The sequence below is a fragment of the Stenotrophomonas sp. K-6 genome (genome assembly GCF_056861555.1).
This window is the reverse complement of the sequence record NZ_JBSPUC010000002.1, coordinates 229,800-287,470: the sequence shown is the minus strand read 5'-3', so window position 1 is coordinate 287,470 and position 57,671 is coordinate 229,800. Positions and strand designations below refer to the sequence as shown.

Genomic DNA, 57,671 nt, shown 5'->3' with positions numbered 1-57,671 from the left:
TCCGCACCGATCCGGCACACGCCCGCGCTGATCGCCGACTACGTGGCCCGCTCGGCCGGTCGCGAAGCCGACCGCCTGTGGCTGGATGTCACCTCGGTCAAATCGGCCCCGGTGGAGGCGATGCTTGCCTCGCAGGCGGAGGTGGTGGGTCTGCATCCGATGACGGCTCCGCCCAAGGCGCCCACGCTGAAGGGCAGGGTGATGGTGGTCTGCGAGGCGCGCCTGTCGCGGTGGCAGCCGTTCGTGCAGCAGCTGTGCGAGGCACTGGAAGCAGAATGCGTACGTGCCACGCCCGAGCACCATGACCAGGTCATGGCGCTGGTGCAGGCGATGGTGCATGCCACGCATCTGGCCCAGGCCGGTGTGCTGCGCGAATACGCGCCGCTCCTCGGCGCCTTGCCGGCACTGATGCCGTACCGCTCGGCCTCGTTCGAGCTGGATACCGCGATCATCGCGCGCATCCTCTCGCTCAATCCGGCGATCTACGAAGACATCCAGTTCGGCAACCCGCACGTGGCACCGATGCTGGACCGGCTGCTGGCCCAGTTGCAGCAGCTGCGCTCGCAGCTGGAGCAGGGCGATGACGCGGCGCGCGCGGCGTTCCGCCAGCAGTTGTTGCTGGACAACCGCGACAGCCTGGGAGCGGAGGTGCTGGCCGACGGCAATTACACCTTCGAGCGGGTCGGCTACCTGCTGGCCGATCTCACCGAACGCAACGCGATCAGTGTGCACCTGCCCGAAGACCGGCCCGGCTCGTTGCGCGAATTGCTGCATGTGTTCGAACGGCACCGGGTCAGCCTGGCCTCGATCCATTCTTCGCGGACGCCGGCCGGTGAGGTGCACTTCCGGGTGGGCTTCGTGGCAGGCAGCGATGCCCTCGCGCTGCAGGCGGCGGCCACCGAGATCGATGCCTCCGGTATCGGCCGCGTTCTGGTGCGCTGACACGGTGCGCTGCAGCATTCATCCACAGGGGGTGTGGATGATCTGCGCACAAACATGTGGATAAGTGCGTACTCGCCTTGCAGTAAAAGGCTGTCAAGATGCTTGGTCAAAAATTGACCAACATCCGCGTAACTTTTTTTCAACGCGTCAGGTGACGAGGGTCAGCTCGCCGCCCGCGGTGCGGAACTCGCGTCCGTCGCGGATCAGATGGCGGCCATCGGCAAGCTCATAGCGCGCACTCTGGCCGTTTCCTGAAGAGGCATCGGTCTGCTCATCCTTGAATTCGATGATGACATAATCGTCGCCGTTGGCGTCGGTGGCGGGGAACTGTCGGAACGACATGAAGCACCTCCTGCAGCACGTCCAGTGAGGGCTGCAGGATGCGATGGCCGATGTTACCGGCCCGTCATCAATCGATGAATTGCAGGCGCGCCAGTTCGGCGTAGAGACCGCCCTCGGCCAGCAGTTCGGCATGCGTGCCCTGGGCGACGATGCGGCCGTGCTCCATCACCACGATGCGGTCCGCCTTGAGCACGGTCGCCAGGCGATGCGCGATCACCAGCGTGGTGCGGCCGGCCATCAATCGCTCCAGCGCCTGCTGCACCGCGCGCTCGCTTTGTGCATCCAGTGCACTAGTGGCTTCGTCGAGCAGCAGGATCGGCGCGTTCTTGAGCAGGGCGCGCGCGATCGCGATGCGCTGTTGCTGTCCACCGGACAGGCGGGCACCGCGCTCGCCCAGCTCGCTGGCATAGCCCTCGGGCAGGGCCTGCAGGAACTCATCGGCCTCGGCGGCTTCGGCCGCGCGCTGCACTTCTTCGTCGGTCGCTTCCAGGCGGCCGTAGCGGATGTTCTCGAACGCACTGCTGGCAAACAGGGTCGGCTGCTGCGGCACCAGGGCCAGCTGCTCACGCAGCTGTGCCGGATCGACCTCGCGAAGATCCACGCCATCGACCAGAATGCGACCGGCGGCCGGATCGTGGAAACGCAGCAGCATCGACAGGATGGTGCTCTTGCCGGCGCCGGACGGGCCGACCAGCGCGACCGTCTCACCCGGGCGCACGTGCAGGTTCACATGATCCAGCGCAGCGGTATCGGGGCGTTGCGGGTAGTGGAACACCACATCCTCGAAACGGATCTCGCCGCGCAGTGGCTGCGGCAACGGGGTGGGATGGGCGGGGGCGGTGATCTCCACGTTTTCCTGCAGCAGTTCGGCGATGCGGCCCATGCCACCGGACGCACGCTGCAACTCGTTCCAGACCTCGGCCAGCGCACCGACCGAACCGCCGCCGATCAGCGCGTACAGGACGAACTGGCCCAGCGTACCGGCGCTCATGTTGCCGTCGATCACCTCGTGCGCGCCCAGCCACAGCACGCCGACGATGGCGCCGAACACCAGCACGATCGCGCTGGCGGTGACGATCGACTGGGCGCGGATACGCCGGCGGGCGGCACCGATCGCATCCCCCAGCGCGGCATTGAAGCGGCCGCGTTCATACGGCTCACGCGCGTGGGCCTGCACGGTGCGTACCGCGCCGAGGGTCTCCGAGGCCAGGCTGTTGGCATCGGCGATGCGGTCCTGGCTGGCGCGGGCGATGTTGCGCAGGCGACGGGCGCCGATGATGATCGGCAGCACCGCCAGCGGAATGCCAACCAGCGACCACGCCGCCAGATGCGGGCTGGTGACGAACAGCATCACCAGACTGCCGACCACGGTGACGCTGCTGCGCAGGGCCACCGACATGGTCGAGCCGATCACGCTGCGCAGCAGTTCGCTGTCGGCGGTCAGGCGCGAAACCAGCTCGCCACTGCGGCTGCGGTCGTGGAAGCCGGCGCCGAGCGTGATCAGGTGGGCATACAGGCGGCTGCGCAGGTCGGCGACCACCTTTTCGCCCAGCAGCGAGACGAAGAAGAAGCGCGCGGCGGTGGCCAGGGCCAGCACCACCGCGACCAGGAACAGCAGCGCGAACGCCTTGTTGATCTGGCCGCCGCTGGTGAAGCCGTGGTCGATCATCTGGCGCACCGCGACCGGCAGGCTCAGGGTGGCCACCGAGGACACCGCCAAGGCCACCAGCCAGGCACTGAACAGCCCGACGTGCCGTCGGACGAACGGCCACAGCGTGTTCAAGCTGCCCAATCGGCGCATCGGCGTGTCGTGCGGAGCGGGTGCGTCAGTCATTCGATGGGCCTGGTTCGATGCGGGATTCAATACGGACACGATCACGAGTGGCGTCGCGAAGGCGGTTTTTCAACGGCTCGACCTGATCGGCCGGCAAGCGCAGGTGCAGGTTCACGCCGTCGGCGGTGAACGCTTCGTCCACTTTCTCGGCCAGATGGGTGCCCAGCGCGGCATGCAGCGGGCCCAGATCCTCGAAGCCGGCCTGCACGTCCAGCTCGGCCATGGCGATCAGCGGCAGCCGCGGTGCCACCCGCAGGCACTCGGCAGCGGTGCCGCCATAGGCGCGCACCAGGCCGCCGGCGCCAAGCTTGATGCCGCCGTACCAGCGGGTCACCACGACCATGACCCGATCAAACCCTTGACCATCGATGGCGGCCAGGATCGGGCGCCCGGCCGTGCCGGACGGCTCGCCGTCGTCGCTGGAGCGATACTCGTTGCCGTAGCGGTACGCCCAGCAGTTGTGGGTGGCATCCGCCACCGCGACCTCCGCCAGGAATTCCAACGCGGCCGCCGCATGCTGGATAGGTGCGGCATGGGCGATGAAGCGGCTGTGCTTGATGTCCAGGCTGTGGCTGACGGCGGTGGCGAGCGTATCGGGCATTCCCACCATTCTAGTGGGGATGCCCGATCACCGTACGCCGCGCGTCAGTTCTCGAGCAGCTGGCGCAGATCGCGCGGGATGCGCACTTCCGGGTACTGCTGCAGATAGCGCTCCAGGCTGGCGCGCGCGGTATCCACATCGCCGGCATCACGTCGCTCGCGGATGCGCTTGAGCCACTGCTTGCGCGGCAGGCTGGCATCGGCAGCGACGGCCTGATGCAACGCACGCACGGCATCGTCGGAAGCGGCCGGGGCCGCCATCGGCGCGGCGGCGCGCCGCATCACGCCGGGGGCGCTGGGCGCGGACTTGGCCGGTGCGGCGCGGTCCATCCTGGAGCCGGTCACCACCACGCGGTCCAGCGCCGGTTCGTTCGCCTGCGGGGCAGCGGCCGATGCCGCCTCCGGCGCCGGGGCGGACATCATCGGTGCCGATGCCGATGCCGATGCCGGTGCCTGCGCTGGCGCAGTAACAGGCGGTGCGGGTGCGGTGATCACTTCCGGGCGGGGCGGGGCGGCCGTCCGCGCATGCGCGGGCGCAGGCGCAGAGGCGGGCGCGGTGGAGGCCGCTGTGTCTTTCGCAATGCGCTCTTGCTGGACCGCGGGCGGTGCAGCGACGGGGGCTGGTGCTGGTGCGGCGTCCATTGCCGGCGCAGCCGCCGTCCCTGCGGTGCTTGATGCGGCGGGGCCTGGTGCGGGTGTGGCAACCGGTTCAGCCAGCGGCGGCGCCGGCGGATCCTCGGGCTTGAGCTGCCAGGCGATGCCGACGGCGAAAATCACCGAGGCGGCAAGGCCGAACACCGCCGGCAGGCGCGAACGCGGGCGAGGTGCCCGCACCGGCGCAGCCGGCGGCAGGGTCCAGGTGGCAGCGTCCGCCGCCGGTGCTTCAACGGCGGTGCGCGCGGCCGCGAGTACGGCCTCGTCGATCGCCGGTGCGGGACCGGTCGCGCTCGGCCGACCCAGCAGCCGGGCCAGTTCGCGCTCTTCTGGCGTCAGCGGATCCGGGCGGTTCATCCGCTCAACCCCGCTCGTAGTTTGTCCATCGCATAACGCAGTCGTGATTTCACCGTCTCACGGCCGACGCCGGTGATCTCGGCAATCTCTTCCAGGCTCAGTTCCTGTTCCAGACGCAGTTGCAGCACCTCGCGCTGCTCGGGCGGCAACTGCTCCATGGCCAGCTGCAGTTGGCGGCGCTGCTCGAAATCGGACAGTTGGGTTTCGGGCGTCCGCGCATCGGTGATCGCTGCGACACGTTCATCGGCGTCGATCGGGGCCGACGGCCGGTGCCGTGCGGCGCGCCAGTGATCGTTGAGACGGTTGTGGGCGATCCGGAACAGCCAGGTAGTGAAGGCGGCCTCGGGCTGCCAGCTGGCGCGGGCGGCGATCACACGCTGCCAGACATCTTGGAACATCTCGTCGGCCAGCGCGCCATCGCGCAGCTGGCGCAGCAGAAAGCTGTACAGGCGGCTGCGGTGACGGCCATACAGCGCCTCGAACGCACGCAGGTCGCCACCGGCCCAGGCCAGCATCAGTGCTTCATCGGTCGGCAGGGCAAGGGCGTCCACGCCGCACAGAGTAAGCGCTGCGGGGGTGTTCGCATAGTCGATGGGGAGTCGGGCGGCGCTGCTGGGGGGCATGGAAGGGGCCTGGGAGATAACCGGAACAACGTCCATCGGCGACCGATGGGGTTGATGCGCTTCCATTGCCCCCCGGTCTGCGCGTTATGCTCGCAGGAAGGGGAGGTGCCGGGCAGCCGGTACCCGTAGGGATGAGCAACGTGTCCAGTCAGATGGTGACCTCTGCAGTGCAAGGCGATGGTGATGCGGTGATCCCTGCCGCCATCGCCAGGTCGTTGTGCGCCCTGCTGCCGGGCGGCGCCGTGGTCGCGCTGGCCTGGTCGGATCCAGTACTCGGCGAGGGCACCCAGTGCCATCCCGAGGGCGATGCGCCAAGCGCAGGTCCGGCCCTGATACCCCGCCATGGCATGGCCGCCGGGATGGCGTCGCAGCAAACCTGGACGCATCTTGGTGCTGAGCTGTCGCTGAGCGTGACGCTGCCTTCCGGCAATGCGCCTGCCGACAGCTGGTGGACGGCCGCCCGCAGTCTGTTCCAGGGCACGTTGTCACTGGCCCGGCAGCGTCGCGAAATCGCCTCGCTGGAGGAATCCAAGCGACTGCAACAGGCGTTGTATGAAATCGCCGATCTGGCTGGTGCGGATCTGGAAATGGGCGAGATGCTGCGGCATTTCCATCGCGTGCTCAATTCCCTGATGTACGCGCAGAATTGTTTCATCGTCGAGTACGACGACATCCGGCACCGGGTGCGGTTCCTGTACTTCGCCGATCAGAAGGATGACTTCGTCGCCGATCCGGACCGTAGTTACGAAGAACACGAAATGCCGCGCAGCCTGACCTTTGCGCTGTTGCGGCATGGCGAGCCGTTGAGTGGGCCGTCCAGCGAACTGCTGGCCGAGATGGAAGGTGAGCAGGGGCAGCGCGGCCCGGAAAGCCTGGACTGGCTGGGTGTGCCGATGCTGCGCGACGGCCGCGTCTGCGGTGCGATCGTGGTGCAGAGCTACGAGCACCGCGCGCGCTATGGCGAGGCCGATCGCACGCTGCTGGGCTATGTCGCCCAGCACATCCTCACGGCGATGGACCGGCGCCAGGCGCAGGTCCAGCTGGAGCGTCAGGTGGAGCGGCGCACGCTGGAACTGCAACGGGCCAATCGCAACCTGCAGGACGAAGTGGTCGAACGTCGCCGCGCAGAAAAGCTGCAGATGGCGCTGTTCAACATCGCCGAGCTGGCGATGAGTGCCGAGTCGCTGTCGCAGTACTACGGTCAGGTGCATGGCGTGGTCGGCACGCTGTTGGATGCGCGCAATTTCTATATCGCGCTGGTCAATGAAAACGGCGATGGATTGGAGTTCGTCTACTCTGTGGACGAATACAACCCCTCGCGAGCGCCACGTCCGTTTAGTGAGGGGCTGACCGAGTTCATCGTGCGCAACCGCCAGCCGCTGCTCGCCAATCGTGAGCGTATCGATGCGCTGCGCGATAGTGGGGTTGTCCGCGAGTTCGGCGCGCGTTCGCAGTGCTGGCTGGGCGTGCCGCTGCTGAGCGATGACGATGTAGTGGGCGTGATCGTGGTGCAGAGCTATTCACCGGAGGTGGTGTTCACTGTGCACGATCAGCGCCTGCTGACCTTCGTCGCACAGAACATCGGCAACGGACTGGCGCGCCAGCGCGACCAGGAGCGGCTGCGCAACGCGCACGCCGATCTGGAAAAACGCGTGGACGAACGTACCCGCGAGCTGGCCGACGTCAACGACAAGCTGCTGGGCCAGATCGGCGAGCGCCTGCGTGCGGAGCAGCGCCTGACCCATCAGGCCATGCACGATGCGCTGACCGGATTGCCCAACCGGCTGCACCTGCTGGATCGGCTGGAAGATGCCATCGTGCGCGCGCGTGGCAGCGAGGGGCATGGTTTTGCGGTGCTGTTCCTGGACCTGGACCGCTTCAAACTGGTCAACGACAGCATCGGGCATGCTGCGGGCGATCAGATGCTGGTCGAGGTGGCCAAGCGCATCGTGTCGATGATGTCCGCGCAGGACGTGGTCGCGCGGCTGGGCGGTGATGAGTTCGCGATCCTGCTCCAGTGCGGCGACGGTCTGGCCTCGGCCCTGGAATTTTCGCAACGCATGCTGGTCGCACTGGAAGAATCGATGTGGGTGAAGGGGCGCGAACTGTTCCCGTCCGGCAGCCTGGGTATCGCGATGTGGAACCCGCGCTACCGCAACGGCGAAGAACTGGTACGCGACGCGGATGCGGCCATGTACCGCGCCAAGGCGCAGGGCAATGACCGCTGCGCCGTGTTCGATGAGGCCATGCGCGAGCAGGCGATGCGCAGCCTGGACCTGGAGGCGGACCTGCGCCGGGCCATCATCAACCGGGATTTCGTGCCGTTCTATCAGCCGATCGTGCGCCTCACCGATGGCGAAGTGGTCGGCCACGAAGCGCTGCTGCGCTGGCAGCACGAGCGCCGCGGGCTGTTGCTGCCGAGTGCGTTCCTCGATCTGGGCGAAGAAAGTGGCCTGATCGAGCAGGTGGACTGGCTGCTGTATGAGCAGGTGATCACCCAGCTGGCGCGCGGTGGCCGCGGGTATCTGTCGGTGAACGTATCGCCGCGACACTTCCGCTCGGCCGATTTCAGTACGCGCCTGTTCGGCCTGATCGAAGCCGCCGGCGCCGATCCGCACCGGTTGCGGCTGGAGATCACCGAGGTGGCGCTGCTCGATGATGGGCCGCGCACGCTGCGCATCCTGCAGACCCTGCGCGAGCGCGGGGTGCTGGTGCAGCTGGATGATTTCGGCACGGGCTTCTCGGCGCTGTCCTACCTGCACCGGTTCCCGATTTCGACGTTGAAGATCGACCAGTCCTTCATTGCCGGGCTGCACGGACAGGACATGCAGAGCACGCACGCGCTGGTGCAGGGCGTGCTGTCGCTGGCGCGGACGCTGGGCATCGAAACGGTGGGCGAGGGCATCGAGACGCAGGCCCAGCATGACACGCTGCTGCAGCTGGGCTGCGATTACGGCCAGGGCTACCTGCTCGGCCGGCCGGCCCCGATGGACACTGCCGCAGCGGCCTGAACCGCTACGGCAGCGGATTGGATCAGCGCAGCGCGTTGGCGCGCTTTTCGTCGATCCACTTGGAGGCCTGCGCCGGCTCGTAGGCGCGCATCCAGGCCAGCATCTCGTCGATGTCCGAGCCGTACCACAGGTCCGCGCGCTGGGCCGGGTGCAGGAAGCGCTCTTCGACCATGCGATCGATCATGCCGATCAGCGGGGCGTAGAAGCCGTCCACATCCAGGAACGCGCACGGCTTGTTGCCGATGCCCAGCTGGCGCCAGGTCAGCATCTCGAAGATTTCTTCCATGGTGCCGAAGCCGCCGGGCAGGGCGACGAATGCATCGGAGAGGTCAAACATGCGCGACTTGCGCTCGTGCATCGAACCAACGATTTCCAGCTCGGTCAGGCCGCGGTGGGCCACTTCCCAGTCCGCCAGCTGCTGCGGAATCACGCCGGTCACTTCACCGCCACCTTCCAGCACGGCATTGGCCACGGTGCCCATCAGGCCGACGTTGCCCCCGCCGTAGACCAGGCGCAGGCCGTCACGGGCGATGCGGTCACCCAGCGCGATGGCGCGCTCGGTGTAGACCGGCTTGCTGCCGGGGTTGGAACCACAGTAAACGCAAATCGACTTCATTGGATCTTCCTGTTGTTCGAATCTGTAGCAACCGGAAACGAAAAAGCCCCGCCGATGACCGGTGCGCTGGTCTCGTGACGGGGTGTCGTTCCGCAGGTGCGGTAGCGGATTATCGCGCGTTTCGGGCGCGGGGGCCAATCGGGCGCCGGCGTAGAGCCGACCGTTGGTGGGCTGCGGTTTCTCGTGCCAACGGTCGGCTACCTCCGTGCGGGTTCATTCCCGCACGAAGGCCAACCTCAGGCCGCCTGCGACTGTTCCCGGCGCGGACCTTCCTTCAACGCGCGGCCGACCAGGCCGACCAGCAGGTCCAGCTCCTCGCCGTCCATCCCGAAATGCGGGGTGAAGCGCAGCGAGTTCTCACCGCCATGGATCACATTGATGCCGTGGTTGCGCAGCCATTCTTCGGTGGAGCCGGTGCCGTAGCACTTGAACTGCGGGGCCAGCTCGCAGGAGAACAGCAGACCGGTGCCCTGGACCTTGGTGATCAGCCCGCCCAGCTCGGTCTTGAGCTGCTCCAGCTTGCGCACGGCTTCCTCGCCGCGCACGCGGATGTTCTCGCGCACCTGCGGGGTCAGCAACGACAGCGTGGCGCAGGCCACGTCCAGCGCCCGCGGGTTGGACGTCATGGTGTTGCCGTAGATGCCCTTGCGGTACAGCTGCGCGGCGTGCTCGGTCACGGCCAGCACCGACAGCGGGAACTGGGCCGCATTGAGGGCCTTGGAATAGGTCTCCATGTCCGGCACGTCCAGGCCTTCGAAGCCCGGGTAATCCACGATCGAGAGCACGCCATGCGCGCGCAGGCCGGCCTGGATCGAATCCAGCAGCAGCAGGCTGCCGTGCTGGCGGGTCAGTTCGCGCGCAAGCGCATAGAACGCCGGCGGTACCGAGCGGCCCGGGTCGCCTTCGCCCATCACCGGCTCCAGGAACACGGCCTCGATGAACCAACGGTTCTGCTCGGCCTCGGCGAACACGCGCTTGAGCGCGTCTTCGTCATACGGGGCGATCGCGATGACCGTGTCCTCGCCGCGGTAGCTGGCCAGGTGCTGCATGTACGTCTTGCGGCTGGAATCGGAGTACAGGCCCGGGCGGTCGGTGCGGCCGTGGAAACTGCCCTTGACCACCACACGCTTGATCTTGGCCCCGGCATGGCGGGCGCCCGGATCGGTCTGCAGCTTGGCGTTGACGTCGGCGATGCGCGCGGCCAGGCCCACGGCTTCCGAACCAGAATTCAGGCACATGAAGTGGCTGTACGGGCACCCGCCACGACGGTGGCCGATTTCCTTGCGCAGGGCCTGGATGAAGCGCTGCTGGGACAGGCTGGGCGTCATCACATTGGCCATGACCTGCGGCGCGGCCATCGCCGCCATCACCGCCTCGGGGGTATGCCCGAAGCCGAGCATGCCGTAGCCGCCGGCGTCGTACAGCACCGCGCCCTTCAAAGTGACCACCCACGCGCCACGGGCGGCGAGGGCGACGTACGGGGTGACCGCATCATCGGCATAGAAATTGACGAAACCGTCCTGCATCGCCTCGATCTGGGCGCGTTCGTCCAGGGCCAGCAGACCGCCCAGATCGGCGCGCACGCGGTCGAACTCCGCAGCAGCAGCCTCAATGGCGGCGACCAGGGCGGGATGGCCCGCAGCCAGGCGTTCAAGGGTGGCGTCATCCAGGCCGGTGGTCAGGCGGGTGCCGGGCTGGGCGCGAAGGGGGGCGAGGCGTTCGATGAAGCTCATTGCAGATCTCCTAAAACGATTGGCGGCACGGTGGAAAAGCAAAACGCGCGTCTATTCGCGCGCGCTTCGGGCATTCCTGCTCGTGCATCAGACTTCCGGTTCGATGCTAGCACGCGGTTTTTCGCGCGATAACCCCGCAAAACGCTGTTGCATAGCAGCATTTTGCGCGACGTTTGCCGAATCCTGCGTTGCTACCGAAGGCCAGTCGTACAATGGCCGACATTGCCTACACGTTGCCGTGCGCTGCCTTGAAGAAGTCCGATTTCAACTACGACCTCCCGCCTGAACTGATTGCCCAGGCGCCCCTCGCCGAACGCTCGGCCAGCCGCCTGATGGTGGTGCCGCCGGCCCCGGCCGCCTTCGAGCACCGTCAGGTGCGCGACCTGCCGGATCTGCTTCGCGCGGGCGACCTGCTGGTGTTCAATGACACCCGGGTGATTCCGGCCCGTCTGTTCGGCCAGAAGGCCAGCGGCGGTCGTGTCGAGATCCTGATCGAGCGTCTGCTCGGCGGCCAGCAGGCGCGTGCCCAGGTCGGCGCCAGCAAGTCGCCCAAGCCGGGCAGCCGGATCGCGCTCGACGCCGGTGGCGAGGCGGAGGTGCTGGGCCGCGACGGCGAGTTCTATGTGTTGCAGTTCCACGTGCCCGAGGCCCTGGAGCAATGGCTGTTGCACGCCGGCCGGCTGCCGCTGCCGCCCTACATCCAGCGCGAGCCGGGCGTGGACGACCGCGAGCGCTACCAGACCGTATTTGCGCGCGAGATCGGCGCGGTGGCCGCCCCGACCGCCGGTCTGCACTTCGATGAGGCCCTGCTGGCCACGTTGAAGGATAAGGGCGTCGACTTCGGTCACGTGACCCTGCACGTGGGCGCGGGCACCTTCCAGCCGGTCCGCGTGGACGACCTGAAGGAGCACGTGATGCACCGCGAGTGGCTGAACGTCGGCGCCGAGCTGGTCCAGCAGGTGCGCCGCACCCGCGCCGCGGGTGGCCGCGTGATCGGTGTCGGGACCACCGTGGTGCGTGCGCTGGAAAGCGCCATGCGCGAGGGCGAACTGCTGCCCTACGCCGGGGAAACCCAGATCTTCATCACCCCGGGCTACCGGATCCGCAGCGTGGACGCGATGGTGACCAACTTCCATCTGCCGGAAAGCACGCTGCTGATGATGATCTCGGCCTTCGCCGGCCAGGCCCGGGTGTTCGAGGCCTACCAGGCCGCGATCGCGGAGAAGTACCGCTTCTTCAGCTATGGCGATGCGATGCTGCTGTTCCCGCAGGGGGAATGACGGCAGCGGGGCAGGCGCGACCGTTTTCGGCGACAATGGCAGACTATTTGCCCGAATGACCGCTCCATGTCCCGACTCCAGTTCCAGCTCCAGACCACCGACGGTCGCGCCCGCCGCGGCCGCCTGACCTTCCCGCGCGGGACCGTGGAAACCCCGGCCTTCATGCCGGTGGGCACCTATGGCTCGGTGAAGGGCATCCTGCCGGAGCAGATCCGCGCGCTGGGTGCGGAAATCATCCTGGGCAACACCTTCCATCTGTACCTGCGCCCGGGCCTGGACGTGATCGCCGACCACGGCGGCCTGCATGGCTTCGCGCGCTGGAACGGCCCTATCCTGACCGACTCCGGCGGCTTCCAGGTGTTCTCGCTGGCCCACCGCCGCAAGATCACCGAGCAGGGCGTGACCTTCTCCTCGCCGACCGACGGCGCCCGCGTGTTCCTGGGCCCGGAAGAGAGCATGCGTATCCAGAAGGTGCTCGATTCGGACGTGGTGATGATCTTCGACGAGTGCACCCCGTACCCCGCCACCGAGCCGGTCGCGCGCACCTCGATGGAACTGAGCCTGCGCTGGGCGCTGCGCAGCCGCAACGCGCACGATGAACTGGGCAATGACGCGGCGCTGTTCGGCATCGTGCAGGGCGGCGTCCATCACGACCTGCGCAGCCGCTCGGCCGAGGGCCTGCAGCAGATCGGCTTTGATGGCTATGCCATCGGCGGCCTGGCCGTGGGCGAGCCCGAGCACGAACGCAACGCCATGCTCGACCACATGCACCCGATCCTGCCGGCCGATCGCCCGCGCTACCTGATGGGCGTGGGCCGCCCGGAAGATCTGGTGGAAGGCGTCGCCCGTGGCGTGGACATGTTCGATTGCGTGATGCCGACCCGCAATGCCCGCAACGGCCACTATTTCACCTCGTTCGGCACGGTGCGCATCCGCAACGCCCGCTACGAGCGCGACATGGACACCATCGAGCCGGGCTGTGGATGCCATGCCTGCACCAGTGGCTACACGCGCTCGTACCTGCGGCACCTGGACCGCTGCAACGAGATGCTGGCGCCGATGCTGGGCACCATCCACAACCTCTATTACTACGAGAAGTTGATGGCCGACATGCGCGCGGCGATCGCGGCGGGAACCTTTAGCGCCTTCCGCGAGTCTTTCTACGCGGCTCGTGGAGCGGTCACCCCCGCGCTGTAAAGTGACCCCGGCCGGCCGCCCCGGCGCGCCGACCCTGCCAAACGGCCCAAGGACGAACTCCCGGGGCCATGGCATACTTCGAGGCTGACCCCCGTTTCGCGGCGACACCCCGACCCTCAAAGGGAGCGGGGCGCCTCCCAACCCAAGGACACACTATGAACCTGCTCGCCTTCCTGATCCCCACCGCAAACGCCCAGGCCGCCGGTGGCCAGCCGCCGGGCATGGGTCTGACCACCCTGCTGTTCCCGATCATCCTGATCGCGATCATGTACTTTCTGATGATCCGTCCGCAGATGAAGCGCCAGAAGGAACACAAGGCCATGCTGGAGAAGGTCAAGCGCGGTGACGAAGTGCTGACCAACGGCGGCATCGCCGGCGTGGTCACCGACATCGGCGACAACTTCATCACCATCGAAGTGGCCGAGAACGTGCGCATCCGCGTGCAGAAGGGCGCCGTGGGCAATGTGCTGCCGACCGGCACGCTGAAGTCGGCCAACTGATCCACTCCCTTTCCGTTCAACCGCGGTGCCGGGACGGGCACCGCGCGGGACCCAAGCAATGCTCGAATTTCCACGCTGGAAGTATTTCCTCATCCTGATCGTGCTGGCGGTCAGTGCGTTGTACGCACTGCCCAACATCTACCAGAAGGACCCTGCCGTGCAGATCACCGCCAACCGTGGCGGGCAGATCGACGACGCCCTGCGCGACCGTGTGCTGGGTGACCTCAAGCAGGCCGGCGTGGAGCCGCTGTCGGTGGCCAAGGAAGGCGAGAGCCTGATCGTGCGCCTGCCGACGCTGCAGGCGCAGACCGCTGCCAACGACGCCCTGCGCGACGAGATGGGCGAGGACTACGTGGTCGCCCTGAACCTGGCCTCCACCGTGCCGGACTGGCTGAGCGACCTCGGCGCCAAGCCGATGGTGCTGGGCCTGGATCTGCAGGGCGGTGTGCACTTCGTGCTGCAGGTCGACCAGAAGGCCGCACTGGACAAGCGTCTGGACGCCTACGCCGAAGACGTGCGCACCAGCCTGCGCGATGCCCGCATCGCCTACCAGTCGGTTGAACGCCGTGGCGACAACACCATCGTGGCCACCATCAGCCCGTCCGCCGGTGCCGATGCTGCCACGCGTGCCCGCGAAGTGATGGTCAAGGCGCAGCCAACGCTGGGCTACGAGGTGGCGGGCAACCGCATCACCGTGAGCATGCCGGAGACGGAGCTGACCGCGATCGCCAACGGCGCCATCGAGCAGAACGTCAACACGCTGCGCAACCGCGTCAACCAGCTCGGCGTGTCCGAGCCGATCATCCAGCGCCAGGGTGCCGACCGCGTGGTCGTGCAGCTGCCGGGCGTGCAGGACACCGCCGAAGCCAAGCGCATGATCGGTGCCACCGCGACGCTGGAATACCGCGCCGTGGTCGACAACAATCCTGCAAGTGTCGCGGATAAGATTGCCACCGGCCGCATTCCGCCGGAGGCCAAGGTCTACCAGCAGCGTGACAACCGCGGCCCGATCCTGCTCAACAAGCGCGTGATCGTGACCGGTGACCAGATGGTCGCCGCACAGGCCACCACCGACCAGAACGGTTCGGCGGCGGTCAGCGTGACGCTGAACAACGTCGGCGGCCAGCGCATGTTCGACTTCACCAGCGCCAACGTGAACAAGCCGATGGCGGTGGTCTACACCGAACGCATCCCGACCGTGAACGTGGTCGATGGCAAGGAAGTGCGCAGCTTCCGCGTCAAGGAAGAAGTGATCTCGGTCGCCAACATCAACGGCGTGTTCGGCAAGAACTTCCAGACCACTGGCCTGGACAAGCTCGAAGCGGACAACCTGGCCAAGCTGCTGAAATCCGGTTCGCTGGCCGCGCCGATGGACTTCGTTGAAGAACGCATTGTCGGCCCGAGCCTGGGTGCGGAGAACGTCGAGCGCGGCGTGACCGCGGTCGGTTTCGCGTTCCTGTTCACCCTGATCTTCTTCACCGTGTACTACCGCATGTTCGGCGTGATCACCTCGGTGGCCATGCTGTTCAACCTGCTGATCGTGGTGGCGGTGATGTCGCTGTTCAGCGCGACGATGACGCTGCCCGGCTTCGCCGGTCTGGCGCTGTCGATCGGTTTGTCGGTCGACGCCAACGTGCTGATCAATGAACGAATCCGTGAAGAGCTGCGGGCCGGCATGCCGCCCAAGACGGCCATCGTGGCCGGTTACGAGAAGGCCTCCGGGACCATCCTGGACGCCAACCTCACCGGCATCCTGGCGGGTGTGGCGTTGTATGCGTTCGGTACCGGTCCGTTGAAGGGCTTCGCCGTGACCATGATCGTCGGCATCCTGGCCTCCATGTTCACTGCAATCACCGTCTCGCGTGCCCTTGCCGTGCTGCTTTACAGCCGCCGCAAGAAGCTCAAGACCCTGGCCATCTGACGGGAAGCGAATAGAAACCATGAAACTTTTCCCGTTGCATCTGATCCCGAACGACACCAAGTTCGACTTCATGCGCACCCGCTGGGTGGCGGTATCGCTGGCCGCGCTGGTGTTCATCGCCGCCATCGGCTGCATTGCCTTCAAGGGCTTCAACTACGCGCTGGATTTCACCGGCGGCACCGTGGTCGAAGTCCGTTTCGACAAGCCGGCTGACGTCGATGCCGTGCGCGAGCATCTGGAAGGCGCAGGTTATGCCGGTGCCCAGGTGCAGAGCTTCGGCAGCGGCAGCAACCTGCTGATCCGTCTGCAGCCGCAGGAGATGGCCGAAGGCGAGAACGCTGGTGAAGCCAACAACCGCACCGCTGAAGCCGTGCAGAAGGCGATCTCGATGGAGGGCAACCAGGCCGCCATCGTGGGTGCCGAGTTTGTCGGCCCGCAGGTCGGTAAAGAGCTGGCCCTGAACGGTCTGTACGCGGCCCTGTTCGTGCTGATCGGCTTCCTGATCTACATCGGTTTCCGCTTCGAGTGGAAGTTCGCGATGGTGGCGATCATCACCACCCTGTTCGACGTGCTGGTGGTAGCCGGTTACTTCTCGCTGAGCGGCCGTGAGTTCGATCTGACCGTGCTGGCCGGCCTGCTGTCGGTGATGGGCTTCTCGATCAACGACACCATCGTGGTGTTCGACCGTGTGCGTGAGAACTTCCGCAGCCTGCGTGTGGAGCCGCTGGAAGTGATGAACCGTTCGATCAACCAGACGCTGTCGCGCACGATCATCACTTCGCTGGTGTTCTTCCTGTCGGTGCTGGCGCTGTATCTGTACGGCGGTGGTTCGCTGGAAGGGCTGGCGCTGAGCCAGATGATCGGTGCGGTGATCGGTACGCTGTCGTCGATCTTCATTGCCTGCCCGCTGCTGACGATGGGTGCGCTGGCGGTGACCAAGCAGGATCTGCTGCCGAAGGCCAAGGACGTGGAAGCGTTGGAGCGCCGTCCGTAAGGTTTCTGGTGGTATGAAACATCTGAGAGGCCGCGCACTGCGCGGCCTTTCTTTTTGTTCGGGGCCAGAGCCGGAGCTGGAGCCAGAGCCAGAGCCAGAGCCAGAGCCAGGGCGGCGCCTTGGGTGCTCACTGTTGGAGGGTGACGGATAGCGCTGTGCTGGACCCGCCGTAAACCCATCCCTGGGGGCTCGTGAGCGCCATCCATGGCGCTCCAACGGTCCTGCACATCGCTATCCGTCACCCTCCAGACAGGGTGTTGGATGGCGGTCGGTAGGGCAGAGCGAAGCAAGGCAACGCAAGGCACAGCAAAGCAACGGCACCCGCGCTGGCGTGGATCTACGCGGGGCAGAAATCGGTCATGGCATTGGTGACTCTCTGCACGCGCGATCCTGGTTCGGCGACAGTCGGCCAATCTCCAACAGTTGGCGTCCAATGCACTCGTCATAACGTCAGGCGTCGTGTGTAGAGCCACGCCATGCGTGGCCGCTCTTCCGTCCGCAGCGACCCTGTGTCAGGCAGGGGCCGGTGAGGGCAGGGCGGGGACCGTCACCCGCATGGATGCGGGTGTCGAGCCTCCACGGACGGATTCACGGCGCGTCCCGGCCTGCCCTCACCGGTCCCAGGCCACAAGGAACATACACCCCCGTCGGTTGTGCTAAGCAGCGCTGCGCACTACGATCCCTTGCGTTCCGCGCAGCCGCTCCGGTGGCGCGCGACCTCCCTTTTCAACGCGCCGGTCCGCCCTGCGCCAGTCCCCCTCGAGGTTTACATGGTCATCAAACCGCGTGTGCGCGGCTTCATCTGCGTCACCACCCATCCCGTCGGCTGCGATGCGGCCGTCAAGCAGCAGATCGATTACATCCAGTCCAAGCCGAAGATCGCCAACGGCCCGAAGAAGGTGCTGGTTCTCGGCGCCTCCACCGGCTACGGCCTGGCCGCGCGCATCACCGCTGCCTTTGGCAGCGATGCCGCCACGCTGGGTGTGTTCTTCGAGCGCCCGGGCACCGAGACCAAGCCCGGCACCGCCGGTTGGTACAACACCGCTGCGTTCCACAAGTACGCCGAGCAGGCCGGTCTGTATGCCAAGAGCGTCAATGGCGATGCGTTCTCCGATGAGGTCAAGGCCAAGGTCATCGAGCTGATCAAGCAGGACCTCGGCCAGGTCGACCAGGTGGTGTACAGCCTGGCCGCGCCGCGCCGCAAGCATCCCAAGACCGGTGAAGTGATCAGCTCCACGCTCAAGCCGATCGGTGCGCCGATCACGCTGCGCGGCCTGGATACCGACAAGGAAGTGATCACCGAGACCACGATCGAGCCGGCCAGCCCGGAAGAGATCGCCGGCACCGTCGCCGTGATGGGTGGCGAAGACTGGCAGATGTGGATCGATGCGCTGCTCGAGGCTGGCGTGCTCGCCGAGGGCGCGACCACCACGGCCTTCACCTACGTCGGTGAGGAAATCACCCAGGCGATCTACTGGAACGGCTCCATCGGCGCGGCCAAGAAGGATCTGGACGAGAAGGTCGTCGGCCTGCGTCAGAAGCTGGCCCCGATCGGTGGCGATGCACGCGTGTCGGTGCTGAAGGCGGTGGTCACCCAGGCCAGCTCGGCGATCCCGACCATGCCGCTGTACCTGTCGCTGCTGTTCAAGGTGATGAAGGCCAAGGGCACGCACGAAGGCTGCATCGAGCAGCTCGATACGCTGTACGACATCCTCTACGGCGGCAAGGACGCAGGCACCGCAACCGAGCGCCTGCGCCACGATCTGGTCACCGATGGCGGCCGCAAGGTCGAGCTGATCGATGACGCCGGCCGCCTGCGCGCGGATTACAAGGAAATGGCGCCGGAGGTGCAGGGCGAAGTGGTCGCGCTGTGGCCGCAGGTGACCAACGAGAACCTGTACGAGATCAGCGATCTGGCCGGCTACAAGGCCGACTTCCTGCGTCTGTTCGGGTTCGGCGTGGAAGGCGTGGATTACGACGCCGATGTTGCCACCGACGTGAAGATTCCGAATCTGGTCGAGATGGCCTGATCGGAAGGAGGGATGCCGACCCACGGTCGGCATCTACCGGTGCGGCGCGCGCAGATGCCCACGCGGCGCGCCGTGACGCCCATGCGGCGTGCCCGGATGTCCGGGAAGCAGTCGGTCACGACCGTGGGTCGTGACGCTTCTCAGCTGAAATCGAAGTTCATCAGCGGGCCGGCCGGGCCGACGAACTCACCCTGCACGTAATCCACGCCGGCGCTGAAGAGCAGGCTCATCGAGTTGGCATCGGCGACGAATTCGGCGATGGTCCGGATCTCGGCTGCCTGCGCACGCGCGGTGATTTCGCTGATCTTCTCGCTGTGCTCGCGGGTGCGGGCAAAGTCGGAGGTGAAGTCGCGGTCCAGCTTGAGGAACTGCGGCTGGAAGTGCGCCAGCAGCTGGAACGAATCCAGCCCCGAGCCGAACTGCTCCAGGCCGATCCGGCAGCCCAGCGGCGCGACCGCGGCCAGGAACTGCTGAGCATTGCGCAGGTGGGTGAACACCTTGGCCTCCGGTGCGTGCAGCCACAGCTGTTCGCCCGGTACGCCCTGCGCCTCGAGTTCCCGCCGGAGCGTGGCGATCATCAGCGGGTCGTTGAACGACTCCGGGGTGATCTTGACCATCATGTGGGTGACATGGCCCTCGCGCTTGCGCGCGGCGAGCGTGCCGATGGCGTGCGTCACCACCCAGCGGTTGATGTCGGCCAGCAGGCCATGGTCCTCGGCGATGCCCAGGAACGCGTTCGGGCTGAGCAGTTCGCCGTTGTGGTCCAGGCGCAGGTAGGCCTCGTACAGCTCCAGTGCCTCGCCCTGCAGGTTGAGGACCGGCTGGTAGTGCAGCTGGAAGCCATCGCCGTCCAGTGCCTGGCGGATGCGGGTCACCCAGTGCTGGATGCGCTCCTCTTCCACGCGGTCCACCGCGGCCGGATCGAACACGCGGGTGGTGTTTCCCAGTTCCAGTGCGGCCTGGGTGCATTCGGTCGCGCGGGCCAGCACCTGGCCGATGCTTGCGATCTTCTCGCCCACCTGCACGCCGCCGACGCTGACGGTGACCGTGGCCGAGCGTTCGCCGATGCTGAAGACCTGCGAGGCGAACGCCTCGCGGATCTGGTCGGCCAAGGCAACGGTCTGCGCGTACGCGGCCTCGGTCAGCACCGCGAAGCTGTGTTCGCCGAAGCGCGCCACGTGGGCCGCATCGCCCACGCTCTGCGCCAGCACGCGGGCGAGGGCGCCGATCAGTGCATCGGCCGAATCCAGCCCGATCTCCGGCAGCAGGCGCGCGTAATGGTCCGGCTCGATCAGCAGCAGGCCGAACTGGCCCTCGCTGCGGCCGGCCTGGGCGACCGCATTTTCGACATGCAGCATGAAGGTCGGGCGGTTGAGCAGGCCGGTGACCTGGTCGCGCTGGCGCAGGTCTTCGACCTCGCGGGCCAGTTCCGGATCGAATTCCATGCGCCGGCGGAACACCACCTGCAGGCAGGACTCGCCTTCGTAACTGGCCTGGGTGAATTCCATGGTCGCGGCGAACACCGCGCCGTCCTGGTTGCGCGCGTCCACCTGGTACTGCGGCGGCGGGGCATCGCCCTTGCTCATGGATTTGAGCAGCTGCTTGAAGCCGTCCACGTGCTGCGGGGCGACCATGTCCAGCAGCGAGATACCTTCCACATCGTCGAAGGTCTCGTAGCCGAACATGTCCAGGTAGGCCTCGTTGGCCCGGATGTGCATGCCTTCGTGGATGTAGGCGATCGGGTCACGCGAGGAGGAGATCAGCGCGTCGCAGCGGCGCTCGGTCTCGCGCATCTGCGCCTCGATCCGGCGCAGGCCTCGGCGCGCTTGCAGATCGGTCCACTCGTTGCGGACCACCGCCAGCAGGTGCTCGGGGCGGTGGCGCAGGGCGATGGCGCGGATGCCGTTGGCGCCGGCCTCGACCCACTCGTTCTCATCGATCGATTCGGCCAGCAGGATCATCGGGATGTCCTTGCCACTGGCGGCGATCTGCTGGGTCACCTGCAGCAGCGGGATGCTCTGCGCGGCGGCGACCAGCACCAGGTCGATCGGCTGGGTGCCCAGTACATGGGCCAGCTCCTCGCTGTGCTGCGGGCGCGTCGGGCGCACCGCGATGCCGCTGTTGCGCAGCGTGCTGACGATGGTCTCGGCGTTCTCGCCGCTGTCGTCCACGATCAGCAGGCGGACCGTCATGTCATTCGCGTTCTGCATTCACTACTCCCCGGACTGCAAACTTGATACACGATGCGTGTGACTACGTCCATGCGGCAAACGGTAGCCGATCACGGAACGTTCGTTCCGGCTCAGGCCACGCTGCCCGCGGCATGGCCGCAGGCCCACGCCCACTGGAAGTTGTAGCCGCCCAGCCAGCCGGTCACGTCCAGCACTTCCCCAATGAAGTGCAGGCCCGGAACCAGCTGCGATTCAAAGGTGCTGGAGGACACCTTGCGGGTGTCGACCCCGCCGAGCGTCACCTCGGCGGTACGGTATCCTTCGGTGCCGCTGGCCACCAGCGGGAAATTCTGCAGCACTTCGGCGGCCTGGCGCAGCTGGGGCTCATCGATCTGGCGCACCAGCCGGTCCGGCAGCCAGTGCTGGCACAGGCGCAGCGCCAACCGCCGCGGCAACACCTCCGACAGCACCGTGCGCAGCTCGGCGGCACCGCGCTCGGCCTTCATCCGGCGCAGCCACTCCAGCGCGTCCTGCCCGGGCAGCAGGTCCAGCCGCAGCTCGTCGCCCGGCTGCCAGTAGGAGGAGATCTGCAGGATGGCCGGACCGCTGATGCCGCGGTGGGTGATCAGCATGGAATTGCGGAACTCGACGTCGTTGCAGCGCGCCGCGATCGGCAGCGCCACCCCGCTGAGGTCGTTGAAGCGCTCCTGGTGCTTGCCGCTGAGGGTGAGCGGCACCAGCCCGGCGCGGGTCGGCAGGACCTCATGGCCGAACTGGCGGGCCAGTTCATAGCCGAAGCCGGTCGCGCCCATGCTCGGGATCGACAGACCACCCGTGGCCACCACCAGCGATGCGGCATGGAAGTGCCCCTGGGCGGTGTGCACGTGGAAGCCGTCCGCGCCGCGCTCCACCTTCTGTACCCCGCAGTCGGTGCGGATCTGCACGCCGGCGGCCTGGCATTCGTCCACCAGCATCTTCACGATCTGCTTGGAGGAGATGTCGCAGAACAGCTGGCCCAGCTCTTTTTCGTGATACGCGATGCCGTGCCGCTCCACCATCTCGATGAAATGCCACGGGGTATAGCGCGCCAGCGCGGATTTGCAGAAGTGCGGATTGGCCGACAGGAAGTTGGCCGCCGTGGTGCCGGTATTGGTGAAGTTGCAGCGCCCGCCGCCGGACATCAGGATCTTCTTGCCGACCTTGTTGGCATGGTCGATCACCTGCACCAGGCGGCCGCGTTTGCCTGCGGTCATCGCGCACATCAGCCCGGCAGCGCCGGCCCCGATGACCAGCACATCACAGCGGATCACACTCACGCCTGCGGCTTCTGCTTGCGCCAGGTGGGGATGACGCTGAGCTGCGCCTTGTCGGACGTCAACTGCACTTCGCCGTCCTGGATCTGCACGTCCCACTGCATCGTGCGTTCAATCTGCGCGCCCCATTCGGTGACGAACTCGCCCGGCAGGTCCATGACCTCCAGCGTGGACAGCTTCTTCAGCGCCGAGGCGTTGCGCTCCCACCAGATGTCGGCGGCGCGGCCGCCGTAGGTGACCAGCTGCACCGCACGCGCACGACCGGCGGCCTTGCGCAGGCGCGACTCGTCGGGCTGGCCCAGCTCGATCCACAGCTCGATGTCGCCGGTGTAGTCGCGGCGCCACAGGTCCGGCTCGTCGTCCACGCTCAGGCCGCGGCCGAACTCCAGCCGGTCATCGGCGTTCAGCGCGAAGGTGAGCAGGCGCACCATCAGGCGGTCGTCGGTCTCGGACGGGTGCTGGGCCAGCGTCAGCGTATGGCTGGCGTAATAGCCGCGGTCCATGTCGCTGATCTGCAGTTCGGCCTTGCGGATGGTGGCGGTGAGGGCCATGGGGATACCTGAAACAAAGAGCGCCATGATAATGGTTCGCCATGAGCCCGTCCGATCCGATCCTCGCTGCCCCCGCACCCAGCCGCCTGCAGTTGCCCCCCGGCGACTGGCCAAGCCTGCTGGAGGGGCTGTGTGCGCGTTTTCCGCGCATCGACCGCGCGCAGTGGGCAGACCGCTTCGCCCGGGGGCGGGTGCAGGACGCGCAGGGCAGGGCGCTCGCGCCGGATCAGGCCTGGCAGGTGGGGCTGGAGATCGTGTACTTCCGTGAAGTGGCTGATGAGCCGGTGATTCCGTTCGCCGAGGCCATCGTCCACCAGGACGCACACCTGCTGGTGGCCGACAAGCCACACTTCCTGCCGGTCACCCCTGCCGGCGCTTATGTACGCGAGACGCTGCTGGCCCGGCTGGTGGCGCGCACCGGCAACCGGGATCTGGTGCCGCTGCACCGCCTGGACCGGCTGACCGCCGGGCTGGTGCTGTTCTCGACCCGGCCCGATACCCGCGATGCCTACCAGCGACTGTTCCGCGAGCGGCGCATCGAGAAGGTGTACGACGCGTTGGCGCCGGCGCTGCCGCACCTGGCGTTCCCGCTGGAGCGCCATACGCGGTTGGCCCCCGGCGAGCCGTTCTTCCGCATGGCCGAGGTGCCTGGTGAGCCCAATGCCCGGACCCGCATCGAGGTGATCGACGGCATTAGACCGGCCTGGCACTACCGGCTGCACCCGGTCACCGGCCGCAAGCACCAGTTGCGCGTGCACATGGCGGGGCTGGGCGCGCCGATCCTGGGCGACGACCTGTACCCGGAGCTGCTCGCCGATGGGCCGGCGGACGCGCCGCTGCAACTACTGGCGAAGGAATTGACGTTCGATGACCCGCTGACCGGGCAGCGGCGCACGTTCACCAGCGGGCTGTCGCTTCGCCTGTAGAGCCGGCCGGCGGCCGGCACTACCGGGCCGCGACTCTCCGCCACGCCGGACCCTCGACCCGCCATCCGTCCGTTCATCTTGCCGAATGTTTGGCCAGCCAACGATCCAGCTGCGCAGCGAAGGCCTGCTTGTCGCGCGCATGCAGCGGCGCCGGTCCGCCCGTGTGGATGCCGGAGCCGCGCAGTTCCTCCATGAAATTGCGCATCGACAGCCGCTCGGCCATGTTGTCGGGGGTGTAGAGCTCGCCGCGCGGGTTCAATGCGACGGCCTTCTTGTCCAGTACCAAGGCCGCCAGCGGGATGTCCTGCGTGACGACCAGGTCGCCCGGCTGCACCCGCTCGACGATCACGCTGTCGGCCACATCCAGGCCCGGCGGGACCTGGATCGAGCGGATGAAACGGGAGGGAGGGGTCCGCAACCAGTGGTTCGCGACCAGGGTCATCTCGATTCCGGCACGTTCGGCCGCCCGGAACAGGATCTCCTTGATCACCGCCGGACAGGCGTCGGCGTCCACCCAGATGTGAACTTTAGGGGTCGGTGCGTCTGTCATTTTGCTGATCTTAAGGTAGGAAAAATCTGAATAGGGGGTGCGATTTCGTGTAGGATCGCCCGACCCCTTGTCCTGTCAGGCGGGAGGGGGAGGATGGCTGAATCAACCAGCTATCGCTTTTTCGGTAAAACACGAGTATCGTCACCCACACTGTGTTTGCTAGGGTCACCGTGAATCGTGGCCTGGTGCAGTTGATCTCACGATCTGCTCATCGATCCGCTTTACCAACGCCTGCAACTCAGTCTCGGCCCCGATACGCGGCGGCCGCGATTATTTCAACTATTGTTTCAGGAGTTAGTACATGTCTGATCGTCAGCAGGGCACCGTGAAGTGGTTCAACGACGCCAAGGGCTTCGGCTTCATCACCCCGGAAAGCGGCCCGGACCTCTTCGTGCATTTCCGCGCGATCCAAGGCACCGGCTTCAAGTCGCTGCAGGAAGGCCAGAAGGTGACGTTCGTCGCCGTGCAGGGCCAGAAGGGTATGCAGGCTGACCAGGTGCAGGCGGTCTAATCGACCCCCCGCAACCGTAAGGTCGCCTAAAACGCCGGAAGCGAAAGCTTCCGGCGTTTTTTATTGGGCGGGATCCGGCCTTCGCCACTGCGGACCACGTTGAAGACGTCATCGTGCCGGCCGCCCGGTTACGATGCCGCTTTGACCCTGCGGAACCCTCGATGATCAAGGTGCACCATCTGGACCACTCGCGCTCGCTGCGCGTGTTGTGGATGCTCGAAGAACTGGGCCTGCCGTACCAGGTCGTCAACTACCAGCGCGATCCCAAGACCTGGCTGGCACCGCAGGCGCTGCGCGACGTGCACCCGCTGGGAAAATCGCCGGTGCTGCAGGACGATGCGCTGGTCCTGGCCGAATCCGGCGCGATCCTGGAATACCTCGCCGACCGCTACGACAGCGGCCGCCAGCTCTCGCCCGAGCCGATGCCGGCCCAGGCCCCCGAACGGGTGCGTTACCGCTACTGGATGCACTACGCCGAAGGCTCGGCGATGCCGCCGCTGGTGATGACGCTGGTGTTTTCGCGGCTGCGCAACGCGCCGATGCCGTTCTTCGCCAAGCCGATCGCGCGCTCCATTGCCGACAAGGCGCTGAACGGCTTCGTGCGTCCGCAGGTGAAGCTGCACATGGACTGGATGGAACGCGAGCTCGGCCAGTCGCCGTGGTTTGCCGGTGAACGCTTCACCGCTGCCGATATCCAGATGAGCTTCCCGATCCAGGCCGCCGCCGCGCGCGGTGGCGACATGACCGCCTACCCACGGCTGCAGGCGTACCTGGCGCGGATCGAGCAACGCCCGGCGTACCAGCGTGCGGTGGAGCGCGGCGGTCCGTTGAACCTCGGCGGCGGTTCGCGCTGAACTTGCGGGGCAGCCGGTCTGCCCCCATTTCATGCCTATGAGCACCCAGCCCCTGCGTTTCGATAACCGTTTCATCCGTGACCTGCCCGGCGACCCGGAAACCGGCCCGCGCGTGCGCGAGGTGCGGGAGGCCGCGTGGTCCTCGGTCATGCCGACGCCGGTTGCCGCGCCACGGCTGCTGGCTTACTCGCCTGAGGTGGCCACGCTGCTGGGCATGGGCGAGGACCTGATCCAGAGCGAGGATTTCGCGCGGGTGTTCGGCGGCAATGCGTTGTATGCCGGGATGGCACCGTGGGCGGCCAACTACGGTGGCCATCAGTTCGGCCATTGGGCGGGGCAGCTCGGCGATGGCCGTGCGATCTCGCTGGGCGAGCTGCTCACCCCGGACGGTGCGCATTGGGAGCTGCAGTTGAAGGGCGCCGGGCGCACGCCGTACTCGCGGGGCGCCGACGGGCGTGCGGTGCTGCGCTCGTCCATCCGCGAGTTCCTGTGCAGTGAAGCGATGCATCACCTCGGCGTGCCGACCACGCGCGCGCTGAGTCTGGTCGGCACCGGCGATGCCGTCGTGCGCGACATGTTCTACGACGGTCACCCTGAAGCCGAACCCGGCGCGATCGTGTGTCGCGTCGCGCCGTCGTTCATCCGCTTCGGCAGCTTCGAACTGCCGGCCTCGCGCGGTGACACGACGTTGCTGGGGCAGTTGGCCGATGTCTGCATCGCGCGCGATTTTCCTGCGCTGGCAGAGGCGGGTGAGGCGCGGCATGCGCGCTGGTTTGCCGAAATCTGCGAGCGCACCGCGGTGCTTGTCGCGCATTGGATGCGCGTCGGTTTCGTGCATGGCGTGATGAACACCGACAACCTCTCCATCCTCGGGCTCACCATCGATTACGGCCCGTACGGCTGGGTCGAGGACTACGATCCGGAATGGACCCCCAACACCACCGACGCGCAGGGCCGACGCTATCGTTTCGGCACGCAGCCGCAGGTGGCGTACTGGAATCTCACCCGGCTGGCCCAGGCCTTGGCACCGCTGTTCGAGGATGTCACCCCGCTGCATGACGGGCTGGCGCGTTTCCAGCAGGTGCACGCGGACTGCGAGCGCGCCGACATCGCCGCGAAGCTGGGCCTGGACACCTGCCGCGATGACGACGTGGCGTTGATGGCGGCGTGGCTGGAGATTCTGCACGAGGGCGAGATGGACATGACTCTGGCCTTCCGTGGGCTGATGGCGCTCGATCCTGCAGCGCCTTCGGTGGCGGTGCTGGAGGAGGCGTTCTACAGCCCGGCCCGTCGCGACGCGGTGCTGCCGTCGCTGCAGGCATGGCTGCAGCAGTACGCGGCGAGACTGCGTGTCGATGGCCTGAGTACCCAGGCGCGTCAGCAGCAGATGGCTCGCGCCAACCCGGTCTACGTGCTGCGCAACTGGCTGGCCCAGGAGGCGATCGAGCAGGCGGAGCAGGGCGATCTCAGTGGCGTGCACACGCTGCTGGAGGTGCTGCGGCGCCCGTATGACGTGCAGCCCGGACGCGAGCACTTCGCGGCCAAGCGACCCGAGTGGGCGCGGGTGAAGGCCGGCTGCTCGATGCTCTCCTGCAGCTCGTAAGTCGTAAGTCACTGCGGGCGCGGTTCCGGATGCTGCCCGCCGCAGACGTTCCCATCGATGAATGCGCTGTTGCAGTCTCGCTGCGGCAGGGCCGTGCGCGGCGTCGCGTGCGCGTCTACGACAATGGTCGTAGGGCTGCTGTTCGATAATCGCACGCATAGTCGATAAACGCACTTGAATGGTGCAGTGCGATAAACCTACTTTCAATCCCGTTCCAAGCGATCCACCTCTGGCGGGCGAGGGCAGTGCCGAAACGGCACTGAAGCCAGGTGCAGGGGAAGACCGCAGGAGTTCCCTTCCCTGTGCGGAGTATGCGCATGCGTTGCCGTCTGTCTGCTGTTTCCCTGTCCCTGCTTGCGGTGCTGCCGTCGCTGGCACAAGCCTTCCAGGCCGAGCCTGCGCGCACGCCATTGGAGGTGCTGAAGGTGGAGCGCTATGCCGATGATGCCAACCCGGGCTCGTTGCGCTGGGCGATCAGCACCGCCAACCAGGCGCCCGGGCGCTATCGGATCGAGATAGCCGCGGTGGGCAATGCGCCGTACGTGATCCGTCCGGCCACGCCGCTGCCGGAGATCGTCGGGCCGGTGCAGATCGTCGGCACGCCGTGGGCGCGCGATGGCCAGTACGTGGCCATCGACGGCTCGGCCTATGTCACCGGCACCGGCACCGATGCCTGCCCGGGGGCCGAACCGGGCCAGTCCGGTACCAACGTGCGTACCACCACGCTGCCGGGGCTGGTGCTGCGTGATACCCGCGGCGTGGAACTGACGGGGCTGGAGATCCGCAATTTCTGCATCGGCGTGCTGATCAACCGCAGCAGCCACAGCGAGATCCACGACAACCGCATCGTCGCCAACAAAGGCGGTGCCGGCATCATGCTCACCGGTGACGACGGCAAGGGCCAGTCCACCGCCACCACCACGGTGCACAACCGGATCGTGCGCAACCAGTTCGTGGACAACGGCGATGGGCTGGAGCTGACCCGCGGCGCTGCCTGGAACCTGGTGGCCGACAACCTGTTCCAGTCCACCGCCGCCAATCCCGAACCGTCGCAGGGCATCGAGATCCTGTGGGGCAACGACAACACCGTGGTGCGCAACCGCTTCGTCGATTACTCCGATGGCCTGCAGATCAACTGGGGCAACCGCAACTACATCGCGGCCAACACGTTCACGGGCAATTCGATCGGGCTGAGCATCACCGGCAGCGGGAACGTGGTGGACGGCAACACCATCACCGGCAACGGCATCGGCATCGCAGCGCGACCGCAACCGGTCAGCGCACCGAATCGTTTCAGCGCCAACCGTATCTTCGACAACGGGCTGAAGATCGAGCGTTGTGAAGCCGGTGGTGCGTGCGTCAAGGACCAGCCGCGCGGCGCGATCGTGTTCGGGGTGCCAGGGCTGGAGCACGCCAGCTTCATCGGTTCGCGCGGGCGCGGGGTGGACAACGATCCGGCCAAGCGTGCGCGTATCTGCACCGCGCCGGGGCAGGCCGAGTGTCAACCGGCCCCCAATCTCGGCCAGGCCGCGCCGACGCTGCAGGCCGTGCAGGGCAAGGGGGCCGCGCGCACGGTGCAGGGTGTCTTCCAGGGCATGCCAGCACAGCGCTATCAGCTGGAGCTCTTCGGCAACCGCGCCGCGCAGGGTCGCGAAGCCGAGCGCCTGCTCGGCACGGTCGAGGCGGTCACCGATGCACAGGGGCAAGGCCGCTTCACGCTGGCGTTGCCGACCACTGGCGAAGCGGCTGACATCGCCACCGTGACCGCTACCGCGACCTCCGCGTTGGGCGCGACGTCGCCTCTCAGCGCACCGCTGTCGCTGCGCTGATCCCCTTTCGAGAGATACCCATGGCCGTCCTGATCCGAACCTCCCTGTCCACGCTGGTCGCCACGGCGCTGCTGTGCCCGGCGCTGGCCGCCGCGCAGTCCGCCAACCGCTACGACGGCACCACTCTGACCGGCGATTGGGGCGGCACCCGCACCTCGCTGGATGAACGCGGCATCCGGTTCCGCGGTGACTATGTCGGCGAAGCGATGGGGGTGGTCGACGGCGGTTACGGCCGCACCGGCGCGCGCTATGCCCAACAGGTGCGCGTGGGCGTGGACCTGGACATGGGCACGCTGGCCGGTTGGAGCGGCGGTGCATTCCACGTCACGCTCAATGACCGCCGCGGCAACAGCACCTCGTCCGATCTGGTCGGCAACCGCTTTCCGATCCAGGAAGCCTACGGTGGCCAGTACACCCGCCTCACCGAAGCCAGCTACGACCAGACCTTCAACGCCGGCCAGTCGTATTTCAAGCTGGGCTATTACGCAATGGGCAACCAGTTCGGCCTGCACAGCCTGCTGACCCACTTCGTCAACGCGGCCTTCTGCGCGCATCCGCTGGCGATGTCCGGCAACAGCGGCTGGTACAACTACCCCACGGCACGCTGGGGCGGTGAAGTGGCCCAGCAGGTCAGCCCGGCGTTGAACGTGCGCACCGGGTGGTTCCAGGTCAACCCGAACCTCGGCGGCAACATCGAACGCAACGCGTTCCGCCCGTTCGTGTCGGGCACCACCGGCTCGCTGTTCCCGCTGGAAGTGACCTGGACGCCGGACAAGGGCGGCACTCATCCGGGCGTGTACAAGTTCGGCGGCTACTACGACACCTCGCGGGTCAATCAACGTGGCCTGGATACCTCGCCGACCACGGGACGCCACGGCGCCTACGTGCTGGCCGAGCAGCGCTTGACCCGCGAAGCCGGTGATCCGCAGCGCGGACTGACCGCGTTCGCGCAGTACATGGTGTCCGATACCGATACCGCGCAGATCCGACGGTGGTACGCGCTGGGTGGCGTCTACCAGGGCATCGGCTCACGGGCGCAGGACAGCATCGCGCTCGGTTACGTCGGTGCGGACATCAACCGCCGCCTGGTCGATGCGCGCCGCGCCGATCTCGTCGGCATGGGCGTACCGGGCGATTCGCCGCTGTACCAGCTCAGCCAGGCCGAAGAACTGTTCGAACTGTCCTACAGCATCCAGGTCACGCCCTGGCTGATGATCCGCCCGGACGTGCAGTACATCGTCAATCCCGGCACGTTCGCCTATACCCGCACCGACAACGCCTGGGCGTTGGGTGTACAGACCAAGGTCACTTTCTGATGCGCGCGTTTACTCCCTATCTGTTGGCTGCCGTGCTGGGCGGCGTGGCATCCGTGGCGCAGGCCGCTCCGCCGGCGGTGACGCCGTTGCAGGTCGGTGCACTGCGCATCGGCGAAGGCGCGCCGCGCACCATCGTGCCGATCACCGGCGCCACCGCCGAACGGGCGCTGCAGCAGGCCGCCGCGATCGCCGCCAGCCCCTCCACCGACCTGGCCGAATGGCGCATCGATTACCTGGACATCGCCACCGATGGCACGGCGCTGGTCGCGCTCGGCAAGCGCATCGCGCGCACGCTGGACGGCAAGCCGATGATCGTCACCTTCCGTACCCAGGCCGAAGGCGGCAGCAAGCCGATCAGCGATGCGGACTACGCGGCGCTGTACAGCACGCTGCTGCACGGTGACGTCGCCCAGTTGATCGACGTGGAAATGTTCCGTGATCCGGCTCGGGTCGCGGCGCTGGTCGCGCAGGCGCACAAAGCCGGTGTGAAGGTGGTGATGTCCAGCCACGACTTCCACGCCACGCCGGCGCGCGAGGAGATCATCGCGCGGCTGCTGCGGCAGGACGCGATGGGCGCGGATGTGTTGAAGATCGCGGTGATGCCGCAGGACGCCGGCGACGTACTTACCCTCCTGGATGCCACCTGGCAGGTGCGCCAGCGCACCAGCAAGCCCCTGCTGACGATGTCCATGGGCGGCACCGGCGTGGTCTCGCGGCTGGCCGGTGAGACCTTCGGCCAGGCGCTGACCTTCGGCATGATCGGCACGCCGTCGGCGCCGGGCCAGGTCGAGGTCGAGCAGCTGCAGTCGGTGCTCCAGGTCATCCATGCCTCCAGCCAGGCCGGTCGCTGAGACCTCCCCGCCGGACACCTTTCGCATCACGTTGTCGCAGGAACCTTGTATGAGCCATGCCACCGCCGCCGCTTCCCCGCTCGTGCTCGAGCGGATGAGTCCCTTCCAGTGGACCGCCATCGCGATCTGCGTGCTGTTGAACATGCTCGATGGCTTCGATGTGATGGTGATGGCGTTCACGGCGCCGCACGTATCGGCCGACTGGGGGCTGTCGGGCGGGGTGTTGGGCATCATGCTCAGTGCCGGTCTGGTCGGGATGGCGTTGGGCTCGTTCCTGCTCGCACCGCTGGCCGACCGCTGGGGTCGCCGGCCGATGATCATGCTCTGCCTTGTGATCCTGACCGTGGGCATGGCCGCATCCGCGCTGGCCGCCAACGCTTGGCAGCTCGCCGCACTGCGTGTGTTCACCGGTATCGGCATCGGCGGCATGCTGGCCGGGGTAGGGGTGATCACGGCCGAGTATGCCAATGCGAAATGGCGCAGCACGGCGGTGGCGATGCAGGCGACCGGGTATCCCATCGGGGCCACCCTCGGCGGCCTGCTGGCCGCGTGGATGCTGGAACACTTCAGCTGGCATAGCGTGTTCCTGATCGGTGCCGGTGCCTCGCTGCTGTGCATTCCGCTAGTGCTCGCCTGCCTGCCCGAATCGCTGGATTTCCTGGTGGCGCGACGGCCGAAAGATGCGTTGCCGCGGCTCAATGCGCTGCTGGCGCGCATGCGCATGCCGGCCTTGCAGGCACTGCCACCGGTACCCGTGCGCGCGGATGGGCGCAAAGGCTACGCGGCGCTGTTCGTGGGCGACCTGCGCCGGGTGGCGGTGCTTATCGCGATGGCCTTCTTCCTGCACATGTTCGCGTTCTACTTCGTGCTGAGCTGGACGCCGAAGCTGCTGGTCTCCGCCGGCGTCTCGGCGCAGCAGGGCATCACCGGTGGCGTGCTGCTCAACCTCGGAGGCATTGTCGGCGGCAGTCTGTTCGGCTGGCTTGCCTCGCGCTGGGCACTGTCGCGGCTGACGGCCGCCAGCCTGGTGCTGGCCATGCTGGCGATGCTGCTGTTCGCCGGCTTCAACACCCGCCTGGAGATCGCGTTCCCGATCGCCTTCGTGATCGGCGCAGCGTTGTTCGGCGCGATGGCCGGCCTGTATGCCGCCGCGCCAGTGGTATTCGCGGCGGACGTACGCACCACGGGGCTCGGCTGGGCGATCGGCATCGGGCGCGTCGGCGCGATTCTTTCGCCGTTGAGCGTGGGCCTGCTGGTCGATGCGGGCTGGTCGCCGGCAGCACTGTACGTGCTGTGCGCGCTGCCGCTGGCCCTCGCCGCATGGGCCTGCCTGGGGCTGCGCGTGGGCGTTGGCCAGACGCGTACCTGAGCCCACCCGGAGAACCGCAATGGTGTGCGATTATCGAATCAAGTGGCCGAATATCGGATTGACCGCGCGACGCGCGCTCCGCACCATGGTCCCTTCCAGAGTCTTCCCGCACGTGGCCGCGCATCGCAGTGCGTGGCAAGGAGCAATGCAGTGATCGACAAGACCGTGGCCAGCGCTGACGCAGCGGTGGCCGATATCCACGACGGCGCAACGGTGATGATCGGCGGGTTCGGTACCGCCGGCATGCCTGACGCGCTGATCGATGCCTTGATCGCGCAGGGCGCGCGCGGGCTGACCATCATCAACAACAACGCCGGCAACGGTGACAGCGGGCTGGCCGCGCTGATCCAGCACAAGCGCGTGCGTCGCATCATCTGTTCGTTCCCGCGTCAGTCCGATTCGCAGCATTTCGATGCGGCGTACCGCGCCGGCGAGATCGAACTGGAACTGGTGCCACAGGGCAATCTGGCTGCGCGCATCCATGCGGCCGGGTCGGGACTGGGGGCGATCTTCACCCCCACCGGCTACGGCACCGAGCTTGCGCAGGGCAAGGAAACCCGCGAGATCGACGGTCGCCATTACGTGCTTGAGTACCCGCTGCATGCCGACTTCGCGCTGATCAAGGCGCATCACGGCGATCGCTGGGGCAACCTGGTCTACCGCAAGACCGCGCGCAATTTCGGCCCGCTGATGGCGATGGCCGCGCGCTGTGCGATCGTGCAGGTGGAATCGGTCGTGCCCTTGGGGGAACTCGATCCCGAGGCCGTGGTGACCCCGGGCATCTTCGTCCAGCGGGTGGTCGAACTGCCCGCGTCGACCACTGCAGGAGACCGCGCATGAACCGCCTCAGCCGCGACCAGATGGCCGCGCGCGTTGCGCGTGACATCCCGGAAGGTGCCTACGTCAATCTGGGCATCGGGCTGCCGACCACGGTGGCCAACTTCCTGCCGGCCGACAAGGAGATCTTCCTGCAGTCGGAGAACGGGCTGCTGGGCATGGGCCCTGCGCCGGCACCCGGTGAGGAGGATCCGGACCTGATCAACGCCGGCAAGCAGCCGGTGACGCTGCTGACCGGCGGCTGCTATTTCCACCATGCCGATTCGTTCGCGATGATGCGTGGCGGCCACCTGGACATCTGCGTGCTCGGTGCGTTCCAGGTATCGGCGCAGGGCGACCTGGCCAACTGGAGCACCGGTGCGGCCGATGCGATCCCGGCGGTGGGCGGCGCGATGGATCTGGCCATCGGTGCCAAGCAGGTGTTCGTGATGATGGACCTGCTGACCAAGCAGGGGCAGAGCAAGCTGGTGGCCGCGTGCAGCTATCCGCTGACCGGCCTGCGCTGCGTCTCGCGGGTCTATACCGATGTCGCCGTGTTCGACCTGGGCAAGGACGGCGCGACCGTGCTGGAGATGGTCGACGGGGTGACGCTGGCGCAGCTGCGCGAGCTGACCGGCTTGCCGCTGCAGATGAGTGAAGGAGCCTGACATGACCTTGCAGGACATCTATATCGTCGATGGTATCCGCACCCCGATCGGCCGCTACGCCGGCGCCCTGTCCGGCATCCGGGCCGACGACCTGGGCGCGCTCCCGATCAAAGCGCTGCTGGCACGCAACCCGCAGCTGGACCCGGCGCTGATCGAGGAGGTCTACCTGGGCTGTGCCAACCAGGCCGGCGAAGACAACCGCAACGTGGCGCGGATGAGCCTGCTGTTGGCCGGCTTGCCGGTCAACGTGCCGGGCAGCACCGTCAACCGGTTGTGTGGGTCGGGCCTGGATGCGATCGGCACGGTGGCCCGCGGCATTGCCGCCGGCGAACTCGGGCTGGCCATCGCCGGCGGGGTCGAATCGATGTCGCGCGCGCCGCTGGTGATGGGCAAGCCCGGTGCCGCGTTCGCACGCGATCAAACCCTGGAGGACACCACCATGGGCTGGCGCTTCATCAACCCCAGGCTGCGCGAGCTGCACGGCGTGGACACCATGGGCCAGACCGCGGAGAACGTCGCCGAGCGCTACGCGATTTCGCGCGAGGACCAGGATGCATTCGCGCTGCGCAGCCAGCAGCGCACCGCCGCGGCCCAGCAGCGCGGTTTCTTCGAGGGCGAGATCGTCGCGGTGGATGCGCCGGGCCGCAAGCGCGGCGAGAGCGTGCGCGTGGAGCACGACGAACACCCGCGTGCCGATACCACGATCGAGGCGCTGGGCAAGCTCAAGCCGCTGTTCCGTCAGCCCGGTACCGTCACCGCCGGCAATGCCTCGGGTATCAACGATGGGGCCGCTGCGCTGCTGCTGGCCTCCGGTGCGCAGGTGCAGGCGCTGGGTCTGACCCCGCGTGCGCGCATCCTCGGGTTTGCCAGCGCGGGCGTGGAGCCGGCGATCATGGGCATGGGCCCGGTGCCGGCCACGCGGCGCCTGCTGGCGAGGCTCGGGCTGGACATCGCCGATTTCGACGCGATCGAACTCAACGAGGCGTTCGCCTCGCAGGGGCTGGCCTGCCTGCGCGAGTTCGGGCTCCCCGACGATGCCGCGCACGTCAACGCCAACGGCGGCGCCATCGCGATCGGTCATCCGCTCGGGATGAGCGGGGCGCGGCTCGCGCTCACCCTGATGCGTCAGCTGGAGGCCAGCGGTGGCCGACGTGGCCTGGCCACCATGTGCATCGGTGTCGGCCAGGGCGTGGCGCTGGCGATCGAACGCGTCTGAATCCGTCTTCCTTTTTTCCGCTTCACGGCCGCTGTCGCCCCCGCGTGGCAGCGTGCCGTAGCACCACAGCCGCGGTCGTCCGGCCGCCCGCCAATCGGAGTACGCCATGAGCGATCCCACTGACCTGCGCGGTTACCGCAGGCCGTATCCCGGCTCCCAGCCGGACCGCATCCATCTGCCGTATGCGTCCACGCGCCTGCGCGGCCCCGGTCGCGATCCGATCCGGATCCCGGCCACCTTGTCCGAAGTGACCGGCCCCACCTTGGACCGCATCACCCTGGGCAAGCATGCGGCCGATCTGACCGCCGGCTTCAAGGGCCAGCCGCTGGGCGAGCGCATCGTGGTCAGTGGCCGTGTGCTGGATGAGAACGGCCGCCCGGTCCGCAATCGCGTGGTCGAGGTGTGGCAGTGCAACGCCGCCGGCCGTTACCTGCACAAGGGCGACCAGCACGACGCACCGCTGGACCCCAACTTCATCGGCACCGGCCAGGTGCTCACCGACGAACACGGCCGTTACCGCTTCACCACCATCAAGCCGGGCGCGTATCCGTGGCGCAACCACTTCAACGCGTGGCGGCCGGCGCACATCCATTTTTCGCTGCATGGCGAAGGTATCGGCCAGCGTCTGGTCACGCAGATGTACTTCCCCGGCGATCCGCTGCTGGAGTTCGATCCGATCTACAACTGCGTGGACGATGCCAAGGCGCGTGCGCGCATGGTGTCCTCGTTCGATTGGGAAAACACCGAGAACGAATTCGCGCTGGGTTATCGTTTCGACATCGTCTTGCGTGGTCGCAAGATGACCGTGTGGGAGTAAGCAGATGAGTTTCCAATCCACTCCATGGCAAACCGTAGGCCCGTACTACCGTCTGGGCCTGGAACCGCTGTACCGCACCGATATCGCGCCGGCACAGGCGCAGGGTGAGCGCGTGCAGGTGCAGGGGCAGGTGTTCGACGGCCTGGGCGTACCGGTCTCCGATGCCGTGCTGGAAATCTGGCAGGCCGATGCACAGGGCATCTATGCGCACCCGGAGGACCCGCGGCATGCCGATCATGATCCGGCGTTTGCCGGGTGGGGCAGAGTGCCGACCGATGAGCAGGGGCGCTTCGCCTTCACCACCGTGCGCCCCGGCAGCGTCGCAGGGCCCGGCGGGCAGGCACAGGCGCCGCACCTGATGGTGCTGGTCTTCATGCGTGGTCTGTTGCGGGCGGCCAGTGCGCGCCTGTATTTCAGCGACGCGCCCGGCAACGCCGAGGATCCGATCCTGGCGCTGGTGCCGGCCGAGCGTCGCGCCACCCTCATCGCACAGGCGCAGGGCAATGGCCTGTACCACTGGGACGTGCGCATGCAGGGCGAACACGAAACGGTCTTCTTCGATTACTGATCCGGGCCTGCACGTTGCGCCAACCTGGCGCGGGTAAGCTGGTTCCTACTGTGAATGGATGGCGCGTGATGAGCGATTCCTACTCCCTGCTCGGTGGCCTGTTCGGTGCGCCGGAGGTCGATGCGGTGTTCACCGACACCGCGCGGCTGCAGGCGATGCTCGATGTTGAGGCCGCGCTTGCGCGGGCGCAGGTGCGCTGTGGGGTGATCCCGGCGAACGCGCTGGGTCCGATCGAAGCGGCCTGCCGGGCCGAGCGGTACGAAGTGCCGGCGCTGGGCCGGGCCACCGCGCTGGCCGGCAATCCGGCCATTCCACTGGTCAAGGCGTTGACCGCGCAGGTCGGGCGGAACAGTGCCGAGGCCGCGCGCTGGGTGCATTGGGGCGCGACCAGCCAGGACATCATCGACACCGGTTCAGTGCTGCAGCTGCGTACCGCATTGACGTGGGTACAGGATCGTCTGCAGGTGCTGTGCGATGCCCTGGCCGCGTTGGCCGATGCCGAGCGCGATACCGGCTTGCCCGGCCGCACGCTGTTGCAGCAGGCGGTGCCGGTGACGTTCGGCTTGAAGGCCGCGGGCTGGCTCGATGCGCTGCAGCGCAGCCAGCGTCGCCTGCAGGCGTTGCGTGCCGATACGCTGGTGCTGCAGTTCGGCGGCGCCGCCGGAACGTTGGCGTCGCTGCAGACGCGCGGGCTGGACGTGGCGCAGGCCCTGGGCGAGGAACTTCAGTTGCCGGTGCCGGCTTTGCCCTGGCACACCGCGCGCGACCGCGTTGCCGAGTTCGGCGGCGTGTTCGCCCTGTTGACCGGCACGCTGGGCAAGATCGCCACCGATATCGTGCTGCTGATGCAGTCCGAGGTGGCCGAAGCGTTCGAGCCGGCCGCTGAGGGCAAGGGCGGCTCCTCCGCCATGCCGCACAAGCGCAACCCGGTCGGCTGCGTCGCGGCGATCGCTGCGGCCAGCCGGGTGCCGGGCTTGGTGTCCACCTTGTTCGCGGCGATGCCGCAGCCGCACGAGCGCGCGGCAGGGCAGTGGCATGCCGAGTGGGAAACCGTGCCGGAGATCGTGCGCCTATGCGCTGGAAGCCTGGCCCAGGTCACCGTAGTGGTGCAGGGGCTGCAGCTGGACCGTGCCCGCATGCAGGAGCACCTGGACAGCCACGGCGGTCTGCTCTACGCCGAGGCGGTGGCGGTGACGTTGGCCGAGACGCTGGGCAAATCCGCCGCGCACGCGCTGGTGGAACAGGCCGCACGCCAGGCGCTGGCCCAATCGCGGCACCTGCGTGAGGTACTGGCGCAGATGCCCGAGGTGACCGCGCAGCTGTCGCTGACGCAACTGGAGGCTCTGTTCGCACCGGACAGCTGGCGCGGCATGGCCGATACCTGGATCAACCGCGTGCTGGCACAGCGTTGATCCTTCTTTTTCCTGGAGTGTTGCATGCCGTTTCTTGAGCTGGACTCGCACCGCCTGCATTACCGCATAGATGGACCGGTCCAGGCGCCATGGCTGACGTTCTGCAACTCGCTGGGCACCGACCTGCACATGTGGGACCGGCAGGTCGAGGCGTTGTCGACGCAGTTCCGCATCCTGCGCTACGACCGCCGCGGGCATGGTCAGTCCAGCACACCGCCCGGTCTGTACAGCGTGGCGGAGCTGGGTGCAGACGTCGTTGCACTGTGGGATCACCTGAGCGTGCAGCGCAGCCATTTCTGCGGGCTTTCCATCGGCGGCCTGACCGGCCAGTGGCTGGGCGTGTACGTCAGTGAGCGCCTGCACACGCTGACGGTGGCCGCCACGGCCGCGAAGATCGGCACGCTGGACAGCTGGACTGCGCGCATTGCCCAGGTGCAACGCGATGGCCTGCTGCCGCTGCGCGAGGGAACGGCCGAGCGCTGGTTCACCCCGGCGTTTGCCCAGGCCGAGCCCGCCTTGGTGGAGGAGGTCCTGCAGCGCTTTGTCGCTACGGACGTGGACGGCTACGTCGGCTGCTGCCATGCCGTGGCCACGGCCGATTTCCGTGACCAACTCGAGCGCATCACCGTGCCGACCCTGGCGATCGCCGGCGACGACGACCCGGTGTGCCCACCGGCGGATCTGGATGCGATCGCGCAGGGCGTGGCCGATGGCCATTCCATCGCAGTGCCCGGGCGCCACATCTGCAACATCGAATCGGCCGACGCGTTCACCGCAGCGCTCGCCGCCCACCTTCGCTAGCGCGCCACCGATGGTCGGCACGCCCCCACCTCAGAACGAGCACCCCACAATGGACGAACAGGAACGTTACGAAGCTGGCCTGGCGGTACGCCGCGCCGTGCTCGGCGAAGCGCACGTGGAGCGCTCGCTGCAGGCACGCACTGATTTCACCGAGGAGTTCCAGGCGTTCATCACGCGAACCGCGTGGGGTACGGTCTGGACCCGGGATGGCCTGCCGCGGCACACGCGTTCGCTGCTGACCATCGTGATGATGGTGGCGCTGGGCCACGACGAAGAGTTCAAGCTGCACATCCGCGCCGCCCGCAACAACGGCGTCACCCCGGAGCAGATCAAGGAAGCGCTGCTGCAGGCGGCGATCTACTGCGGCGTGCCCGCCGCCAACCACGCCTTCGCGCTGGCCAAGCCGATCCTCGAAGAGCAGGCCGGCGAACACGCCGGCTGAGTTGCGTCAGTGCAGCAGGTTGCCCAGGCGCTGCGCCGCTTCGCGCAGCCGCGGCAGCAGCTGCGACTGCATCACGCCCAGGCTGATCCGTCCGGCCTGGGTGCCGATGTTGAGCGCGCCCACCACGGTGCCATTGCGCGCATGCACCGGCACGGCGATCGAGCGCAGCCCGATCTCCAGCTCCTGGTCCACCAGTGAAACGCCTTCGCGGCGCACGCGATCCAGCATGTCGAGGAAGTCCTCCATGCGGGTCACGGTACGCTCGGTACGCGGGCGCAGCGGATTGCGTTCCAGATAACTTTCCAGCGTGTCGCGCGGCAACGCTGCCAGCAGCACGCGGCCCATCGAGGTGCAGTACGCCGGCAGGCGACTGCCGGCACGCAGGCCGATCGACATGATCCGCACGGTCTCGGCGCGGGCCACATACAGCACGTCGTCACCATCGAGCACGCCCAGCGAGCAGGACTCATGTACGTCGTCGCGAAGGGCATCCAGCACGGGCTGTGCGGCGGCCGTCATCGACGAGGAGGCGACATAAGCGCCACCGATGCCGAGTACGCGCGGCAGCAGCACGAAGCCACGGCCCTGTTCGCCCACGTAGCCCAGCTTCTCCAGCGTATACAGCACGCGACGCACCGCCGCCCGCGAGATGCCGGTCTCGGTGCTGATCTGCGACATCGTCACTTCGCGCGGGTGCTGCGAAAACACACTCAGCACCACCAGGCCACGGCCAAGGGAGGTCATGAAATCCGGATCGCCCTGATTGTCCTGGATCTGCTGCATCAGCTCGTGGCTGAGCCCGCGATCCTGCGGTGGGGCAGGGGCGCGCTGGGGACGACGGCTGGGAGGTGCGGCAGACATGGCGGTGCTTCGTACTCGGTGATCGTGCATGGTAAGGGCTGCACGCAGCGAAGCGAAGCCGCCGCGCCACGGTCAGTGACCGTGGCGCGTGGGGCTCAGCGCGTCGCCGGCAGCGCGTAGGCGATCACGTAGTCACCGCGATCCGGCGACTGACGTGCACCGCCAGCCGAAATCACCACGTACTGGCGACCGGTTTTCGGCGACACATAGGTGATCGGCGTGCCCTGGCTGCCCACCGGCATGCGGGCCTTCCATACCTCTTCGCCGGTGCGGCTGTCATAGGCGCGCAGGTAGTAATCCTGGGTACCGGCGAAGAACAGCAATCCCGATTGCGTGGCCAGCGAACCGCCAAGCGTCGGCATGCCGATCGGAATCGGCAGGCGCATTTTGATGCCCATCGGTCCGGTGTCTTTCACCGTACCGACCGGCACCTGCCACACCAGTTCGTGGGTGGCCAGGTTGATCGCCGACATCGTGCCGAACGGCGGCTTCTGGCACGGGATGCCCAGCTTGGACAGGAAGCGATCCCGCAGGGAGCCATACGGTGTGCCGGTCTGCGAGGCCGCGCCCATCTCCACACCGCCTGCGCCTTCGGTCATCTGCGCGCGCGGAATGAGCTTGGTCCACAGGCCCAGGCGCATGTCGTTGACGAACAGGTAGCCGGTGGTCGGATCCACCGATGCGCTGCCCCAGTTCATGCCGCCCAGCGAACCGGGCCACTGCAGCGCGAGGTCTTCGCCCGGCGGGGTGAACATGCCCTCGTAACGGAAGCCCTTGAACTGGATGCGGCACAGCATCTGATCGATCGGCGTGGCGCCCCACATGTCCGATTCGGTCAGGGTCTGCGCACCGATCTGCGGCAGGCCGACCGACAGGCGCTGCGTCGGCGAGTAGCGCTCACCGTCAGCCTTGCCCTGCGGCGCCTTGATGTCGCGCACCTCGGTGATCGGCTGGCCGGTGGCGCGGTTGAGCATGAACACCTGCCCGGCCTTGGTGATCTGCAGCAGGGCGGGCAGGGTGCCGCCCTTGCCATCGGGTACGTCGGTCAAGGTCGGCTGCGCGGGCAGGTCGTAATCCCACAGATCGTGATGCACGGTCTGGTACACCCAGCGCTCTTTGCCGGTGGCCACATCCAGCGCCACCACCGCCGAGCTGTACTTGTCATCCTGCGGGGTGCGCTCGCCGGCCCACTGGTCAGGCGTGGTATTGCCGGTGGGCAGATAGACCAGGCCCAACTGCGGGTCATAGGCCATCGAGGTCCATACATTGGGCGTGGCCCGGGTGTAATGGATCGAGGGATCCAGCGGCACGTCCGGGGTTTCCTTGGACAGGTCCCAGACCCATGCCAGTGCACCGGTCCGCACGTTGTAGGCGCGCACCACACCGGACGGTTCACCGACCTCGATGTTGTCGGCCACGCGGCCGCCCACGATCACCAGCTCACCGGCCACCAGCGGCGCGGCAGTGAGGGTGTAGAAGCCGGGCTTGATCTCGCCCATGCCGCGCTTGAGGTCGACCACGCCGTTGTCGCCGAAATCGGTGCACGGTGCGCCGGTGGCGGCATCCAGCGCGAACAGGCGGGCGTCGATCGAGGTCATCAGGATGCGCTTTTCGCAGATCGCCGGTGTTGTGGCGGTCACGGCAGCGGAGGGTGCCTGTGGTGCTGCAGGCGAAGCGGTTTCGGACGATGCGGCCGCCGCCACAGTGGGCACGCCGTTCAACGGCAGCGCGGCATCGAAGTAGCCGAGCCCCCGGCAACGCTGCCAGTTCGGTGCAGTGGCCTTGGGGTCGAACGCCCAGCGCTGCTGGCCGCTGTCCACATCCATCGCGATCACCCGGTTGTGGGGCGTGCACAGATACAGGGTCTGACCGATCTGCAGTGGCGTGAGCTGGTCTTCGGCACCGAAGCCATCGCTCTGGGGCACATCGCCGGTGTGTGCGGTCCAGGCGACCTGCAGCTGCGCCACATTGGCGGGTGTGATCTGGTCCAGCGCGGCGAAGCGGGTGCCGGCGGTGGTGTTGCCCCAATGCATCCAGTCGCGCTGTTCGCTGCCCTTGGCCACCGGCACCACGGCCGGGCGTGCGCCCTGGGCGGTGACGACCGGGCGCGGCTGGAAGGCGGAGACCGCCGTGCCCAGCAGACCGACCAGCAGCAGCGCCGCGACGGCATACGCCGAGCGCCCGGCGGGCCGCCCACGGCCGCGCTTGAGTGCCGGCCAGGCCAGTGCCACCAGCATCGCCAGCACCGCCGGCATGACCAGTCGCGAGACCAGGGGCCAGAATTCCAGCCCGGCATCGGCCAGCGCCCACACCACGGTGGCGATGAAGGCCGCCGCGTACAGTGCCGCGCCCATCGGCCGCCGCAGGACCAGCAGCAGACCGGCCAGCAGCGATGCGCCGCCCATCAGCAGGAAATACCAGCTGCCGCCGAGCTGGACCAGGCGGACGCCGCCTACCAGCAACGCCAGCCCGAACAGCATCACCACGATGCCAAGCAGGACCAGCAGAGTGCGGCCCAGGGCCGACGGTTTCGTGTTCTTGTCCACGTTGCATGAACCTCTACAGGAAATCCGGTGCCGACCGGCACCGGACAGGCCCGCGCGCGCCGTGCGTGGCGGGGACCGTTGGTCGCTTCGCTGCTTATCGCGGAAGCGGGGTGAACAACCAGTTAGGGCGATTATCGCACGGGTGTGCGAATTCGAGGTGAGCGGATCAACGCATGGCGGGAACGCAGCAATGCCCTGGTGCCGGGGATCTGCAGGCCCCCGCCGAAGCGTTTACCCTATGCCACCCTGTTTGTTTCCAGACCCATGACCGAGTCTTCCGCCACGCCCGCCTGGGCCGGCCGCCTGCGCGACATCGCCGATTTCCCCAAGCCGGGCATCCTGTTCAAGGACATCATGCCGCTGCTCGCCGACGGCCCGGATTTCGCGGCCGCCATCGATGCGATGGTCGCGCCCTGGCGCGATGCCAACCTGCAGGCGGTCATGGGGATCGAGTCGCGCGGCTTCATCCTCGGCGCGGCCATGGCGCGGGTGCTGGGCGTGGGCTTCGTGCCGGTGCGCAAGCCGGGCAAGCTGCCCGGCAAGGTGCTGCGCCAGGACTACACCCTGGAATACCGCACCGACAGCATTGAGGTGCACGCTGATGCCTTGCCGGCCGGCGCACGCGTGCTGGTGATCGATGATGTGCTCGCCACGGGCGGCACCTTGCTGGCAGCGTTGTCGCTGGCGCGTCAGCTGCAGGTCGAAGTGGTCGGTGCGGCGGTGCTGGTGGAGCTGGCCGGCCTCGGTGGCCGCGACCGCTGGACGGATGACGTCCCCCTGCTGGCCAACCTGGTCTATTGAGCCGGGACTCCGCGCGGGCCTACCGCCCCTGGTAGTGCCGGCCGTTGGCCGGCACCTCAGACGTCGCGACGAAAGGGGAGCCGACCAGCGGTCGGCTCTCCCGCTCAGACATCCATCTTGCGGACGCGGAACCGACGACCCTTGATCTTGCCGGCCTCCAGCTGGGCGATTGCCCGGCCCGCATGTTCGCGCGCGATGGCCACGTACGAGCGCGTGGCGTAGATGTCGATCTTGCCGATGTACTTGGCCGCCAGCCCGGCATCGCCGGTCAGTGCGCCGAGGATGTCGCCCGGGCGCAGCTTGTCGGTCTTGCCGCCATCGATGCGCAGCGTGGTCATCGCCGCCTGCGGCAACACCGGCGGGCGTGCGGTGGCCAGCGGCGTCTTCTGCCAGTCCAGCGGCTTGCCCTGTGCGGCCTCCAGTGCATCGGCGCGGTTGCGCTCGCGATGCGTCACCAGGCTGATCGCCAGGCCCGTGGCACCGGCGCGGCCGGTGCGGCCGACGCGATGCTCGTAGGTTTCGATATCGGTCGGCAGCTCGTAATTGATCACTGCGGCCAGGTCCTGCACATCCAGCCCACGCGCGGCCACGTCGCTGGCAACCAGCACATTGCAGCTGCGGTTCGCGAAACGCACCAGCACTTCGTCGCGGTCGCGCTGTTCCATCTCACCGTGCAGCGGCAGTGCGGAGAAGCCGAACTGCTGCAGCGAAATCGCTACGTCGTCGACATCGCGGCGGGTGTTGCAGAACACCACGGCCGATTCCGGCGTGTACTTGAGCAGCAGGCCGGCCAGCGCCTTCTGCTTCAGTGCCAGCTCGGTCTCGCAGAACAGATGGCGGATCGCCGGCGCATGATCGGCGCCTTCCACGGTCACCTCCACCGGATCGCGCAGCAGCACGCGGGCGATCTCGCGGATCTCATCCGGGAAGGTCGCCGAGAACAGCAGTGTCTGGCGGTCCTTGCTGGTGCGCCCGGCGATCTCGCGGATCGGCTCTTCAAAGCCCATGTCGAGCATGCGGTCGGCTTCATCCAGCACCAAGGTGGTCACGCCACCCAGATGCAGCACGCGCTTGCGGCCCAGTTCCTGGATGCGCCCGGGGGTACCGACGACGACCTGCGGGTCGTGCGCTTCCAGCGAGGCCAGCTGCGGGCCCAGCGGCATGCCGCCGGTCAGCACCAGCAGTTTCAGGTTCGGAATGCCGGTGGCCAGCTTGCGGATCTGCTTGCCGACCTGGTCGGCCAGTTCGCGGGTCGGGCACAGCACCAGCGCCTGGGCGCGGGTCACGGATGGGTCCAGCGCCTGCAGCAGGCCCAGGCCGAAGGCGGCGGTCTTGCCGCTGCCGGTCGGGGCCTGTGCGATGACATCGCGGCGCTCAAGAATGGCCGGCAGGCTCTGGGCCTGCACGGGGGTGAGCGAGGTATAGCCCATGGCATCGATGCCGGGCAGCAGCGCTGGTTTCAGCGGCAGGGAGGAGAATTCAGACATGCGGTAGTGTCGCAGAAGTCCGCCCGGCGTGCCTCAGCCCAGCAGCGCGTGCGCGCCCAGATTGATCCCCAGCCCCCCCACCAGCAGCCAGCCGAACAGCAGCAGCGCCAACAGCAGCGGCTTCATCCCGGCCCTGCGCAGCGCCGAGGCATGCGTAGTCAGGCCGAGCGCGGCCATCGCCATCGCCAGCAGCACGGTGTCCAGATCGATCGCCGCACTGACCACCGCCGCCGGCAGCATCTTCAGCGAATTGAGTCCGGCCACCGCCACGAAGCCGAACGCGAACCAGGGCACCACGATCTTCACGCGTTGGCCGACCGCGCCAGGCGTACCACCGCGCGCCAGCAGCACCGACAGTGCGACCAGGAACGGCGCCAGCATCATCACCCGCACCATCTTGGCGATCACGGCCGTGTCGGCGGCAGGCTCGCTCACCGCGCGACCGGCGGCGACCACCTGGGCGACCTCGTGCACGGTCGAGCCGGTGAACACGCCATACGTCTGCGCGCTCATCGCGATCCACCCGTGCGTGAGGTTGAGCTGGTAGAGCGCCGGGTACACGAACATCGCGAGCGTGCCGAACACCACCACGGTGGAGACCGCCACGGTCACCTGTTCCGCGCGCCCGCGCACGACCGGCTCGGCCGCCATCACCGCCGCCGCACCGCAGATCGAGCTGCCGGCGCCGATCAGCAGGGCGCTCTGCTGATCGAGCCCGAACCACCGCGTCCCGGCCCACCAGGCCAGCACGAACGTGCTGGTCAGCACCAGCGCATCGATCAGCACCCCGCCGACACCGACCTGGCCGATGTCCTGGAAGGTCAGGCGCAGGCCGTACAACACGATGCCCGCCCGCAGCAGCCAGTGCTTGGAAAACCCCACCCCGGCGCCGGCATGGGCCGCCAGCCGCGGATAAACGGTGTTGCCCACGGCAATGCCGAGCATGATGGCCAGGGTCAGCGCGCTGATGCCGTGCGCCTGTAACCACGGCAGCGGTGCCAGTCCCATGGCCGCTGCAGCCACCGCGCCGGTCAGCAGCAGCCCGGGCAGGCGGCTGCGCCAGCGTTGGGCGTTGGTGGAGCAGGGCAGGGCGGCGGCAGAGCTGTTCACAGGTGTCTCCAGTCAGATCACCTTCCTAGCCTGCGCGCCGTTGATGAACCTGTAAAACGAATTGTTTATGTCATTTCGACCTGTTTGGTGCGTTAATTGGCGGCATGCACCTCACCCTTCGCCAATGGCAGGTTTTTGTGTCCATCGCCGACGCCGGCACGACGGCTGCGGCGGGAGCGCAGCTGGCGTTGTCGCAATCGGCCACCAGCGCTGCCCTCAATGAGCTGGAAAGCCAGCTCGCCGGCCCGCTGTTCGACCGGATCGGGCGCCGGCTGGTGCTCAACGCGCAGGGGCGGGCGCTGCTGGATCCCGCCCGCGCGCTGCTGTCCGCCGCCGTCGATCTGGAGCGGCTGGCCGGCGTCGGGCAGATCCAAACCGGTGCGCAGCCCCTGCTGCTGCGGCTTGGGGCCAGCACCACGATCGGCAACTACCTGCTGCCGACCCGCGTCGCCGCGCTGCTGGCCGACAATCCGCAGGCCCAGGTCGACCTGCGGATCGGCAACAGCGCCGACGTGGTCGCCGCAGTCCAGCGGCTGGAGGTGGATCTGGGCCTGATTGAAGGCCCGTGCCACGAAAGCGGCCTGCAGGTGCTGCCGTGGCAGCGCGATGAACTGGTCATCGTGGCCGCGCCGGGAACGACGCCGGCCTGCATGGATGTCGCGGCGCTGGCGCAGGCCCGCTGGCTGCTGCGCGAGCCGGGCTCGGGCACCCGCGAGGCGGTCGAGCAGGCGCTGTTGCCGCACCTGCACCACTTCGCCCGTTCCATGCAGCTGGGCAGCACCGAGGCGATCAAGCAGGCGGCGGCGGCCGGGCTTGGCCTGGCGTGCCTGTCGCGGCAGGCGGTGGCCGATCTGCTTGCGCTGGGGAGGCTGACCGAGGTGGACACGCCGGTGCCGCCCATGTCGCGCCAGCTGTGGCTGGTACGCCATCCCGGCAAGCGGGTGCCGCCGGCGCTGGGGGAACTGCTGGGGCTGCCTGCGGACGCGTTCGGTCAGCAGTAAGCGACGCCGCGCATCGCCAGACCGTACAATGGTCGGATGCCTCTGATTACTCTGCAAAACGTCGACTTCAGCGTCGGCGGCCCCCTGTTGCTGGAAAAAGCCGAACTGTCGATCGAGCCGGGCGAGCGTATCGCCCTGATCGGGCGCAACGGCGCCGGCAAATCGACCCTGCTCAAACTGCTGTCCGGCGATCACAAGCCCGATGATGGCGAAGTCCGCGTGCAGCAGGGGGTGCGCATCACCCGCCTGGAACAGGAGGTGCCGCACGGCGCCGCCGGCAGCGTGTTCGACGTGGTCGCCGATGGCCTGGGCGAACTGGGCCAGTGGCTGGCCGAGTTCCACCACCTGAGCATGGCCGACGATTTCGACGGCGATGCGCTCTCGGCGGTGCAGGCCAAGATCGATGCCGCCAACGGCTGGGGCCTGGACCAGCGCGTCAGCGAAACCCTGACCAAGCTCGACCTGGACGGCGATGCCGAATTCGCGCGCCTGTCCGGCGGCATGAAGCGCCGCGTGCTGCTCGGCCGCGCGCTGGTGTCCTCGCCGGATCTGCTGCTGCTCGACGAACCGACCAACCACCTGGACATCGAAGCCATCGACTGGCTCGAAATGTTCCTCAAGAACTGGAACGGCAGCGTGGTGTTCGTCACCCATGACCGCCGCTTCCTGCGTGCACTGGCTACCCGCATCGTCGAGATCGACCGCGGCCAGGTCACCAGCTGGCCGGGCGACTGGGCCAACTACGAACGCCGCCGCGAAGAGCGCATGAACGCGCAGGCGCAGGAAAACGCGCGCTTCGACAAACTGCTCGCGCAGGAAGAAATCTGGATCCGCCAGGGCATCAAGGCGCGCCGCACCCGCGATGAAGGCCGTGTGCGCCGCCTCAAGGCAATGCGCAACGATCGCTCGCAGCGCCGCGAACTTGGCGGCAACGTGCGCATGGAAGCGGCGCAGGCGGAGAACTCCGGCAAGAAGGTGATCGACGTCAAGGACATCTCGTTCGCCTTCGGCGAGCGCGTGATGGTCAAGGACTTCAGCACCGTCATCCTGCGCGGCGACCGCATCGGCCTGATCGGGCCGAACGGCAGCGGCAAGACCACGCTGCTCAAGCTGCTGCTGGGCGACCTGCAGCCGCAGAGCGGCGAAGTGCGTGCCGGTACCAACCTGCAGATCGCCTACTTCGACCAGTACCGTGCGGTGCTGCGCGAAGACTGGACCGCGATCGAGAACGTGGCCGAGGGCCGTGATTTCATCGAGTTCAACGGCAAGCGCAAGCACGTGCATGCCTACCTGCAGGACTTCCTGTTCTCGCCCGAGCGCGCCCGCGCACCGATCACCCGTTTGTCCGGTGGTGAGCGCAACCGCCTGCTGCTGGCCAAGCTGTTCGCGCAGCCGTCCAACCTGCTGGTGATGGATGAACCGACCAACGATCTGGACGTGGAAACCCTCGAGCTGCTCGAAGAGCTGCTGAGTGATTACACCGGCACGTTGCTGCTGGTCAGCCATGACCGTGACTTCCTGGACAACGTGGTGACCTCCACGATGGTGATGGAAGGCGATGGCGTGGTCGGCGAGTATGTGGGCGGCTATACCGATTGGCAGCGCCACGCCGCACGCGTGGCCGCCGCGGCTGCGTCCGCGCCCGTAGTGTCCGCCAAGCCGGTTGCTGCGGCCGCTGCCGCTGCCGCGCCGGCCGAGCCCAAGCGCAAGCTGAGCTACAAGGACGCGCGCGAGCTGGAACAGCTGCCGTTGAAGATCGAAACGCTGGAGAAGGACGTCGAAGGCCTCACCGCCGCGATGAACGACCCGGCGTTCTATCAGCGCAGCGCGCCCGACATGGCCGCGCACAATGCGAAGCTCGCCAAGGTGCAGGCCGAGTTGGATGCGGCGTACGCCCGCTGGGAAGAACTGGACGCCTGATCCGGCGATCGTTGTAGAGCCGACCGTTGGTCGGCTCTACCGCCGTCATTTCAAGCCGTGCAGATCCCGAAGCTGGGTCGGCCGTGAGCCGAAATACGCGGCCAGATCGGCGATGTCCTGATCACTCAGGTCGGTCGCCTGCGGGGTCATCAGCGCGTGCTGGCGGTCCCCCGCGCGGTAGGCCTGCAGGCTGTGCGCCAGGTAATCCCCGTACTGCCCACCCAGTTTCGGATAGGTCGGGTCGATCGGCTTGTTGCCGTCCGCCCCGTGGCAGTCGATGCAGCTTTGGCCGGTGGCTTTGCCCTTGACCTGGGCACGTGCCTCACCGGCAGCGATGCGGCCGGCCGGCAGGCCGGCGGAGGAGCCGGACCCGTGTTCACCACTGGCGTGGCCCGGATCGGCGGCGGAATCTGCGCTGTTCTCCACCTGTGACTGCGAGCATGCAGTCATCAGCAGGGCAACGGACAGGGCGATGGCGTAACGCTGGAGTGGCGTGGCTTTCGACATGAGCGCGCTTATTTGACGGTGGACAGGTAAACAGCGAGATCGGCGATCTCCTGTTCGCTGAAACTCATCGACTGCGCCTGCATCGTCGGATGCTTGCGCTTGCCGTGGCGGTACTCGGTCAGCGCCTGGCTGAGGTACTCACGGGTCTGCCCGCCGATCTTGGGCACTTTGTAGCTGGGGTAGGCGTTCTTGTACCCGGTGATGCCGTGGCACCCCTGGCACGTGTACGCCAGGACCCGGCCATTGTCGAACCGGCCGGTGACGGCGGCAGGCGCCGGCGCGCTGGCAGCCGGAGCGGGGGTGGCGGGTACTGCAGGAGCGGGTGTTGCGGCCTGTGCGGCGGCCCCGAGGGGCAGGAGGACGGCCAGAGCGAGACAAGCGGCGAGCGGCTGCGGGCGCATGATGTCCTTTTCCGATAAACGGGTCTGGTCGTTCCGGCGTGGGGTACGGAACTGGGCCGAGTATAGCCTGCCATTTCATCTAGCTGAAACCGGGGTCGGAAAGCCATCGTCACAGGTCACCATGACCTTTGGGATATGGTGTGGTCGTGACGTGGTGCATTACTTTGCTACCACACCTGCCCACGCATCCTTAGGGACACGACGATGTCGCGACATTCTTTCCTGCTCGGCCGCACCGGACGCTGCGCCGCTGCACTGCTGATCACTTCCACCCTGCTGCTCAGCGGCTGCGGTGGCGCCGGCCCAGCCGAAGCCAATGCCGCTGAAAAGGACGGCAAGGCCGAGAAGAAGGTCGATGCGGTACCGGTCGAAGCCGTCGCCGCCAGCCATCGCGCGGTCGCCGCCAGCTACACCGGCACGGCTGCACTGGAGCCCAGGGGCGAGTCGCAGGTGGTCGCCAAGACCTCCGGTGTCGCGCTGGCGGTGCTGGTCGAGGAAGGGCAGCAGGTACGCGCCGGGCAGCCGCTGGTGCGGCTGGATCCGGACCGGGCGCGTCTGGCCGTCGCCCAGAGCGAAGCGCAGATGCGCAAGCTGGAGAACAACTACCAGCGCGCCCAGAAGCTGATCGGCCAGCAGATGGTCAGCGCCTCGGACGTCGACCAGATCAAGTACGACCTGGAAAACGTCCGCGCGCAGTACCGCCTGGCCACGCTGGAGCTTTCCTACACCACGGTGATCGCACCCATCTCGGGGGTGATCGCCTCGCGCTCGATCAAGACCGGCAACTTCGTGCAGATCAACACGCCGATCTTCCGCATCGTCGACAACTCGCGCCTGGAAGCCACGCTCAACGTGCCCGAACGCGAGCTGGCCACGCTGCGCCCGGGTCAGCCGGTGACGCTGATCGCCGACGCGCTGCCGGGCAAGACCTTCCCCGGCACGGTGGACCGCATCTCGCCGGTGGTCGACGCCGGCAGCGGCACGTTCCGCGTGGTCAGCGGGTTCGGCGAAGATGCTGACGGCCTGCAGCCCGGCATGTTCGGCCGCATCCGCATCGACTACGACCAGCGCGCCGATGCCCTGGTGGTGCCGCGCATCGCATTGCTCGACGATGGCGAGCCGGCGGTGTTCCGCGTGCGCGAGGGCAAGGCCGCGCGCGTGCCGGTCAAGCTCGGCTATGCCGAAGGCCCGTGGGTGGAAATCCGCGAGGGTCTGGCCGCCGGTGACCAGGTGGTGACCGCCGGCAAGGTGGCGCTGCGTGACGGCACCGTGGTGCAGGTGATCGGCGCCAAGCCGGCTGCCACCGCCGTCGCCACGCCGGCGCCGGCCAAGGCGGAGAGCCGTCAATGACAGCGGCCGGCAACGACCACGGCAAGGATCCGCACCAGGGCGAGCGCCCGGGTGCCCATGGCGGCGGCCTGGTGGAGTTCGCCACCCGCCGCCGTGTCACCATCGCGATGTTCACCGTCACGCTGATGCTGTTCGGCTTCATCGCGCTGGGCAATCTCAAGGTCAACCTGCTGCCCGACCTGAGCTACCCGACCCTGACCGTGCGCACCGAGTACACCGGTGCGGCCCCGGCGGAAATCGAAACGCTGATCACCGAGCCGGTCGAAGAGGCCGTCGGCGTGGTCAAGAACCTGCGCAAGCTCAAATCGATCTCGCGCACCGGGCAGAGCGATGTGGTGCTCGAGTTTGCCTGGGGCACCAACATGGACCAGGCCAGCCTGGAGGTGCGCGACAAGATGGAAGCGCTGAACCTGCCGCTGGAGGCGAAGTCCCCGGTGCTGCTGCGCTTCAATCCGTCCACCGAGCCGATCATGCGCCTGGTGATCTCGGCGAAGACCGATCCATCCAGCGATGCCGAGGCCGTGCGCCAGCTCACCGAGCTGCGCCGCTACGCCGATGAAGATCTGAAGAAGAAACTGGAGCCGGTTACCGGCGTGGCGGCGGTCAAGGTTGGCGGCGGTCTGGAGGATGAAATCCAGGTCGACATCGACCAGCAGAAGCTGGCCCAGCTCAACCTGCCGATCGACAACGTCATCAAGCGGCTCAAGGAAGAGAACATCAACATCTCCGGCGGTCGTCTGGAGGAAGGCTCGCAGCGTTACCTGGTGCGCACCGTCAACCAGTTCGCCGATCTGGAGGACATCCGCAACCTGCTGGTCACCACCCAGAGCAGCACCGGCAGTGCCGCCGATGCAGCGATGCAGCAGATGTTCGCCATCGCCGCGTCGACCGGCTCGGATGCCGCCATCGCCGCCGCCTCGGCGGCACAGAGCGCGTCCAGCAGCAGTTCCACCAACATCGCCAATGGCGTGCCGGTGCGGCTGAAGGATGTCGCCACCGTGCGCCAGGGCTACAAGGAACGCGAAGCGATCATCCGCCTCGGCGGCAAGGAAGCGGTCGAGCTGGCGATCTACAAGGAGGGCGATGCCAATACGGTCTCGACCGCAGAGGCGCTGCGTGCGCGTCTGGAACAGATGAAGGGCCAGGTTCCCGGTGATGCCGAACTGACCACGATCGAAGACCAGTCGCGCTTCATCGAACATGCCATCAGCGACGTCAAGAAAGACGCGGTGATCGGTGGCATCCTCGCCATCCTGATCATCTTCCTGTTCCTGCGCGATGGCTGGAGCACGTTCGTGATCAGCCTGTCGCTGCCGGTCTCGATCATCACCACGTTCTTCTTCATGGGCCAGCTCGGCCTGAGCTTGAACGTGATGTCGCTGGGCGGTCTGGCGCTGGCTACCGGCCTGGTGGTGGATGATTCCATCGTGGTGCTGGAGAGCATCGCCAAAGCGCGCGAGCGCGGCCTGAGCATTCTGCAGGCCGCGATTGAAGGCACCCGCGAAGTCAGCATGGCCGTGGTCGCCTCGACCCTGACCACCATCGCGGTGTTCCTGCCGCTGGTATTCGTGGACGGCATCGCCGGCCAGCTGTTCCGCGACCAGGCGCTGACCGTGGCGATCGCAATCGCCATCTCGCTGCTGGTCTCGATGACCCTGATCCCGATGCTGAGCTCGCTCAAGGGCCGCCCGCCGCTGGCTTTCCCGGAAGAACCCACGCATCAGCCGTGGCAGCCGGACAGCCGCTGGCTGAAGCCGGTCGCCGGCAGCCGTCGTGGCGTGGGCACGCTGGTGCGCTGGATCTGCTTCGGGATGGCCTGGTCGGTGATCCGCGTCTGGCGCGGCCTGGTGGCCGTGGTCGGCCCGGTGATGCGCAAGGCCAGCGATGTGGCGATGAAGCCCTACGCCGGTGCCGAACGTGGCTACCTCAAGCTGCTGCCGGGTGCGCTGCATCACCCGGGCAAGGTGCTGGGCCTGGCGGCGCTGGCGTTCATCGGCACGATGGCCCTGGTGCCGATGCTGGGTGCGGATCTGATCCCGCAGCTTGCGCAGGACCGCTTTGAAATGACTGCCAAGCTGCCGGCCGGCACGCCGCTGAAGCAGACCGATGCGCTGGTCCGCGAGATGCAGCTGGCCCACGCCAAGGACGACAGCATCGCCTCGCTGTACGGCGTCAGTGGCAGCGGCACCCGCCTGGATGCCAGCCCGACCGAGAGTGGCGAAAACATCGGCAAGCTGACCGTGGTCATGGCCGGTGGCGGCAACGCGCGCACCGAAGCGGCGATCACCGAGCGTCTGCGCGAATCGATGCAGCAGCACCCTGGGGTGCAGGTCGACTTCGCCCGCCCGGCGCTCTTCAGCTTCTCCACCCCGCTGGAAGTGGAACTGCGCGGCCAGGACATGGCCACGCTGGAAACCGCGGGCAAGGCGCTGGCTGCGATGCTGCGAAACAACCCGCACTACGCCGACGTCAAATCCACGGTGGAGGAAGGCTTCCCGGAGATCCAGATCCGCTTCGACCAGGAGCGCGCCGGTGCCTTGGGCCTGACCACGCGGCAGATCGCCGATGTGGTGGTCAAGAAGGTGCGCGGCGACGTGGCCACGCGCTACAGCTTCCGCGACCGCAAGATCGACGTGCTGGTGCGTGCCCAGGAAGGTGACCGGGCGAGCGTGGACAGCATCCGCCGCCTGATCGTCAATCCGGGCAGCAACCGGCCGGTGACGCTGGATTCGGTGGCCGAGGTGGTGGCCACCAACGGCCCGAGCGAGATCCATCGCGCCGACCAGACCCGCGTGGCGGTGGTCTCGGCCAACCTGCGCGACATCGACCTGGGCGGCGCGGTGCGCGAAGTGCAGGACATGGTCGCCAAGCAGCCGCTGGGTGCGGGTGTGGGCATGCACATCGGTGGGCAGGGTGAGGAGCTGGCGGATTCGGCACGCTCGCTGATCTTCGCCTTCGGCCTGGCGATCTTCCTGGTCTACCTGGTGATGGCCTCGCAGTTCGAATCGCTGCTGCACCCGTTCGTCATCCTGTTCACCATTCCGCTCGCCCTGGTCGGCGCGATCCTGGCGCTGATGCTGACCGGCAAGCCGATTTCGGTGGTGGTGTTCATCGGATTGATCCTGCTGGTGGGGTTGGTGACCAAGAACGCAATCATCCTGATTGACAAGGTCAACCAGCTGCGCGAGGCCGGTGTGCCCAAGCGCGAGGCGCTGGTGGAAGGCGCGCGTTCCCGCCTGCGCCCGATCATCATGACCACGCTGTGCACGCTGTTCGGCTTCCTGCCGCTGGCGGTGGCCATGGGCGAGGGCGCCGAAGTGCGCGCGCCGATGGCGATCACCGTGATCGGCGGCCTGCTGGTCTCCACGCTGCTGACGCTGGTGGTGATTCCGGTGGTGTACGACCTGCTCGACCGTCGTGGCGATGCCTACTACCGCGAGCGTGGCCGCCACCTCAAGACGCGCGTGTCCGAAACGGACCCTGACGCTGCACAGGAGCCGGCATGAGCATTGCCGAGTTCTCCATCCGCCGGCCCATCACCACGATCATGTGCTTTGTATCGTTGGCGGTGGTGGGCCTGATCGCCTCGTTCCGGCTGCCGCTGGAGGCGCTGCCGGACATCTCCGCACCGTTCCTGTTCGTGCAGGTGCCGTATACCGGCTCCACCCCGGAGGAGGTGGAGCGCAACATCATCCGGCCGACCGAAGAAGCACTGGCCACGATGACCGGAATCAAGCGGATGCGCTCGTCGGCCACCTCCGAAGGCGCCAGCATCTTCATCGAGTTCACCGACTGGGACCGCGACATCGCCATCGCGGCCTCCGATGCCCGTGAGCGCATCGATGCGATCCGCAGCGACCTGCCCGACGACCTGCAGCGCTACAACGTGTTCAAGTGGTCCAGCAGTGACGATCCGGTGCTGAAGGTACGCCTGGCCAGCGCCACCGATCTGACCGGCGCGTACGACATGCTCGACCGCGAGTTCAAGCGGCGGATCGAGCGCATCCCGGGCGTGGCACGGGTCAACATTTCCGGCGCGCCGCCGAACGAAGTGGAGATCGCGATCAGCCCGGACCGGTTGACCGCGCACAACCTGAGCATCAACGAACTCAGCGACCGCCTGCGTACGCTGAACTTCTCGATCTCGGCCGGGCAGATCGACGACAACGGCCAGCGCGTGCGGATCCAGCCGGTGGGCGAGATCACCGATCTGCAGGAACTGCGCGATCTGGTGATCGATACGAAGGGCCTGCGCCTGGGTGACATCGCCGAGATCCGGCTCAAGCCCACCCGCATGAACTACGGTCGCCGCCTGGACGGCAACCCGGCCGTGGGTCTGGACATCTTCAAGGAGCGCAGCGCCAACCTGGTCGAGGTCTCGCGTGCCGCGCTGGCCGAGGTCGAGGCGATCCGCAAGCAGCCCTCGATGCGCGATGTGCAGATCAAGGTGATCGACAACCAGGGCAAGATGGTGACGTCCTCGCTGCTGGAGCTGGCCGAAGCCGGTGCGGTGGGCCTGTTGTTGTCGGTCACGGTGCTGTTCTTCTTCCTGCGCCACTGGCCGTCCACGCTGATGGTGACCCTGGCGATCCCGATCTGTTTCGTGATCACGCTGGGCTTCATGTACTTCGCCGGCGTCACCCTCAACATCCTGACCATGATGGGCCTGCTGCTGGCGGTCGGCATGCTGGTGGACAACGCCGTGGTGGTGGTGGAGAGCATCTACCAGGAACGCGAACGCATGCCCGACCAGCCGCGGCTGGCCTCGATCATCGGCACCCGCAACGTGGCCATCGCGCTGAGCGCCGGCACCCTGTGCCACTGCATCGTGTTCGTGCCGAACCTGTTCGGTGAGACCAACAACATCAGCATCTTCATGGCGCAGATCGCAATCACGATCTCGGTCTCGCTGCTGGCCTCCTGGCTGGTCGCGGTGAGCCTGATCCCGATGCTGTCCGCGCGCATGCAGACGCCCAAGCTGGTGCATTCGGAAACGGGCGTGATCGCCCGCCTGCAGCGCCGCTATGCCAAGGTCCTGCAGTGGACGCTGGAGCACCGTGGCTGGAGCGTGTTCGGCATCCTGATGGTGGTGCTGATCAGCCTGGTGCCGATGAAGCTCACCAAGATCGACATGTTCGGTGGCGAGGGCGGCCACGAGGTGTTCATCGGCTACAACTGGAAGGGGGCGTACACCTTCGGCCAGATGTCCGAGGAAGTGGCGCGTGTTGAACGCTACCTGGACGACAACCGCCAGGCCTTGCACATCACGCAGGTGTATTCCTGGTACAGCGAGCAGGAAGGCAGCAGCACGATCGTGACCTTCGATACCGAGCATGCCAAGAACATGCCGGCCGTGCAGGAAGCACTGCGCAAGGGGCTGCCTCGCTCGGCGCGTGCCGATTACGTGGTGGGCAACTCGGGCGAAGGTGGGGGCGGCGGCAACAACCAGGTCCAGGTGCAGCTGGTCGGCGACTCGACCAAGATGTTGCAGGAGATCGGCGAGGAAGTCGTGCCGTTGCTGGCCCAGCGCAAGGAGCTGCGCGATGTGCGCATCGACAACGGTGAGAAGGGCAGCGAGCTGTCCATCCACGTCGACCGCGAGCGCGCCGCTGCGTTCGGCTTCAATGCCGAGCAGGTCGCCAGCTTCGTCGGCCTGGCCCTGCGTGGTGCGCCGCTGCGCGAGTTCCGCCGCGGCGACAGCGAAGTGCCGGTCTGGGTGCGCTTCGCCGGTGCCGAGCAGAGCAGCCCGGAGGATCTGGCCAGTTACACCGTGCGTACCGGCGACGGTCGTTCGGTGCCGCTGCTGAGCCTGGTCGATGTGGCGATCAAACCCTCGGCCACGCAGATCGGTCGCACCAACCGCCAGACGACGTTGACCATCAAGGCCAATCTGGCCGAGAAGGTGACCGTGCCGGAAGGGCGCAAGGCGATGGAAGAGATGCTCAAGCCCATGAGCTTCCCGGCCGGCTACACCTTCAGCTTCGACGGCGGTGATTACGGCGACGACGACAAGGCGATGTCGCAGATGATGTTCAATCTGGTGATCGCGCTGGTGATGATCTACGTGGTGATGGCGGCGGTGTTCGAGTCGCTGCTGTTCCCGGCGGCGATCATGAGCGGGGTGCTGTTCTCGATCTTCGGCGTGTTCTGGCTGTTCTGGATCACCGGCACCTCGTTCGGGATCATGTCCTTCATCGGCATCCTGGTGTTGATGGGCGTGGTGGTGAACAACGGCATCGTGATGATCGAGCACATCAACAACCTGCGCCGCCGCGGCATGGGGCGGACCCAGGCGCTGGTGGAGGGTTCACGCGAGCGCCTGCGCCCGATCATGATGACGATGGGCACCGCGATCCTGGCGATGATCCCGATCTCGATGACCGACACCCAGCTGCTGGGCAACGGGCCGCCGTACTACCCGATGGCCCGCGCCATCGCCGGCGGCTTGGCGTTCTCCACGGTGGTCAGC

At 67.1% G+C, this 57,671-nt stretch carries 47 protein-coding genes (2 of these 47 cut by a window edge); 30 read left to right on the top strand and 17 right to left on the bottom strand.

Annotation, left to right across the window (positions count from 1 at the left end; translation table 11 throughout):
• Positions 1–942: the 3' portion of a prephenate dehydrogenase gene (locus tag AC13F7_RS06625; protein ID WP_481467951.1), read on the top strand. It extends 171 nt beyond the left edge of the window; the window shows 942 of its 1,113 coding nt (coding positions 172–1,113); its start codon lies beyond the left edge, outside the window; its stop codon occupies positions 940–942.
• 147 nt (positions 943–1,089) lie between these two features.
• On the opposite strand, the gene AC13F7_RS06620 is transcribed toward AC13F7_RS06625, so the two are convergent.
• The 5 genes from AC13F7_RS06620 to AC13F7_RS06600 all read right to left on the bottom strand — a co-directional run bounded on the left by AC13F7_RS06620 (position 1,090) and on the right by AC13F7_RS06600 (position 5,280).
• Complete coding sequence (locus AC13F7_RS06620) at positions 1,090–1,284, bottom strand: hypothetical protein (protein ID WP_482999644.1); 195 nt, start codon at positions 1,282–1,284, stop codon at positions 1,090–1,092.
• Positions 1,285–1,351: 67 nt separating this feature from the next.
• On the bottom strand, positions 1,352–3,118 hold the full coding sequence (locus AC13F7_RS06615) for an ABC transporter transmembrane domain-containing protein (protein ID WP_482999643.1): 1,767 nt from the start codon (positions 3,116–3,118) through the stop codon (positions 1,352–1,354).
• On the bottom strand, positions 3,111–3,719 hold the full coding sequence (locus AC13F7_RS06610) for an IMPACT family protein (RefSeq protein WP_481467945.1): 609 nt from the start codon (positions 3,717–3,719) through the stop codon (positions 3,111–3,113). The genes AC13F7_RS06615 and AC13F7_RS06610 overlap by 8 nt, the downstream gene beginning before the upstream one ends.
• Positions 3,720–3,763: 44 nt before the next feature.
• Positions 3,764–4,729 carry a hypothetical protein gene (locus tag AC13F7_RS06605; RefSeq protein WP_482999642.1) on the bottom strand — a complete coding sequence of 322 codons (966 nt, stop codon included), beginning with the start codon at positions 4,727–4,729 and terminating at the stop codon, positions 3,764–3,766.
• Positions 4,726–5,280, bottom strand: a complete 555-nt coding sequence (locus AC13F7_RS06600; protein WP_481468124.1) for an RNA polymerase sigma factor — start codon at positions 5,278–5,280, stop codon at positions 4,726–4,728. The genes AC13F7_RS06605 and AC13F7_RS06600 overlap by 4 nt, the downstream gene beginning before the upstream one ends.
• Before the next feature lie 203 nt (positions 5,281–5,483).
• Here AC13F7_RS06600 and AC13F7_RS06595 point away from each other — a divergent pair, with 203 nt between their 5' ends.
• Entirely contained in the window at positions 5,484–8,363 is a 2,880-nt protein-coding gene (locus AC13F7_RS06595; protein ID WP_482999641.1) for a bifunctional diguanylate cyclase/phosphodiesterase, read from the top strand.
• Between the two features lie 22 nt (positions 8,364–8,385).
• Here AC13F7_RS06595 and AC13F7_RS06590 read toward each other — a convergent pair whose 3' ends face one another.
• Both AC13F7_RS06590 and AC13F7_RS06585 read right to left on the bottom strand, forming a co-directional pair.
• Positions 8,386–8,979 (bottom strand): LOG family protein, encoded by a 594-nt coding sequence (locus AC13F7_RS06590; protein WP_123729018.1) that lies wholly within the window; start codon positions 8,977–8,979, stop codon positions 8,386–8,388.
• Between the two features lie 236 nt (positions 8,980–9,215).
• Complete coding sequence (locus tag AC13F7_RS06585) at positions 9,216–10,712, bottom strand: aminotransferase class III-fold pyridoxal phosphate-dependent enzyme (protein WP_482999640.1); 1,497 nt, start codon at positions 10,710–10,712, stop codon at positions 9,216–9,218.
• 248 nt (positions 10,713–10,960) lie between these two features.
• On the opposite strand from AC13F7_RS06585, the gene queA reads away from it, so the two are divergent.
• From queA to fabV, 6 genes are all read left to right on the top strand, one after another.
• Positions 10,961–11,992 carry a tRNA preQ1(34) S-adenosylmethionine ribosyltransferase-isomerase QueA gene (gene queA, locus AC13F7_RS06580; protein ID WP_483000102.1) on the top strand — a complete coding sequence of 344 codons (1,032 nt, stop codon included), beginning with the start codon at positions 10,961–10,963 and terminating at the stop codon, positions 11,990–11,992.
• A gap of 66 nt (positions 11,993–12,058) precedes the next feature.
• The gene (gene tgt / locus AC13F7_RS06575) at positions 12,059–13,189 is read left to right on the top strand and encodes a tRNA guanosine(34) transglycosylase Tgt (protein ID WP_482999639.1); all 1,131 of its coding nucleotides are present in this window, start codon (positions 12,059–12,061) and stop codon (positions 13,187–13,189) included.
• A gap of 155 nt (positions 13,190–13,344) precedes the next feature.
• Complete coding sequence (yajC, locus tag AC13F7_RS06570) at positions 13,345–13,689, top strand: preprotein translocase subunit YajC (RefSeq protein WP_481467936.1); 345 nt, start codon at positions 13,345–13,347, stop codon at positions 13,687–13,689.
• A 58-nt stretch (positions 13,690–13,747) separates the two neighbouring features.
• A complete protein-coding gene (gene secD, locus AC13F7_RS06565) occupies positions 13,748–15,610 on the top strand; it encodes a protein translocase subunit SecD (protein ID WP_482999638.1) in 1,863 nt (620 codons plus the stop codon).
• Positions 15,611–15,629: 19 nt separating this feature from the next.
• Positions 15,630–16,604, top strand: coding sequence for a protein translocase subunit SecF (gene secF, locus AC13F7_RS06560; RefSeq protein WP_019183139.1), 975 nt, complete (start codon positions 15,630–15,632; stop codon positions 16,602–16,604).
• Positions 16,605–17,374: 770 nt separating this feature from the next.
• A complete protein-coding gene (gene fabV, locus AC13F7_RS06555; RefSeq protein WP_482999637.1) occupies positions 17,375–18,634 on the top strand; it encodes an enoyl-ACP reductase FabV in 1,260 nt (419 codons plus the stop codon).
• A gap of 140 nt (positions 18,635–18,774) precedes the next feature.
• On the opposite strand, the gene AC13F7_RS06550 is transcribed toward fabV, so the two are convergent.
• The 3 genes from AC13F7_RS06550 to AC13F7_RS06540 form a co-directional block, all read right to left on the bottom strand.
• Positions 18,775–20,844 carry a GGDEF/EAL domain-containing response regulator gene (locus AC13F7_RS06550; protein ID WP_482999636.1) on the bottom strand — a complete coding sequence of 690 codons (2,070 nt, stop codon included), beginning with the start codon at positions 20,842–20,844 and terminating at the stop codon, positions 18,775–18,777.
• 92 nt (positions 20,845–20,936) lie between these two features.
• On the bottom strand, positions 20,937–22,121 hold the full coding sequence (locus tag AC13F7_RS06545) for a BaiN/RdsA family NAD(P)/FAD-dependent oxidoreductase (RefSeq protein WP_482999635.1): 1,185 nt from the start codon (positions 22,119–22,121) through the stop codon (positions 20,937–20,939).
• Positions 22,118–22,669: a YaeQ family protein gene (locus AC13F7_RS06540; RefSeq protein WP_482999634.1), complete on the bottom strand. Its 552-nt coding sequence runs from the start codon at positions 22,667–22,669 to the stop codon at positions 22,118–22,120. The genes AC13F7_RS06545 and AC13F7_RS06540 overlap by 4 nt, the downstream gene beginning before the upstream one ends.
• Before the next feature lie 41 nt (positions 22,670–22,710).
• On the opposite strand from AC13F7_RS06540, the gene AC13F7_RS06535 reads away from it, so the two are divergent.
• Complete coding sequence (locus AC13F7_RS06535) at positions 22,711–23,595, top strand: pseudouridine synthase (protein WP_482999633.1); 885 nt, start codon at positions 22,711–22,713, stop codon at positions 23,593–23,595.
• 73 nt (positions 23,596–23,668) lie between these two features.
• Here AC13F7_RS06535 and AC13F7_RS06530 read toward each other — a convergent pair whose 3' ends face one another.
• Entirely contained in the window at positions 23,669–24,145 is a 477-nt protein-coding gene (locus AC13F7_RS06530; RefSeq protein WP_482999632.1) for a YaiI/YqxD family protein, read from the bottom strand.
• A gap of 301 nt (positions 24,146–24,446) precedes the next feature.
• Between AC13F7_RS06530 and AC13F7_RS06525 the strand changes: the two genes are divergently transcribed.
• The 15 genes from AC13F7_RS06525 to pcaC all read left to right on the top strand — a co-directional run bounded on the left by AC13F7_RS06525 (position 24,447) and on the right by pcaC (position 39,218).
• Positions 24,447–24,656, top strand: a complete 210-nt coding sequence (locus AC13F7_RS06525) for a cold-shock protein (protein ID WP_017356920.1) — start codon at positions 24,447–24,449, stop codon at positions 24,654–24,656.
• Between the two features lie 161 nt (positions 24,657–24,817).
• Complete coding sequence (locus tag AC13F7_RS06520; protein ID WP_482999631.1) at positions 24,818–25,510, top strand: glutathione S-transferase family protein; 693 nt, start codon at positions 24,818–24,820, stop codon at positions 25,508–25,510.
• Positions 25,511–25,547: 37 nt separating this feature from the next.
• Positions 25,548–27,113, top strand: coding sequence for a protein adenylyltransferase SelO (locus AC13F7_RS06515; protein WP_482999630.1), 1,566 nt, complete (start codon positions 25,548–25,550; stop codon positions 27,111–27,113).
• A gap of 317 nt (positions 27,114–27,430) precedes the next feature.
• A complete protein-coding gene (locus AC13F7_RS06510; RefSeq protein ID WP_482999629.1) occupies positions 27,431–28,942 on the top strand; it encodes a right-handed parallel beta-helix repeat-containing protein in 1,512 nt (503 codons plus the stop codon).
• A 20-nt stretch (positions 28,943–28,962) separates the two neighbouring features.
• The gene (locus AC13F7_RS06505; RefSeq protein ID WP_482999628.1) at positions 28,963–30,258 is read left to right on the top strand and encodes a carbohydrate porin; all 1,296 of its coding nucleotides are present in this window, start codon (positions 28,963–28,965) and stop codon (positions 30,256–30,258) included.
• Positions 30,258–31,109, top strand: a complete 852-nt coding sequence (gene aroD, locus AC13F7_RS06500; RefSeq protein ID WP_482999627.1) for a type I 3-dehydroquinate dehydratase — start codon at positions 30,258–30,260, stop codon at positions 31,107–31,109. The genes AC13F7_RS06505 and aroD overlap by 1 nt, the downstream gene beginning before the upstream one ends.
• 49 nt (positions 31,110–31,158) lie before the next feature.
• Positions 31,159–32,478 (top strand): MFS transporter, encoded by a 1,320-nt coding sequence (locus AC13F7_RS06495; protein WP_482999626.1) that lies wholly within the window; start codon positions 31,159–31,161, stop codon positions 32,476–32,478.
• 150 nt (positions 32,479–32,628) lie between these two features.
• Positions 32,629–33,318 (top strand): 3-oxoacid CoA-transferase subunit A, encoded by a 690-nt coding sequence (locus tag AC13F7_RS06490; protein ID WP_123729033.1) that lies wholly within the window; start codon positions 32,629–32,631, stop codon positions 33,316–33,318.
• Positions 33,315–33,962: a 3-oxoacid CoA-transferase subunit B gene (locus AC13F7_RS06485; protein WP_482999625.1), complete on the top strand. Its 648-nt coding sequence runs from the start codon at positions 33,315–33,317 to the stop codon at positions 33,960–33,962. The genes AC13F7_RS06490 and AC13F7_RS06485 overlap by 4 nt, the downstream gene beginning before the upstream one ends.
• A 1-nt stretch (position 33,963) precedes the next feature.
• The gene (pcaF, locus tag AC13F7_RS06480) at positions 33,964–35,178 is read left to right on the top strand and encodes a 3-oxoadipyl-CoA thiolase (protein WP_482999624.1); all 1,215 of its coding nucleotides are present in this window, start codon (positions 33,964–33,966) and stop codon (positions 35,176–35,178) included.
• A gap of 106 nt (positions 35,179–35,284) precedes the next feature.
• The gene (gene pcaH, locus AC13F7_RS06475; RefSeq protein WP_482999623.1) at positions 35,285–35,995 is read left to right on the top strand and encodes a protocatechuate 3,4-dioxygenase subunit beta; all 711 of its coding nucleotides are present in this window, start codon (positions 35,285–35,287) and stop codon (positions 35,993–35,995) included.
• Between the two features lie 4 nt (positions 35,996–35,999).
• On the top strand, positions 36,000–36,563 hold the full coding sequence (gene pcaG, locus AC13F7_RS06470; protein ID WP_482999622.1) for a protocatechuate 3,4-dioxygenase subunit alpha: 564 nt from the start codon (positions 36,000–36,002) through the stop codon (positions 36,561–36,563).
• Positions 36,564–36,631: 68 nt separating this feature from the next.
• Positions 36,632–37,975 (top strand): 3-carboxy-cis,cis-muconate cycloisomerase, encoded by a 1,344-nt coding sequence (locus tag AC13F7_RS06465; protein WP_482999621.1) that lies wholly within the window; start codon positions 36,632–36,634, stop codon positions 37,973–37,975.
• Between the two features lie 24 nt (positions 37,976–37,999).
• Positions 38,000–38,776, top strand: a complete 777-nt coding sequence (gene pcaD / locus AC13F7_RS06460; RefSeq protein ID WP_482999620.1) for a 3-oxoadipate enol-lactonase — start codon at positions 38,000–38,002, stop codon at positions 38,774–38,776.
• Between the two features lie 49 nt (positions 38,777–38,825).
• Entirely contained in the window at positions 38,826–39,218 is a 393-nt protein-coding gene (pcaC, locus tag AC13F7_RS06455) for a 4-carboxymuconolactone decarboxylase (protein ID WP_482999619.1), read from the top strand.
• Between the two features lie 6 nt (positions 39,219–39,224).
• On the opposite strand, the gene AC13F7_RS06450 is transcribed toward pcaC, so the two are convergent.
• Together AC13F7_RS06450 and AC13F7_RS06445 are read right to left on the bottom strand one after the other, a co-directional pair.
• Positions 39,225–40,079: an IclR family transcriptional regulator domain-containing protein gene (locus AC13F7_RS06450; protein ID WP_482999618.1), complete on the bottom strand. Its 855-nt coding sequence runs from the start codon at positions 40,077–40,079 to the stop codon at positions 39,225–39,227.
• Positions 40,080–40,174: 95 nt separating this feature from the next.
• A complete protein-coding gene (locus AC13F7_RS06445) occupies positions 40,175–42,625 on the bottom strand; it encodes a membrane-bound PQQ-dependent dehydrogenase, glucose/quinate/shikimate family (RefSeq protein WP_482999617.1) in 2,451 nt (816 codons plus the stop codon).
• A 264-nt stretch (positions 42,626–42,889) separates the two neighbouring features.
• Between AC13F7_RS06445 and AC13F7_RS06440 the strand changes: the two genes are divergently transcribed.
• Positions 42,890–43,426 carry an adenine phosphoribosyltransferase gene (locus AC13F7_RS06440; RefSeq protein ID WP_123729042.1) on the top strand — a complete coding sequence of 179 codons (537 nt, stop codon included), beginning with the start codon at positions 42,890–42,892 and terminating at the stop codon, positions 43,424–43,426.
• Between the two features lie 104 nt (positions 43,427–43,530).
• On the opposite strand, the gene dbpA is transcribed toward AC13F7_RS06440, so the two are convergent.
• Together dbpA and AC13F7_RS06430 are read right to left on the bottom strand one after the other, a co-directional pair.
• On the bottom strand, positions 43,531–44,913 hold the full coding sequence (gene dbpA, locus AC13F7_RS06435; protein WP_346470433.1) for an ATP-dependent RNA helicase DbpA: 1,383 nt from the start codon (positions 44,911–44,913) through the stop codon (positions 43,531–43,533).
• 33 nt (positions 44,914–44,946) lie between these two features.
• Positions 44,947–46,023 (bottom strand): YeiH family protein, encoded by a 1,077-nt coding sequence (locus AC13F7_RS06430; protein WP_482999616.1) that lies wholly within the window; start codon positions 46,021–46,023, stop codon positions 44,947–44,949.
• 104 nt (positions 46,024–46,127) lie between these two features.
• Between AC13F7_RS06430 and AC13F7_RS06425 the strand changes: the two genes are divergently transcribed.
• On the top strand, positions 46,128–47,024 hold the full coding sequence (locus tag AC13F7_RS06425) for a LysR family transcriptional regulator (RefSeq protein WP_482999615.1): 897 nt from the start codon (positions 46,128–46,130) through the stop codon (positions 47,022–47,024).
• 36 nt (positions 47,025–47,060) lie between these two features.
• Complete coding sequence (locus AC13F7_RS06420; protein WP_123729046.1) at positions 47,061–48,944, top strand: ATP-binding cassette domain-containing protein; 1,884 nt, start codon at positions 47,061–47,063, stop codon at positions 48,942–48,944.
• Between the two features lie 45 nt (positions 48,945–48,989).
• Here AC13F7_RS06420 and AC13F7_RS06415 read toward each other — a convergent pair whose 3' ends face one another.
• On the bottom strand, positions 48,990–49,451 hold the full coding sequence (locus AC13F7_RS06415) for a c-type cytochrome (protein ID WP_019183110.1): 462 nt from the start codon (positions 49,449–49,451) through the stop codon (positions 48,990–48,992).
• Positions 49,452–49,459: 8 nt separating this feature from the next.
• Entirely contained in the window at positions 49,460–49,852 is a 393-nt protein-coding gene (locus AC13F7_RS06410) for a c-type cytochrome (RefSeq protein ID WP_482999614.1), read from the bottom strand.
• A 204-nt stretch (positions 49,853–50,056) separates the two neighbouring features.
• Here AC13F7_RS06410 and AC13F7_RS06405 point away from each other — a divergent pair, with 204 nt between their 5' ends.
• The 3 genes in view from AC13F7_RS06405 to AC13F7_RS06395 are tightly spaced (each overlapping or abutting the next) and all read left to right on the top strand, a layout consistent with a single transcriptional unit that may run on beyond the window.
• Entirely contained in the window at positions 50,057–51,202 is a 1,146-nt protein-coding gene (locus AC13F7_RS06405; protein WP_482999613.1) for an efflux RND transporter periplasmic adaptor subunit, read from the top strand.
• Complete coding sequence (locus AC13F7_RS06400) at positions 51,199–54,708, top strand: efflux RND transporter permease subunit (RefSeq protein ID WP_482999612.1); 3,510 nt, start codon at positions 51,199–51,201, stop codon at positions 54,706–54,708. Before AC13F7_RS06405 ends, AC13F7_RS06400 begins: the two co-directional genes overlap by 4 nt.
• Positions 54,705–57,671: the 5' portion of an efflux RND transporter permease subunit gene (locus AC13F7_RS06395; RefSeq protein WP_482999611.1), read on the top strand. 129 nt of this gene lie beyond the right edge of the window; 2,967 of the gene's 3,096 nt are visible here — the first part of the coding sequence; its start codon is at positions 54,705–54,707; its stop codon lies beyond the right edge, outside the window. Before AC13F7_RS06400 ends, AC13F7_RS06395 begins: the two co-directional genes overlap by 4 nt.

Excerpts from the sequence above, each read along its gene's own strand:
- AC13F7_RS06620 (WP_482999644.1), bottom strand. The coding sequence starts at position 1,284 with ATGTCGTTCCGACAGTTCCCCGCCACCGACGCCAACGGCGACGATTAT.
- AC13F7_RS06615 (WP_482999643.1), bottom strand. The coding sequence starts at position 3,118 with ATGACTGACGCACCCGCTCCGCACGACACGCCGATGCGCCGATTGGGC.
- AC13F7_RS06610 (WP_481467945.1), bottom strand. The coding sequence starts at position 3,719 with ATGCCCGATACGCTCGCCACCGCCGTCAGCCACAGCCTGGACATCAAG.
- AC13F7_RS06605 (WP_482999642.1), bottom strand. The coding sequence starts at position 4,729 with ATGAACCGCCCGGATCCGCTGACGCCAGAAGAGCGCGAACTGGCCCGG.
- AC13F7_RS06595 (WP_482999641.1), top strand. The coding sequence starts at position 5,484 with ATGAGCAACGTGTCCAGTCAGATGGTGACCTCTGCAGTGCAAGGCGAT.
- AC13F7_RS06590 (WP_123729018.1), bottom strand. The coding sequence starts at position 8,979 with ATGAAGTCGATTTGCGTTTACTGTGGTTCCAACCCCGGCAGCAAGCCG.
- AC13F7_RS06585 (WP_482999640.1), bottom strand. The coding sequence starts at position 10,712 with ATGAGCTTCATCGAACGCCTCGCCCCCCTTCGCGCCCAGCCCGGCACC.
- tgt (WP_482999639.1), top strand. The coding sequence starts at position 12,059 with ATGTCCCGACTCCAGTTCCAGCTCCAGACCACCGACGGTCGCGCCCGC.
- yajC (WP_481467936.1), top strand. The coding sequence starts at position 13,345 with ATGAACCTGCTCGCCTTCCTGATCCCCACCGCAAACGCCCAGGCCGCC.
- secD (WP_482999638.1), top strand. The coding sequence starts at position 13,748 with ATGCTCGAATTTCCACGCTGGAAGTATTTCCTCATCCTGATCGTGCTG.
- secF (WP_019183139.1), top strand. The coding sequence starts at position 15,630 with ATGAAACTTTTCCCGTTGCATCTGATCCCGAACGACACCAAGTTCGAC.
- fabV (WP_482999637.1), top strand. The coding sequence starts at position 17,375 with ATGGTCATCAAACCGCGTGTGCGCGGCTTCATCTGCGTCACCACCCAT.
- AC13F7_RS06550 (WP_482999636.1), bottom strand. The coding sequence starts at position 20,844 with ATGCAGAACGCGAATGACATGACGGTCCGCCTGCTGATCGTGGACGAC.
- AC13F7_RS06540 (WP_482999634.1), bottom strand. The coding sequence starts at position 22,669 with ATGGCCCTCACCGCCACCATCCGCAAGGCCGAACTGCAGATCAGCGAC.
- AC13F7_RS06535 (WP_482999633.1), top strand. The coding sequence starts at position 22,711 with ATGAGCCCGTCCGATCCGATCCTCGCTGCCCCCGCACCCAGCCGCCTG.
- AC13F7_RS06530 (WP_482999632.1), bottom strand. The coding sequence starts at position 24,145 with ATGACAGACGCACCGACCCCTAAAGTTCACATCTGGGTGGACGCCGAC.
- AC13F7_RS06525 (WP_017356920.1), top strand. The coding sequence starts at position 24,447 with ATGTCTGATCGTCAGCAGGGCACCGTGAAGTGGTTCAACGACGCCAAG.
- AC13F7_RS06520 (WP_482999631.1), top strand. The coding sequence starts at position 24,818 with ATGATCAAGGTGCACCATCTGGACCACTCGCGCTCGCTGCGCGTGTTG.
- AC13F7_RS06515 (WP_482999630.1), top strand. The coding sequence starts at position 25,548 with ATGAGCACCCAGCCCCTGCGTTTCGATAACCGTTTCATCCGTGACCTG.
- AC13F7_RS06510 (WP_482999629.1), top strand. The coding sequence starts at position 27,431 with ATGCGTTGCCGTCTGTCTGCTGTTTCCCTGTCCCTGCTTGCGGTGCTG.
- AC13F7_RS06505 (WP_482999628.1), top strand. The coding sequence starts at position 28,963 with ATGGCCGTCCTGATCCGAACCTCCCTGTCCACGCTGGTCGCCACGGCG.
- aroD (WP_482999627.1), top strand. The coding sequence starts at position 30,258 with ATGCGCGCGTTTACTCCCTATCTGTTGGCTGCCGTGCTGGGCGGCGTG.
- AC13F7_RS06495 (WP_482999626.1), top strand. The coding sequence starts at position 31,159 with ATGAGCCATGCCACCGCCGCCGCTTCCCCGCTCGTGCTCGAGCGGATG.
- AC13F7_RS06485 (WP_482999625.1), top strand. The coding sequence starts at position 33,315 with ATGAACCGCCTCAGCCGCGACCAGATGGCCGCGCGCGTTGCGCGTGAC.
- pcaF (WP_482999624.1), top strand. The coding sequence starts at position 33,964 with ATGACCTTGCAGGACATCTATATCGTCGATGGTATCCGCACCCCGATC.
- pcaH (WP_482999623.1), top strand. The coding sequence starts at position 35,285 with ATGAGCGATCCCACTGACCTGCGCGGTTACCGCAGGCCGTATCCCGGC.
- pcaG (WP_482999622.1), top strand. The coding sequence starts at position 36,000 with ATGAGTTTCCAATCCACTCCATGGCAAACCGTAGGCCCGTACTACCGT.
- AC13F7_RS06465 (WP_482999621.1), top strand. The coding sequence starts at position 36,632 with ATGAGCGATTCCTACTCCCTGCTCGGTGGCCTGTTCGGTGCGCCGGAG.
- pcaD (WP_482999620.1), top strand. The coding sequence starts at position 38,000 with ATGCCGTTTCTTGAGCTGGACTCGCACCGCCTGCATTACCGCATAGAT.
- pcaC (WP_482999619.1), top strand. The coding sequence starts at position 38,826 with ATGGACGAACAGGAACGTTACGAAGCTGGCCTGGCGGTACGCCGCGCC.
- AC13F7_RS06450 (WP_482999618.1), bottom strand. The coding sequence starts at position 40,079 with ATGTCTGCCGCACCTCCCAGCCGTCGTCCCCAGCGCGCCCCTGCCCCA.
- AC13F7_RS06440 (WP_123729042.1), top strand. The coding sequence starts at position 42,890 with ATGACCGAGTCTTCCGCCACGCCCGCCTGGGCCGGCCGCCTGCGCGAC.
- dbpA (WP_346470433.1), bottom strand. The coding sequence starts at position 44,913 with ATGTCTGAATTCTCCTCCCTGCCGCTGAAACCAGCGCTGCTGCCCGGC.
- AC13F7_RS06425 (WP_482999615.1), top strand. The coding sequence starts at position 46,128 with ATGCACCTCACCCTTCGCCAATGGCAGGTTTTTGTGTCCATCGCCGAC.
- AC13F7_RS06420 (WP_123729046.1), top strand. The coding sequence starts at position 47,061 with ATGCCTCTGATTACTCTGCAAAACGTCGACTTCAGCGTCGGCGGCCCC.
- AC13F7_RS06415 (WP_019183110.1), bottom strand. The coding sequence starts at position 49,451 with ATGTCGAAAGCCACGCCACTCCAGCGTTACGCCATCGCCCTGTCCGTT.
- AC13F7_RS06410 (WP_482999614.1), bottom strand. The coding sequence starts at position 49,852 with ATGCGCCCGCAGCCGCTCGCCGCTTGTCTCGCTCTGGCCGTCCTCCTG.
- AC13F7_RS06405 (WP_482999613.1), top strand. The coding sequence starts at position 50,057 with ATGTCGCGACATTCTTTCCTGCTCGGCCGCACCGGACGCTGCGCCGCT.
- AC13F7_RS06400 (WP_482999612.1), top strand. The coding sequence starts at position 51,199 with ATGACAGCGGCCGGCAACGACCACGGCAAGGATCCGCACCAGGGCGAG.